The sequence below is a fragment of the Myxococcales bacterium genome, assembly GCA_016703425.1.
GTDB lineage: Bacteria > Myxococcota_A > Polyangia > Polyangiales > Polyangiaceae > JADJCA01.
Genome location: JADJCA010000030.1, coordinates 227043 through 282056 on the forward strand (window position 1 = coordinate 227043; position 55014 = coordinate 282056).

General features: G+C 69.0%; 60 protein-coding genes (2 of these 60 running past the window's edge). 25 read left to right on the plus strand and 35 right to left on the minus strand.

From position 1 onward, the window contains the following. Together IPG50_37580 and IPG50_37585 are read left to right on the plus strand one after the other, a co-directional pair. Position 1, plus strand: a 1-nt sliver of a protein-coding gene (locus IPG50_37580) for a response regulator (protein ID MBK6697859.1). Its footprint begins 386 nt before the window's first position; only 1 of the gene's 387 nt is visible here; its start codon lies beyond the left edge, outside the window; the stop codon is cut by the window's left edge — 1 of its three bases falls inside, at position 1. Between the two features lie 1057 nt (positions 2-1058). Next, entirely contained in the window at positions 1059-2078 is a 1020-nt protein-coding gene (locus tag IPG50_37585; protein MBK6697860.1) for a trypsin-like serine protease, read from the plus strand. Here IPG50_37585 and IPG50_37590 read toward each other — a convergent pair. The 10 genes from IPG50_37590 to flhA all read right to left on the minus strand — a co-directional run bounded on the left by IPG50_37590 (position 2014) and on the right by flhA (position 12204). Beyond that, positions 2014-2439, minus strand: coding sequence for a response regulator (locus tag IPG50_37590; GenBank protein MBK6697861.1), 426 nt, complete (start codon positions 2437-2439; stop codon positions 2014-2016). The genes IPG50_37585 and IPG50_37590 overlap by 65 nt on opposite strands. Positions 2440-2488: 49 nt before the next feature. Then, positions 2489-2869: a flagellar export chaperone FliS gene (fliS, locus tag IPG50_37595; protein MBK6697862.1), complete on the minus strand. Its 381-nt coding sequence runs from the start codon at positions 2867-2869 to the stop codon at positions 2489-2491. Positions 2870-2877: 8 nt separating this feature from the next. Then, the gene (fliD, locus tag IPG50_37600) at positions 2878-4230 is read right to left on the minus strand and encodes a flagellar filament capping protein FliD (protein MBK6697863.1); all 1353 of its coding nucleotides are present in this window, start codon (positions 4228-4230) and stop codon (positions 2878-2880) included. Between the two features lie 233 nt (positions 4231-4463). Beyond that, positions 4464-5291, minus strand: a complete 828-nt coding sequence (locus tag IPG50_37605; GenBank protein MBK6697864.1) for a flagellin FliC — start codon at positions 5289-5291, stop codon at positions 4464-4466. Between the two features lie 350 nt (positions 5292-5641). Continuing rightward, positions 5642-6469 (minus strand): flagellin FliC, encoded by an 828-nt coding sequence (locus IPG50_37610; GenBank protein ID MBK6697865.1) that lies wholly within the window; start codon positions 6467-6469, stop codon positions 5642-5644. Between the two features lie 198 nt (positions 6470-6667). Then, positions 6668-7405 carry a glucosaminidase domain-containing protein gene (locus tag IPG50_37615; GenBank protein ID MBK6697866.1) on the minus strand — a complete coding sequence of 246 codons (738 nt, stop codon included), beginning with the start codon at positions 7403-7405 and terminating at the stop codon, positions 6668-6670. 2 nt (positions 7406-7407) lie between these two features. Next, positions 7408-8142, minus strand: coding sequence for a flagellar hook-basal body protein (locus IPG50_37620; protein MBK6697867.1), 735 nt, complete (start codon positions 8140-8142; stop codon positions 7408-7410). A 1-nt stretch (position 8143) separates the two neighbouring features. Beyond that, positions 8144-8869 (minus strand): RNA polymerase sigma factor FliA, encoded by a 726-nt coding sequence (gene fliA / locus IPG50_37625; GenBank protein ID MBK6697868.1) that lies wholly within the window; start codon positions 8867-8869, stop codon positions 8144-8146. Beyond that, complete coding sequence (locus IPG50_37630; GenBank protein MBK6697869.1) at positions 8866-10119, minus strand: hypothetical protein; 1254 nt, start codon at positions 10117-10119, stop codon at positions 8866-8868. The genes fliA and IPG50_37630 overlap by 4 nt, the downstream gene beginning before the upstream one ends. A 12-nt stretch (positions 10120-10131) precedes the next feature. After that, positions 10132-12204 carry a flagellar biosynthesis protein FlhA gene (gene flhA / locus IPG50_37635; GenBank protein MBK6697870.1) on the minus strand — a complete coding sequence of 691 codons (2073 nt, stop codon included), beginning with the start codon at positions 12202-12204 and terminating at the stop codon, positions 10132-10134. A gap of 223 nt (positions 12205-12427) precedes the next feature. Here flhA and IPG50_37640 point away from each other — a divergent pair, with 223 nt between their 5' ends. Further along, positions 12428-12691, plus strand: coding sequence for a hypothetical protein (locus tag IPG50_37640; GenBank protein MBK6697871.1), 264 nt, complete (start codon positions 12428-12430; stop codon positions 12689-12691). A 660-nt stretch (positions 12692-13351) separates the two neighbouring features. Here IPG50_37640 and IPG50_37645 read toward each other — a convergent pair. From IPG50_37645 to fliN, 5 genes are read right to left on the minus strand one after another with little or no spacing between them, the layout of a single operon-like run. Beyond that, positions 13352-14131: a flagellar biosynthetic protein FliR gene (locus IPG50_37645; GenBank protein ID MBK6697872.1), complete on the minus strand. Its 780-nt coding sequence runs from the start codon at positions 14129-14131 to the stop codon at positions 13352-13354. After that, complete coding sequence (locus IPG50_37650) at positions 14128-14397, minus strand: flagellar biosynthetic protein FliQ (GenBank protein ID MBK6697873.1); 270 nt, start codon at positions 14395-14397, stop codon at positions 14128-14130. Before IPG50_37650 ends, IPG50_37645 begins: the two co-directional genes overlap by 4 nt. Continuing rightward, positions 14394-15146, minus strand: a complete 753-nt coding sequence (gene fliP / locus IPG50_37655) for a flagellar type III secretion system pore protein FliP (GenBank protein ID MBK6697874.1) — start codon at positions 15144-15146, stop codon at positions 14394-14396. The genes IPG50_37650 and fliP overlap by 4 nt, the downstream gene beginning before the upstream one ends. Further along, entirely contained in the window at positions 15143-15997 is an 855-nt protein-coding gene (locus IPG50_37660) for a flagellar biosynthetic protein FliO (protein ID MBK6697875.1), read from the minus strand. Before IPG50_37660 ends, fliP begins: the two co-directional genes overlap by 4 nt. Then, positions 15994-16272, minus strand: coding sequence for a flagellar motor switch protein FliN (gene fliN / locus IPG50_37665; protein ID MBK6697876.1), 279 nt, complete (start codon positions 16270-16272; stop codon positions 15994-15996). The genes IPG50_37660 and fliN overlap by 4 nt, the downstream gene beginning before the upstream one ends. On the opposite strand from fliN, the gene IPG50_37670 reads away from it, so the two are divergent. Next, the gene (locus tag IPG50_37670) at positions 16271-17635 is read left to right on the plus strand and encodes a serine/threonine protein kinase (protein MBK6697877.1); all 1365 of its coding nucleotides are present in this window, start codon (positions 16271-16273) and stop codon (positions 17633-17635) included. The two genes, fliN and IPG50_37670, sit on opposite strands and share 2 nt — an antisense overlap. Positions 17636-17659: 24 nt before the next feature. On the opposite strand, the gene IPG50_37675 is transcribed toward IPG50_37670, so the two are convergent. After that, entirely contained in the window at positions 17660-18208 is a 549-nt protein-coding gene (locus tag IPG50_37675) for a hypothetical protein (protein MBK6697878.1), read from the minus strand. 149 nt (positions 18209-18357) lie between these two features. On the opposite strand from IPG50_37675, the gene IPG50_37680 reads away from it, so the two are divergent. Next, a complete protein-coding gene (locus IPG50_37680) occupies positions 18358-19644 on the plus strand; it encodes a protein kinase (GenBank protein MBK6697879.1) in 1287 nt (428 codons plus the stop codon). Position 19645: 1 nt separating this feature from the next. On the opposite strand, the gene IPG50_37685 is transcribed toward IPG50_37680, so the two are convergent. From IPG50_37685 to flgB, 13 genes are all read right to left on the minus strand, one after another. Further along, the gene (locus IPG50_37685; GenBank protein MBK6697880.1) at positions 19646-20620 is read right to left on the minus strand and encodes a FliM/FliN family flagellar motor switch protein; all 975 of its coding nucleotides are present in this window, start codon (positions 20618-20620) and stop codon (positions 19646-19648) included. After that, positions 20617-21120: a flagellar basal body-associated FliL family protein gene (locus IPG50_37690; protein MBK6697881.1), complete on the minus strand. Its 504-nt coding sequence runs from the start codon at positions 21118-21120 to the stop codon at positions 20617-20619. Before IPG50_37690 ends, IPG50_37685 begins: the two co-directional genes overlap by 4 nt. Positions 21121-21193: 73 nt before the next feature. Beyond that, a complete protein-coding gene (locus IPG50_37695; GenBank protein MBK6697882.1) occupies positions 21194-22477 on the minus strand; it encodes a flagellar hook protein FlgE in 1284 nt (427 codons plus the stop codon). Next, positions 22474-23181 (minus strand): flagellar hook assembly protein FlgD, encoded by a 708-nt coding sequence (locus IPG50_37700; protein ID MBK6697883.1) that lies wholly within the window; start codon positions 23179-23181, stop codon positions 22474-22476. The genes IPG50_37695 and IPG50_37700 overlap by 4 nt, the downstream gene beginning before the upstream one ends. A 7-nt stretch (positions 23182-23188) precedes the next feature. Next, positions 23189-24439, minus strand: coding sequence for a hypothetical protein (locus IPG50_37705; protein ID MBK6697884.1), 1251 nt, complete (start codon positions 24437-24439; stop codon positions 23189-23191). After that, on the minus strand, positions 24436-24867 hold the full coding sequence (locus IPG50_37710; GenBank protein MBK6697885.1) for a hypothetical protein: 432 nt from the start codon (positions 24865-24867) through the stop codon (positions 24436-24438). Before IPG50_37710 ends, IPG50_37705 begins: the two co-directional genes overlap by 4 nt. After that, the gene (locus IPG50_37715) at positions 24864-26186 is read right to left on the minus strand and encodes a FliI/YscN family ATPase (GenBank protein ID MBK6697886.1); all 1323 of its coding nucleotides are present in this window, start codon (positions 26184-26186) and stop codon (positions 24864-24866) included. The genes IPG50_37710 and IPG50_37715 overlap by 4 nt, the downstream gene beginning before the upstream one ends. Further along, positions 26183-26869, minus strand: a complete 687-nt coding sequence (locus tag IPG50_37720) for a hypothetical protein (protein ID MBK6697887.1) — start codon at positions 26867-26869, stop codon at positions 26183-26185. The genes IPG50_37715 and IPG50_37720 overlap by 4 nt, the downstream gene beginning before the upstream one ends. Next, entirely contained in the window at positions 26866-27834 is a 969-nt protein-coding gene (locus IPG50_37725) for a hypothetical protein (protein MBK6697888.1), read from the minus strand. Before IPG50_37725 ends, IPG50_37720 begins: the two co-directional genes overlap by 4 nt. A gap of 249 nt (positions 27835-28083) precedes the next feature. Beyond that, positions 28084-29856 (minus strand): flagellar M-ring protein FliF, encoded by a 1773-nt coding sequence (fliF, locus tag IPG50_37730; protein MBK6697889.1) that lies wholly within the window; start codon positions 29854-29856, stop codon positions 28084-28086. Next, the gene (locus tag IPG50_37735) at positions 29849-30199 is read right to left on the minus strand and encodes a flagellar hook-basal body complex protein FliE (GenBank protein MBK6697890.1); all 351 of its coding nucleotides are present in this window, start codon (positions 30197-30199) and stop codon (positions 29849-29851) included. The genes fliF and IPG50_37735 overlap by 8 nt, the downstream gene beginning before the upstream one ends. 2 nt (positions 30200-30201) lie before the next feature. Then, positions 30202-30648, minus strand: a complete 447-nt coding sequence (gene flgC, locus IPG50_37740; protein ID MBK6697891.1) for a flagellar basal body rod protein FlgC — start codon at positions 30646-30648, stop codon at positions 30202-30204. Further along, positions 30645-31064, minus strand: coding sequence for a flagellar basal body rod protein FlgB (flgB, locus tag IPG50_37745; protein ID MBK6697892.1), 420 nt, complete (start codon positions 31062-31064; stop codon positions 30645-30647). The genes flgC and flgB overlap by 4 nt, the downstream gene beginning before the upstream one ends. A 95-nt stretch (positions 31065-31159) precedes the next feature. Here flgB and IPG50_37750 point away from each other — a divergent pair, with 95 nt between their 5' ends. The 16 genes from IPG50_37750 to IPG50_37825 all read left to right on the plus strand — a co-directional run bounded on the left by IPG50_37750 (position 31160) and on the right by IPG50_37825 (position 44305). Next, positions 31160-31480, plus strand: a complete 321-nt coding sequence (locus tag IPG50_37750; GenBank protein ID MBK6697893.1) for a flagellar FlbD family protein — start codon at positions 31160-31162, stop codon at positions 31478-31480. Position 31481: 1 nt separating this feature from the next. Beyond that, the gene (locus tag IPG50_37755; protein ID MBK6697894.1) at positions 31482-32261 is read left to right on the plus strand and encodes a flagellar motor protein; all 780 of its coding nucleotides are present in this window, start codon (positions 31482-31484) and stop codon (positions 32259-32261) included. Positions 32262-32290: 29 nt separating this feature from the next. Further along, positions 32291-33070 carry an OmpA family protein gene (locus tag IPG50_37760; GenBank protein ID MBK6697895.1) on the plus strand — a complete coding sequence of 260 codons (780 nt, stop codon included), beginning with the start codon at positions 32291-32293 and terminating at the stop codon, positions 33068-33070. Next, positions 33067-33576 (plus strand): hypothetical protein, encoded by a 510-nt coding sequence (locus IPG50_37765; GenBank protein ID MBK6697896.1) that lies wholly within the window; start codon positions 33067-33069, stop codon positions 33574-33576. The genes IPG50_37760 and IPG50_37765 overlap by 4 nt, the downstream gene beginning before the upstream one ends. Positions 33577-33622: 46 nt before the next feature. Next, complete coding sequence (locus IPG50_37770) at positions 33623-33925, plus strand: hypothetical protein (protein MBK6697897.1); 303 nt, start codon at positions 33623-33625, stop codon at positions 33923-33925. A gap of 156 nt (positions 33926-34081) precedes the next feature. Then, positions 34082-34864, plus strand: coding sequence for a flagellar basal-body rod protein FlgG (gene flgG / locus IPG50_37775; GenBank protein ID MBK6697898.1), 783 nt, complete (start codon positions 34082-34084; stop codon positions 34862-34864). 2 nt (positions 34865-34866) lie between these two features. Next, a complete protein-coding gene (locus IPG50_37780; protein MBK6697899.1) occupies positions 34867-35673 on the plus strand; it encodes a flagella basal body P-ring formation protein FlgA in 807 nt (268 codons plus the stop codon). Beyond that, positions 35670-36371: a flagellar basal body L-ring protein FlgH gene (locus IPG50_37785; GenBank protein MBK6697900.1), complete on the plus strand. Its 702-nt coding sequence runs from the start codon at positions 35670-35672 to the stop codon at positions 36369-36371. The genes IPG50_37780 and IPG50_37785 overlap by 4 nt, the downstream gene beginning before the upstream one ends. Positions 36372-36411: 40 nt before the next feature. Next, positions 36412-37533: a flagellar basal body P-ring protein FlgI gene (locus IPG50_37790; protein ID MBK6697901.1), complete on the plus strand. Its 1122-nt coding sequence runs from the start codon at positions 36412-36414 to the stop codon at positions 37531-37533. Between the two features lie 89 nt (positions 37534-37622). Beyond that, positions 37623-37916 (plus strand): hypothetical protein, encoded by a 294-nt coding sequence (locus IPG50_37795; protein ID MBK6697902.1) that lies wholly within the window; start codon positions 37623-37625, stop codon positions 37914-37916. A gap of 2 nt (positions 37917-37918) precedes the next feature. Continuing rightward, a complete protein-coding gene (gene flgM / locus IPG50_37800) occupies positions 37919-38200 on the plus strand; it encodes a flagellar biosynthesis anti-sigma factor FlgM (protein ID MBK6697903.1) in 282 nt (93 codons plus the stop codon). Beyond that, a complete protein-coding gene (locus tag IPG50_37805) occupies positions 38197-38571 on the plus strand; it encodes a hypothetical protein (GenBank protein ID MBK6697904.1) in 375 nt (124 codons plus the stop codon). Before flgM ends, IPG50_37805 begins: the two co-directional genes overlap by 4 nt. A 39-nt stretch (positions 38572-38610) precedes the next feature. Beyond that, positions 38611-39984 (plus strand): flagellar hook-associated protein FlgK, encoded by a 1374-nt coding sequence (gene flgK, locus IPG50_37810; protein MBK6697905.1) that lies wholly within the window; start codon positions 38611-38613, stop codon positions 39982-39984. After that, positions 39984-40865, plus strand: coding sequence for a hypothetical protein (locus tag IPG50_37815; protein ID MBK6697906.1), 882 nt, complete (start codon positions 39984-39986; stop codon positions 40863-40865). Before flgK ends, IPG50_37815 begins: the two co-directional genes overlap by 1 nt. Positions 40866-40950: 85 nt before the next feature. After that, positions 40951-42864, plus strand: a complete 1914-nt coding sequence (locus tag IPG50_37820; protein ID MBK6697907.1) for an HDOD domain-containing protein — start codon at positions 40951-40953, stop codon at positions 42862-42864. A gap of 385 nt (positions 42865-43249) precedes the next feature. Next, a complete protein-coding gene (locus IPG50_37825) occupies positions 43250-44305 on the plus strand; it encodes a sigma-54-dependent Fis family transcriptional regulator (GenBank protein MBK6697908.1) in 1056 nt (351 codons plus the stop codon). A 17-nt stretch (positions 44306-44322) separates the two neighbouring features. On the opposite strand, the gene IPG50_37830 is transcribed toward IPG50_37825, so the two are convergent. Together IPG50_37830 and IPG50_37835 are read right to left on the minus strand one after the other, a co-directional pair. Next, positions 44323-46062 carry a diguanylate cyclase gene (locus IPG50_37830; GenBank protein MBK6697909.1) on the minus strand — a complete coding sequence of 580 codons (1740 nt, stop codon included), beginning with the start codon at positions 46060-46062 and terminating at the stop codon, positions 44323-44325. 2 nt (positions 46063-46064) lie between these two features. Continuing rightward, the gene (locus IPG50_37835; GenBank protein MBK6697910.1) at positions 46065-47822 is read right to left on the minus strand and encodes a bifunctional diguanylate cyclase/phosphodiesterase; all 1758 of its coding nucleotides are present in this window, start codon (positions 47820-47822) and stop codon (positions 46065-46067) included. A 273-nt stretch (positions 47823-48095) separates the two neighbouring features. Here IPG50_37835 and IPG50_37840 point away from each other — a divergent pair, with 273 nt between their 5' ends. Together IPG50_37840 and IPG50_37845 are read left to right on the plus strand one after the other, a co-directional pair. Next, a complete protein-coding gene (locus tag IPG50_37840; protein ID MBK6697911.1) occupies positions 48096-49394 on the plus strand; it encodes a hypothetical protein in 1299 nt (432 codons plus the stop codon). Beyond that, on the plus strand, positions 49387-50151 hold the full coding sequence (locus IPG50_37845; protein MBK6697912.1) for an HDOD domain-containing protein: 765 nt from the start codon (positions 49387-49389) through the stop codon (positions 50149-50151). The genes IPG50_37840 and IPG50_37845 overlap by 8 nt, the downstream gene beginning before the upstream one ends. A gap of 247 nt (positions 50152-50398) precedes the next feature. On the opposite strand, the gene IPG50_37850 is transcribed toward IPG50_37845, so the two are convergent. From IPG50_37850 to IPG50_37865, 4 genes are all read right to left on the minus strand, one after another. Further along, positions 50399-51076 (minus strand): dienelactone hydrolase family protein, encoded by a 678-nt coding sequence (locus IPG50_37850; protein MBK6697913.1) that lies wholly within the window; start codon positions 51074-51076, stop codon positions 50399-50401. A gap of 102 nt (positions 51077-51178) precedes the next feature. Next, on the minus strand, positions 51179-51352 hold the full coding sequence (locus tag IPG50_37855; protein ID MBK6697914.1) for an entericidin EcnAB: 174 nt from the start codon (positions 51350-51352) through the stop codon (positions 51179-51181). Positions 51353-51476: 124 nt separating this feature from the next. Beyond that, positions 51477-51953, minus strand: a complete 477-nt coding sequence (locus IPG50_37860; GenBank protein MBK6697915.1) for a hypothetical protein — start codon at positions 51951-51953, stop codon at positions 51477-51479. Between the two features lie 172 nt (positions 51954-52125). Continuing rightward, on the minus strand, positions 52126-53343 hold the full coding sequence (locus IPG50_37865) for a chloride channel protein (GenBank protein MBK6697916.1): 1218 nt from the start codon (positions 53341-53343) through the stop codon (positions 52126-52128). Between the two features lie 69 nt (positions 53344-53412). Between IPG50_37865 and IPG50_37870 the strand changes: the two genes are divergently transcribed. Both IPG50_37870 and IPG50_37875 read left to right on the plus strand, forming a co-directional pair. Then, positions 53413-54993, plus strand: coding sequence for a protein kinase (locus IPG50_37870; protein ID MBK6697917.1), 1581 nt, complete (start codon positions 53413-53415; stop codon positions 54991-54993). Positions 54994-55000: 7 nt separating this feature from the next. Continuing rightward, positions 55001-55014: the start of a hypothetical protein gene (locus IPG50_37875; protein MBK6697918.1), read on the plus strand. The gene runs 823 nt beyond the window's last position; 14 of the gene's 837 nt are visible here — the first part of the coding sequence; its start codon is at positions 55001-55003; its stop codon lies off the right edge, out of view.

The window sequence follows — 55014 nt, forward strand, 5'->3', positions numbered from 1 at the left end:
AGGCATGGCCGCAAGCTTCCGAGCGACGTGACACGCGACTGGCTGGCGTCCGCTCACGCCAGGGTGATCTCGACCTGCGATCGCGCCCCGGGAAGGCGGCCGTCGTCCAATCGCGAGAGCTGCGAGAAAAACGTCGGGAACGGAACCTGCGTTGCCTCGCGCTTATGGCTTCGTGCGGCTGCTACAGCGACCCAGGCCGGGTCGTCGACGCCAACACGAACACCACCTGCGTCACCGCCGCTGCTCCTTTCCGTTGCAGCGTCCAGCGTGGGCCCATTGGCTCGGCGTGCGCGTGCGAGGGGCAAGCCGGAGTTATCAAGTAGCAAGCGGGGGGGGGGGCTGGGTGGAGCGCAGCACGTCGCAACGCTTGTCCCCGAGGTCGTCGCCCTCACCGAGGCTCGCTGACGCGTCCACGGGGGGCGAGCCGTGCCTTCGAATCGACGCCCGCTTTGCGCTGTCGTCGGGGGACCCAGTCTTCGAAGTCGCGACGTTGCGCCGTCCGGAGTTCGTGCTTCGGTACACCCGCGGCCATGGCATCTCGGTTGACGAGCGGCTGATCACCGCGTCCTTTCCTACGGTCGGCGATTCGCGCCGACGCGTCGCGCGGGTGCTGGTCAACGGGGCGCTCGCGGTCGACGAAGCCTTCCTCGCCCCAGGTGCGGCGATCCTTCTCGATGCCCCCGGCCTTCGACCTGCAGTTCGAGAACCTCGCGATCGACGTACCAACCGCCCCGTCCATGGGTGACCGCGTTGGGCTTTCGGGTCGGCAGGTTCAGCGCATTTTCGACGACTTCGGACGTCGCTATCCACTCAACGCCCAGAGTTGGCGCGACGCGAGAAATCGTTGGCGTGTCGAAAACGCGACGCTGCTCTTGAGCCGGCCAGAGCTTACCGTTCTGCAAGTAGCCCGCGAGGTCGGCTATGCGTCGCCCAACGCGCTCGCGCGAGCTCTGGGGCAGGCCGGATTCCCGCCGCCAGCGCTCCTTCGGAAGCGGCTCCGAGAAATGTCCGAAACGGATCCCGTCCGCTGAGCCGATTCGCTGCCAGCGTGGCGGGCGATGGCGATGCGCACTCTTCTGGGACTCGGAACCGTACTTCTTCTTTCGCTGACGAGCTGCGGGGCGCCGTCGTCCGTCGATTCCGTCGGCCAGGCGACGCAGCCGATCACAGGCGGCACAGCGGATGACGTGGACGTCTCCTCCGTTCTCGTCATCGCCAAAGGCGACGGCATCGACGGTCGCTGCTCGGGCGTCATTGTATCCCCGCACGTGGTGCTCACGGCGGCGCACTGCGTACAGGTGGATGCGAAGTGCACGGTGTTTGTTGGCGCGGACTACAACGATCGCGCCGCCCGAATGCGGCCCGAAAACCTCGTCGACGTCGTCGAGCGTCACTCGCATCCGCGCTACAAAGCCTCGACGAACACGCATGATCTCGGCGTTCTCATCACGGCGATGGCGCTCGCTCCTCCTCCCGCGCGGATGAACGGCACGCCTCTCGTGCCTGCGGACCGCGGGACACCCATTCGGATCGTCGGTTACGGGCAAACGAGCGGCAGCTCGAAGGCGATGGGGCGACGAAGGCAGGGAGAGTCGACGCTCGCGGGGGTCGACGCATCAAGCCTCGTCGTCGACGGCGTCCCGAACATCTGCCTCTTCGACTCGGGTGGCCCGACCTTCATGCGGCGAGAGGACGGTCAAGAGGCCGTCGTGGGCATTCACTTCATCATCGACTCCGCGACGTGCGATGGTCAGGGCGTCGACGTTCGTGTCGACGCGAACGTTGCGTTCATCGATGGTCACGTGGCGGCGGCTGAGGTCTCTGCTGCTGCGGGCCCATCGTCAAACCAAACGGCCGGCGATGCGAGCACGGCGGCGGACAGCGCGGCCACGGGCGATAGCAAGGCGGGATGCTCAATGTCCGAGAGACGTCCGACTTCGGCGGCGGCTCTTCTCGCCTCACTCGCCGCAGCCTCCCTCAGCGTGTTGTGGCAGCGTCGCCGCGCGCGGCAGCTCAGCGCCCCTTCGCCGCCGCCGCGACGAGACGATCGGCCAGGGCGACGAGGCCGGCGGCAGTGAACGGCTTTACGACCCAGCCGCTCGCGCCAAGGGTCCGTCCGCGCGCGATGATCTCAGGGCTGGCCTCCGTCGTGACCATCACGCACTTGACGTGCGTCGAGCGGGGGGCCATTCGCTCCAGCACAGCCATCCCGTCGAGGTTTGGCATGTGAACGTCACAGAACATGCAGACAATGTTTGGGTGGGCCGCGAATTGCGCGAGGGCCTCGTCACCGTCGCCCGCGAGGATCACCTCGTAGCCCGCGCCGGTGAGGGCCCGCTCCGCCAGCGACCTCACGACCACCGAGTCGTCCACCACGAGCACCTTGGGTCGCGGGGGGGCCGATGAAGCGGCGACGTCGCTGCAGAGGGGCGTGGGCATGTCGTGGTGAACGGAACCGGATGGAAACGCTTAAGCCAGGACCGGCGATTCACCGGGCCTGCGGGACGGCCGTTCGCCAGGCCTCGTAGAGCGGCAAGAGCGGCTTGGTCGCCTCGTCGACGAGCGCCGGATCTTGCTTCACGTTGGCGTCAATGAGGCGCGTCATGGCGAAGCCGTAGACGGCCTCGAGGTTCGCGCAGAGCTCGGGCGCCACGTCATAGTTCAGGCCGGCGCAAAGCTCCTCGAGGATCGCGTGGGCGCGGCTGAGCTTCTCCCCGAAGAGCGCGCGATCGCCGACGGCGAGGGCTGCCTTGGCCTCCGCGGCGAAGCGAAAGAGCCCCTGATAGAGGAGCAGGAGCACGTCCCCCGGGCCCGAGGTCCGAACCTGGACTTGCTGGTACTTGGCCGCCGCTGCATTGTGTCTCGACATCTTCTACCTCACCCGCCCTGCGAACCGCTGCCGCTCGAGCCTGCGCCGGCGGCGCTACCAGCCGACTGAAACCGCGAGACCGTGGCCTCGAGTGTGCTGAACTGCTTGCGCAGCATCGCCTCGTAGCTGTCGATGCGGCGCTGCATGGCGTCGACGCTGTCGTTCATGCGAGAGGCTTGCCGCTGGAGCGAGTCGATGCGCGCGCGCACCGGCGAGGTGGCGGTGCCGTTGAGCGCGTCGACGGCGACGCGGAGGGTCTCGAAGGCGCCCGTGCTGCCGAGCGTCGCGTCCTTCGTGAAGAGCTTCGCGACGGCCGTCGAGTCTTTGGAGAGGGCCGTAGCGAGCTTGGCCTCGTCGAAGCGCAACTGGCCGTCCTTCGTACTCGAGATGCCCACGCTCATGAGCGTGTCGTAGGCGCCCGTCGTGCCCGTGACCTTGCTCCCGACGGTCCTCGCGATGCGCTCGACGACGCCGCGAAGCGTGGAGTCACCGCTGAGTACGGCGTTGGACGCCTTCTGACCTCCGTAGCCGGCAGCCGATTGGCTCGCTTTCACGACGTCGTTGTAGGCGTTGATGAAGGTGGTGATCTTGTCTTTGAGCTTCGCCGCGTCGCTCGCGACCTCGATGGTGGCGGGCGTCGTCGTGGGCTTCGTGAGCGCCAGCGTGACGCCTTGAATCACGCCGGTCACCTGGTTGGTGGGCCGCGTGATGGTGATGCCGTCGACCAGAAGCGACGCGTCTTGCGCCGCCTGCACGGTGTTGGCAGGCGTGGCCATGCCGAGCGCCGTGCCCGTCTCGGTGAAGGAGACGGCGTTGGCCGCGCCGGTGTCGAGGCCGCGGACGCCAAGGCGATAGTTGGTGCCGTCGTAGATAACGTTGGCCGCGACGCGAGCGCCGCTGGAGTTGATCTTGGCGGCGATGGCCGAGAGGGAATCGCCTGGGTCGATGGCGACGTCGACGGCGGCGCCGGCGCCCACCTGAATGGAGAGATTCCCGGTCATCGACAGCGCGTCGGTGCCCGAGGCCTGAACGTCGCCGTAGGTCCGCTGCTCCTTTGCGACTTGCGTCACCGTGACCTCGTAGCGGCCCGGGGAGGCGCCGATGGTCGTGCTGGCGACGAGCGCTGTGTCGCTCGAGGTCACCGCCATGGCGGCGAAGCGCGTGGGGTCGGCGAGAGCGCCGGCCGCGTCCCTGAGGGCGGAGAGCTTGGTCGAGACCGCGGAGATGGTCTGCGACGCGGCCTGAACGTCGGACTGCTCTTTGAGCATCCGGTCGACGGGAATTCTCTCTGCCTTGACGAACGCCGAAATGATCGCGTTCGTGTCGAGGCCAGTTGCGAATCCGCCGAACGTGATGGGCATGAGCGGTACTCCGAGGGAAGCACGCCCCGTGCCGCCGCCATGGGATGGGCCCGCGGGGGCGGGGAGGTGCGTCCGGCGAGGGCAGGTTTGGCAGGGCAGGTTTGGCAGGGCAGGTTTGGCAGGGCAGGTTGGCAACCCGGGATCCCGCCGCGCCGCTTCGGGCGGGCGATGGCCCCAGGCCCGAAACCGGACGAAACGTGGCGACGCGGGAGACGTCCCGCGTCGCCTACCTATCAGCCCTTGAGGAGGCTAAGCGCGAGCTGAGGAGACTGGTTCGCTTGCGTGAGGACGGAGATCCCGGCCTGGCTGAGCACTTGGTACTTGGCCATGTTGGCGGTCTCCGTGGCGACGTCGACGTCGCGGATGCGGCCGAGCGAGGCGGACATGTTGGAGCGTTGCGACTGGAGGTTCGAGACAGCGCCCTGCAGCTGGTTGATGGCGCTACCGAAGCCGGTGCGGACGGTGCTGAGGGCCTGAAGGCCGGCGTCGAGCGCGGTCAGCGCCGCTTGGGCGTTGGCGAAGTTCGTGACGTCGATGCCGGTTACGCCGAGCTCCGTCGCGTCAACGCCGCCGATGGCGATGGTGATGCGGTCGTCGGAGGTCGTGTTGATTCCGACCTGGAAATCGACCGTTCCGGCGGCCCCCGCGAGGAGGTTCGTGCCGTTGAAGGTGGTGACGTTCGCGATGCGGTCGATCTCGCCGAGCGACGCCTGGAATTCCGTGTCGAGGTTGACGCGGTCGGCCGCCGTGAGGTCGCCGTTGGAAGACTGCACCGCGAGCTCACGCATGCGGACGAGGAGTGAGGCGACCTGCGACGCGGCGCCATCGGCCACTTGCGCCATGCTGATGCCGTCGTTCGAGTTGCGCTCGGCGACCGCGAAGGAGCGAATCTGCGCGTTCATGCTCTCGGCGATGCCGAGGCCGGCCGCGTCGTCGGCCGCGCTGTTGATGCGGTAGCCGCTCGACAGACGCGCGAAGGTCGTCTGCATCATGTTCTGCGTCGAGGCGAGGTTGTTCTGCGCGATCATCGACGCGTAGTTGGTTTGGACGTAAAGGGCCATGGTGAATCTCCTGTCTCCTGGCGGTGGGCTTCACCGCTCACAAGGGCGGAACGGAGGCCGGAGAGATTCCTTTAGGCTGCTTCACGCGATGGCACGCGAACGTTGTCGGAGCGCCGAAGACCTGACGCTTTCGTCGGTCGCATGACGCTCGCGTCGAAAGCCCGACGGTCGCTTCGCGATGCCCGTCTCTTGCGCTGCTCGCTAGCACCTTGCCTAGCGCCTCTCCGGCTCCGCCCTTCGTCGCGTCTCGCATCGCGTCTCGCGGTGCGTTCTCGCGCGCCCCGCCGCGAGGCGGCGGGGCATTCGATGACGAGGCTTAGGAGAGACCAGAGAGGGAGCCCGAGGAGGGCTCAGCCGCGGAGGAGGCTCAGGGCGAGCTGCGGCGACTGGTTCGCTTGCGAGAGGACCGAGATGCCCGCCTGGCTCAACACTTGCTGCTTTGCGAGGTTGGCGGTCTCCGACGCGACGTCCACGTCGCGGATGCGACCGAGTGACGCAGACATGTTGGCTTTCGTCGATTGGAGGTTCGAGACGGCTCCTTGGAGCTGGTTGATCGCGGCACCGAAGCCGGCGCGAACGGTGCTGAGGTTCTGGATGCCCGTGTCGAGCGCCGTGATGGCGGCCTGCGAGTTGGCGAAGTTCGTCACGTCGAGGCCGTTGACGCCGAGCTCGGTCGTGTCCGCGCCGTTGAAGCTCACGGTGATGCGGTCGTCGCTGCTCGTCCCGATGCCGACCTGGAAGTCGACGGTGGCGGCGGCGCCGGCCAGGAGGTTGGTGCCGTTGAACGACGTGACGTTGCCGATGCGGTCGATTTCACCCGACAGCGCCTGGAACTCCGTGTCGAGGTTCGAGCGGTCGTTGGTGCTCAAGTCACCGTTCGACGACTGGACCGCGAGCTCGCGCATACGGCCCAAGATGTTGGAGATTTGCCCCGCGGCACCGTCTGCCACCTGCGCCATGCTGACGCCGTCGTTGGCGTTGCGCTCGGCCACGGCGTAGGAGCGAACCTGCGCGTTGAAGCTCTCGGCGATGCCGAGGCCGGCCGCGTCGTCGGCGGCGCCGTTGATACGGAAGCCGCTCGCGAGGCGCGCGAACGTGGTCTGCATTTGGGTCTGCGTGCTCGACAGGTTCGTCTGAGCCACCATCGAGGAGTAGTTGGTCTGAATATAAAGGGCCACGGTTTGTCTCCTTGGCAGAGTGACGCTCGCTTGATGCGAGCGGGGACGGGGGTCTCGATCCCGGCCTCACTGCCTCGTCACTGGTATCGAACGGCGACGAACGGCCGGCCTTGAGGGCGCGGCGCGAACGTTGTCGCGATTTCAATGAAGTAGGAGATGTGGTGTGGCGTGGCTTGTCGCGCTACGTAGCGCGGTCGCTCATGTCGATTCGTCATCCTCCAGTGGACTTGCCACTCGTGCGAGGGGGGCGGCGGTGATCGCGTCGATGAAGCGGTCGAGCGACGCCGTCGTTGGCAAGGAAGACATCGAGGTCGATAGGTCGAACATCGTCGAACTCGAGAGGTCGTGCCCGCCGTGGCTGGGAGCAGAACCGCTCGCGTTCGCGATGGCCGAAGCTCCACCCAGCTCGCCTACGATACGCGAGAGACCTGTCGCGTATTCGGAGACGGGCGCCGTGTAGTAGCCCTTGTTGTGAAGCTCTCTTGCGTAACCGTGCACATCGCCGACGGCGGCGCGCTCGAGCGCGCTGCCGTAGCGACCTTGGAGGAGCGAGACGAAGTCCCGTGCTCCATCGTCGAGACTCCGATAGGAGCGGAAGCCGTCTTTGAGGTGGACCGACTCGCCGTTGATGACCTCGCGTGTCATGGAACGGAACGTCTCGCCGCTGGCCGACGTCCCCTTGATGCCTCCGAAGTTGAAGTTGAACATCTGCTCGCCGCGGCCCGTTTCGAGGCCGGCTTGCGCAGTCATGGTGTCGAGCAACGGCGGCGAGGCGTCGCGGCCCGTGAGCGAACGGTAGGCGCGGCCGATGGCGGCCTTCATCTCCGGCATCGTGGCGCGCGTGCGCGTCGTCTCCACCTCGCGCGAGACAGCGCGGCGACCTTCCGGCTTTTCTGCCGGCGCCACGCTGGTCGTGCTGAGCGGGGAGATGCGCATGATCAGGCTCCAGGAACGGTGGAAACGAGGCGCTTGTCGGCGTCGCGGAAGGTGTCGATGGCCCGCTGGAAGGCTTCGAAGACTCGGTTCGCGCTGACGAGGTCGGTCATGGCCGAGACGGTCTCGGTGTTCGACTGCTCAACGGCGCCCACCTGGAGCGAGCTCGGCTGCGTGATGGGGGCGCCCGAGGCGGCGGTTGCGGCGAGGACGGTCCCGCCCTCTCGGGAGAGGCTCCGAGCGTCCTGGAAGGACACAACCTTGAGGCGACCGACGCTCGCGCCGTCCTGCATGCCGTCGCCGTCTGCCGAGAGCGTCACGGCGCCGCCTTCCGGCGCCGCGTTGATGGGGCGGCCGTTCTCACCGAGCACCGGCAAGGCACCGGAGCGCAGTGAGCCGCCGGGGCCGATGTCGAGGTGCACGGCGCGTGTGTAGCGCTCTCCTTGAGGCGTGTTCACGGCGAGGTAGTTTCCTGCCGGCAAGACGCCGTCGAGGGAGCGGTTGGTGACGGCGATGGCGCCCGGCGACATGTCGAGTGAGGTCTGCGACATCTGCGCGTAGCGGGCCGGCGTGGCGACGCCCGCGCTGGCCGTGGCTTGCCCGCGGAGCACCTCGGCGAAGACGGCGCGCGTGCGCTGGTAGCCAGGCAAGGACGCGTTGGCGAGGTTTTGCGCCGTCGTGTCGAGCGACTGCTCTTGCGCGACGGCGCCGCTCAGGGCGACGTAAATCCCGTTCGACATGTCACTCTCCTCCCACCGAGGCGCGAAGCCTGTGGATGGCCTCCGCGTGCAGTTGGCAGACGCGCGCTTCGCTGACGCCGAGGACGGCGCCGATCTCGCGCATGGTGCACTCCTCTTGGTAGTAGAGGGCGAGGATCTGCTGGAGTCGCGGCGGCAGGGTCTCGATGGCGCCGGTGACGGCGTCGAGGAGGTTCTTGCGAACCACGAGGTCGTCGGCGCCCTCCTGCGCGTCGGCGACCTCCATTTGGTCGACGTCGAGGACCTCGAGGCGCGCCATGCCGTGTTCGCCAACGCGCGAGAGGAGCTGCCGGTAGGCGTCGACGGTCACGCCCATGGCCTCGGCGATTTCATGCTCCTCGGGAGCGCGGCCGAGCTTCTGGCTCAAGGTGGCGATGGACTTGGTGACGTTGCGCGAGATGGCGCGCACGCTGCGCGTCGTCGGGTCGAGGCTGCGGAGGAAGTCGAGCATCGCGCCGCGCACGCGGTAGGAGGCGTAGGCCTCGAACTCCTCCTCGCTCATGTTGCCGTCGGCGCGCTGAAACGCCTCGACCAGGCCGAGCCAGCCGTAGCTCACGAGGTCCGCGACGGTGATGTGCGCCGGAACCTTGCGCGCCAAGCGCATGGCCGTTCGCCGAACGAGCGGGAGAAACTTCTCGTATTCGGCGACCGACAGCGTGCGCTTCGCGCGCGCCTCGGCCCGGTTCATGTCCAAGCTGGAATGGCTCATCGACCGGACTCCTTGCGCGACGAGAGAGGGATCAAGTGATCGAGGATGGCGCCGTGCGTCGCGGGGGCGATGGCGTCGGGAACTTGGGGGCCGAAGCAGAGCGCGGCCGTCGGGAGGCGCGTGGCGTAGGCCGCGTGCAAGAGGCCCGCGGGTGCGTCGGTTTCGTCGAGCTTCGTCACGATGACTCCCGTCGGTGCCAGGGCGCCGTAGCGAGCCGCGACGCGGCGCGCGTCGTTGGCGCGAAGGGTCGCCGGCACGCAGAGGAGCACGTAGCGTGCCCGCCCCTCGAGGCCGTCGCCGTCGGCGGTGCGCTGGAGGAAAGCCTCCGGCGCGTGAGGCTCGGGCACCGATTGTCCAGAGGTGTCGACGATGATGAGATCCGACGAATCGCGAGCCAAAACCCGGGCGAGCTCGCGCGCCGAGGCGGCGAGCACGAAACGGGCGCCGAGCAGTTCGGCGTAGCGCTCGAGCTGCTGCGCGGCACCAACGCGGAAGACGTCGGCGCCGACGAGCGTCACGGTTTTGCCTTCGCGGATGGCGTGCGCCGCAAGTTTGGCGGCCGTCGTCGTCTTTCCGACGCCCGCCGGGCCCACGAGGGCCACCATCGCGCGCCCCTCATGAGTCACGGGCCAGGGCATGACGCGGACCGCCAACGAGACGGCGTCGCGAAGGCGCTCCTTGAGGTCGTCGCCGTCGTCGCCACCGGTCTCGTCGACGCGACGCGCGAGCAGCGCCGCCACGGGGCCCTCGATGCCGCGCGACTCCAAGAGGTGCGAGAGGCGGCCGCCCTTGCGAGCGGGGACGAGCATCTCATCCATCATCGAGCGCATCGTGGCCAACTCGCCGAGCAGCTCGGGCGGAACGGGCGGCGCCGGCGGCGTGCGCGGCGTCGCGGCGAGTCGGGCGGCGCGGAGTTCACTGCGAAGCTCGCTGCGGAGTTCGCGGCTCAGATCTTTTAGGTCGTCGAAGCTCGGCGCGTGGGGCTCCGCCGCCGCGTGGTACACGCCCTCTGAGAAGGGCCGATGCGCTTCGCGCGCCGGCTCCGGCTCCGCGACGGTGGCGGCCTTCCGGCGGGGCCGCGGCTCCGGCGGCGTCGCGGCGACCTCGATCTCGTCGTCGGCGAAGAGACCCAGGACGCCGCCCTTGGAGATCTTGCGCGTCGCTACGATGACCGCGTCTTGGCCGAGCGCCGAGACCATGAGGCGCCTGGCTTCGTCGAGCGTCCGACCACGAAAGGTTTGATGCATCATGAACGTGACTCCTTAGGAGAGCTCTTGCGCTTTGAGCGTCTCGGCGACGCGGAGAGGAACGAGGGGGTCGATCTCGCGGAACGAGACGACGGAGAACTGAGGGAGCTTTCGCTCGAAGATGGCGCGCACGTAGCGGCGCAGGTCGGGCGTGGTGATGACAACCGGCGAAGCGCCGAGAGCGTTCAGGCGACCGAGAGCCTTCTCGGCGGCGTTGGCGATGCCGTGGAGGAGCTCCGGCGACAGCGGCGCGCCGACACCCTGCGCGATGTCGCGCAGCGAGCGACGGAGCACGTCCTCCACGCGCGGGTCGAGGGTCAAGGCGGTGACGGCACCGTCAGAGCCACGGAAGGCCGACGTCAATTGTGGCGCGAGCCGTTCGCGGACCAGCTCGGTGAGCTGCTCGGGGTCCTTGGTCTGCGTGGAGAGCTCGGAGAGGGCCTCGAGGATGCTGCGGAGGTCGCGGATGGAGACGCTCTCCTTCAGCAGGTTCTTGAGGACGCGGACCACATCGCCAAGGGGGAGCAAGTTGGGGACCAAGTCGTCGACGAGCTTGGGCGCCGTGCGCGCGAGGATGTCGAAGAGGTGTTGCGTCTCCTGGCGGCCCAGGAGTCGGTGCGCGTTGATGCGGAGCAGCTCCGAGAGGTGCGTCGCGATGACCGTCGAGTGGTCGAGGACCGTGTAGCCGAGGGCCTCGGCGAGCTCGCGGTCGCGCGTGTGGATCCAGCGCGCGGGAGTGCCGAAGGCCGGGTCCTTGGTGACTTCGCCGTCAATGGCGGGGGCAGAGCCGGTGGCGTCCATCGCGAGCAAGTAGCCTGCACGGCATGTGCCGCGGCCGATCTCGCTTCCGAGGATGAGGACGCGGTACATGCCGGGCGACAGCTCGAGGTTGTCGGCCACGTGGACCGGCGGAACGACGACGCCGAGGTCCTTGGCGAATTGCGAGCGCAGCGACGCGACGCGGTCGAGCAGCGTGCCGCCGCGCGTCACCTCGACGGTGGGTACGAGCTCGTAGCCAAGCTCGAGCGTTAGCGTGTCGAGCGTCAAGGCGGCGTCGATTTCCTCTTGAGGACTGCGTTGGGTTTCCGACGCCGTCTGTTCCGTGACGGCCCCGCCGGTCTCGTTGATGCGGCGCGCCGCCACGAAGAGCACGAGGGCCAGGGTGAGGCACGGCAGGGCCGGCATGCCCGGCATCAGGCCCAGCGCCGCGAGGATCCCGGCGGTCATGATGACGGGGCGTCGCCGACCGAAGATTTGCGCGGTGAGGGCGCGTCCGAGCTGCTCGCCCGTCGCGCTCCGCGTGACGACGACACCGGAGGCGGCCGACACCAAGAGGGCAGGGATCTGGCTGACCAGCGCGTCACCGACGGTCAAGACGCTGAAGGTCTCGGCGGCCTTGCCCACATCGAGACCGGCGGCGACGCCGAGGATGAGGCCGCCGATGAGGTTGATCGCCGTGATGAGCAGGCCCGCGATGGCGTCGCCGTGGACGAACTTGCTGGCGCCGTCCATGGCGCCGTAGAAGTCGGCCTCGCGTTCGAGATCCCGTCGCCGCTTCTTCGCCTGCTCCGCCGTCACGCTGCCGGACGCGAGATCGGCGTCGATGGCCATCTGCTTTCCGGGCATCGCGTCGAGGGTGAAGCGAGCGGCGACCTCGGCGACACGGCCCGCACCTTTGGTGACGACGACGAAGTTGATGACCACGAGGATGAGGAACACGACGAGGCCGACGAGCACGTTGCCCTCGACGACGAAGCGCCCGAAAGCCTCGACCACGGAGCCCGCGGCGCCTTCGCCCTCGGCGCCGTGCAGCAAGATGAGCCGGGTGGTGGCGACGTTGAGGCTCAGGCGAAGCAATGTCGCCACGAGCACCAAGGCGGGAAACGCGCTGAACTCGAGGGCTTCTTCCACGAAGAGCGCCGTGAGGAAGATGCCGATCCCGAGCGCGATCGAGAACGACAACATCGCGTCCAGCAGCATCGCCGGCAGCGGCAACACCATCATCAGCACGATGACGATGATGCCGAGCGGAACGAGCGCCTCGGTGAGCTTCTCTTTGGGCGCGGAGGGGGTGGGAGCCGATGCCACGCTCCGTTGCAAGCACCGAGCGGGCCAGCTCAGGGAGCCAACGCCTACGGGTCAGAACGGCGCGCGGCGCGCGGTCTTCAGCGGGAGCGTCACTTTTGAGGCGGTAGACGAGCGCCAAGATTTTGGCGACCGCCAAGAAGTGGTTCGACGGAATCGCTTTCCCGACGGGCACCGACGCGTTGAGCGCGCGTGCCAAGGGCCGGTTCTCGACGATGGGAATGCCGTGTTTGCGCGCCTCGCGCCGGATCGCGAGCGCCAGGTCGTCCTCGCCCTTCGCCACGACGATGGGCGCGAGATCCTTGTCGCCGTAGCGGAGCGCGACGGCGACGTGGGTCGGGTTGGTGACGATAACGTCGGCGCCCTTGACGTTGGAGAGGGCGCGCTTCTTCGTGAGCGCGCGCGCACGGGCCCGCATGCGTGCCTTGGCCTTCGGATCGCCGTCTTCCGCGCGGGCGTCGTCCATGACCTCTTGGCGGGTCATTTTTAGGTCCTTTTCGTGGCGCAAGTAGCTCGCGAGGTAGTCGGCGGAGGCCACGGCGCCGAGCGCCACGGTGGCCGTGAGGACGACGCGGACCGTCGCCGTGAGGAATGTCTCGATGCCGGCCCGCAGCGGCAGCTCGGCGAGGCCAAGGAGCGTGGGGAGTTCGAGGCGTATGGCGCGGTAGGTCACGTAGCCGACGAGGCCTACGCGCAAGAGGCTGAGGGCGGTCTCGATCATGCCGCGCTTCGGCGCGAACACGTCGAGGAGCCGCGTCAGCGGGTTTAGGCGATCGAGCTTCAGCTCAAGGGCGCTCGTCTCGAGCCTCAGGCCGGCTTGGGCGATGCCCGCAAGCGCACCGGCCGCCGCCGCGGCCAGGAGCGGCGGTACCGTGAGGATGACCAACGCCCCCAGCGTCAACTGCGTGACACCGGCCGCCGCCATCTCTCTCTCGTGAAGGCCTCCCCAGGTGTGGGCGAACAGCTCCGTCGCGGCGCGCTCGATGGGCCCGCGGCTGACGACGAGGGCCCCCACGACGGCGAGCGCCGAAGCGATGCCGCTCGCGTCACGGCTGCGCGGAAAGCGCCCTTGTTTGCGAAAGTCCTCGCGCCGCTTCGGCGTCGGGTCAAATGTCCGATCGGACGCGTCGCTCATGCGAGCTCCCTTCGCTCACCGGAGAAGGAGCAGGAGGCGCCCCAGCTCAGTCGGCAACGTCGACAAGGTCCGTGCGAATCCCGCGCCAAGGCCGCCGGCGGCCGCCATCAGCGTCACAAGGCCCGCTCCCAGCGTCACCGCCAGACCGACGCTGAAGATCTGCATCGAGGGCGCGGATCGGGCGATGAGCGCGAGGCCGAGCTGCGTGAGGAGGCACACGGCGACCACGGGCAGCGCGAGCCTGAGGGACGTCGCGAGCAGCTCGCCCACCAGCGCCGCGACCGTCGGTCCCGCGGCGCCGATGAAGAGCGGGGTGCCGACAGGTAGGACGCGAAAGCTCTCCAAGACGTGTGCGAGCGCGACCCGGTGCGCGCCGATGCCGACCGCGAGGAGCATCGCGGCGAGAGAGATGATTCGTGACAGCGTGGGGTCCGTCGAGCCCGTCGTCGGGCTAAAGATGGCGCCGGACTGCAGGCCGATGGCGTGGGCGATCATGTCGCCAGCGGTGTCCGACACGCCGAGCAGGAGGCGAAACACGAAGCCCATCGCGAGGCCGCAGCCGAGCTCTGCGGCCACGACCATGACCGTGGCGAGGTTGAGGTCGAGCACCGGCGCCGCTGGCGTCGCATAACCCGAGACGACCCACGCGAGCGCCAGCGCGAACGACACGCGCGCCGTCTGAGGCACTTCGTTGCCCGGGAGCGGCGCCGTCACCAAGAACCCCGCGATGCGGCCCAAGACCCAGGCGAAGACCACCGCCTGCTCGACGAGCAGCTTGGCCAAGGTCGCGGTCATCGCGTGACATCGCCGATCTGACTGTAGGTCGCCCTCGTGTAGTCGAGCACCTGGCGCGCGAGCATCGGCCCCACGAGCACCGCGGTGAGGGAGACCGCCAAGACCTTGACGAGGAAGCTGATGCTCGCCTCGTTGATCTGCGTAGCCGTTTGTAGGACGCCCACGACGACACCGGCCAACAGCGCCACGACGAGGAGCGGCCCGACCGCGAACATCGTGGTCTGCAAGAGCTTCATCAACAGATCCATGGCCTGGGCGGTGCTCATACGAAGCTCCGAACCAGCGAGCCGACGAGCAAGGACCAACCGTCCACGACGACGAACAAGATGAGCTTGAGCGGCAAGCTGATGGTCGCTGGAGGCACCATCATCATGCCCATGGCCATCAAGATCGTGGCGACCGCCAAGTCGATCACGAGGAACGGCAGGAGCACGAGGACGCCCATTTGGAAGGCCGTCGTCAGCTCGGAGAGCACGAAGGCGGGCACGGCCACGCGAAGCGCGACGTCCTCCTCGGTCTTCGGCAGCGGCTGCCGCGACGCGTCGTAGAAGAGCTGCAGGTCGGCTTCCCGCGTCTGGCGGAGCATGAAGGCCCTCATGGGCGCCGCCGCGCGCTCGAGGGCTTCGCCCTCCGAGATCGTGCCGGCCGTGTAGGGCTTGTACGCCTCATCAGCGATACGGTTCACCACCGGCCCCATGGTGAAGAGCGTGAGAAACAGGCTGAGTCCGACGATGACCTGCGTGGGCGGCGTGTTCTGCATGCCGATGCCGTGACGGACAAACGAGAGGACGACGACCATCCGGGTGAAGGACGTCATCGTCAACACGAGCGCCGGTAGCAGCGAGAGAAGCGTGAGGAGAGCGAGGATTTTCAGCTGCGGCGAGAGCCCCGCCGAGGATCCCACGAGCGTGTCCAGGGGAGCCGCGTGAGCGCTCGCGGCCGTCAGCGTGAGCGCCGACGCCGCGAGCAGCGAGAGCGCGCGACGCCCTTCCACACGCCGGGGACGCTCCTTCATTGGCCGCGACCCCAGTTCGCGAGCGAGCGCACCTGACCTTCGAGGGCGCGGTCGCCGTCGCGCGGCGCGTCGCGAAGCGCTTCACGAGTGGAGCGTGTGGCGGCGCGGGCGCTTGTTGTGGAGGGCGCGGCTGTGGGCGCGGCGGCGCGGCGCGGTGTCGCCGAGCGGCGGGGCGCGGACGGCGGCTCGTCTTCGTCGTGAATGCCCGTGGCCTGGATGAGCGCTTGCAAGCGGGCGCTCTTGTCCGACGTGTCCGTGCGCGGAGCGTCTTCTCCTTCGTCGTCGCTGCGTGAAGTGTCGAAGGTGGCGAGGAGCTGAATGTTCTGAGACGTGACGCCGAGGAGCATCTCGCGGCCATCGGCCTCCACGAGGAGCAGCTCGCTCTTTGAGCCCACGCCCTGCCGCTTGAGGATGCGCAAGCGGCTCTGAGCCTTCGCCGGCAAGACCTTCTTCTGACGCATGCGGAGGAAGATCGCTGCGGCTGCGATGACGAGCGCGCCGCCGAGGAGCTTGGCGGCTGTGTCGTTTCCGCCGGCTTTTGTCGTGTCGGCGAGCGCTAGCGGCGTCGAAGGGCGCGTCGGCAGGCCTGCCGGTGTGTTCGCGATGGGGGGCGACGGCGCGGCCGGCGGCGGCGCGACGGTCGCCGCCGCGGCGACGAGCGGTGCTGCTGCGGGCGCGGCGCGCGGGACCGCTGGTGTCGGCTCCGGCGCTTCCGGGACGGGCGCGGCGGCCGACGCGGCGGCGGCCGCGGCTACCGACTCCGCTTCGTTGCCGCGCGAGCGTCGCGCCGTGGCGGATGACGCCGTGATGACGCCTGTCAGCGTCAAATCGATGATGACTGCGCGTTTCATGACGAGCCTCCTTCGTCGGCGACGAGCTCGGTGATGCGGACGCCGTAGCAGTCACCCACGACCACGGCCTCACCGCGACCGAGCAGCTGACCGTTCACGTAAATCTCCAACGGCTCGCCGGCGGCCTTGGATAGCTCAAGAGTTTGGCCCTCTTGGATCTCGAGGACCTCGGCGATGCGCATCCTCCGCCGCCCGATCTCGAGACTTACGTCGACCTCCACGTCTTTCAGAAGATCGAGGTTCGAACGAGCAGCACCTTGGTTGACTTCCGGCATGAAGAGCACCTCTCGGCGCCCAGCATCCAAGTGCCGTGCCGACGCGGGCGGCGCGCTCCCCGCGCGCGTTTGTCGCGAGAACTCGGTGGGCCGTGCGATATTCGGGCACATGGGCTTCGTGCCCGAACCCGGCCTCGTCGTCAGCGGCAAGTACCGCTTGGAGCGCCCTCTCGGTAAGGGAGGCATGGCCGTGGTCTTCGCGGCCACGCACCTCGATCTCGGGCGCGCCGTCGCGCTCAAGTTCATCTTGGCGCCGCCAGGCGTTGACACCGGCGAGCTCCGCCAGCGCTTCATGCGCGAGGCGCAAGCCACCTTTGCGCTCCGGAGCGAGCACATCGTGCGCCTCTTGGACCTCGGTCAGATCGGCGACGATGGCTTGTTCATCGCCATGGAGCTCTTGGAGGGGAAAAACTTCCAGGAGCTCATCGCCGACCGTCGACGCTTCACGGAGGCGGAGGTCCTCTTGTTCGCCAAGCAGATCGGCGAGGGGCTCGAGGAAGCGCACGCGCGCGGGATCATCCACCGCGACCTCAAGCCCGCCAACCTGTACCTCACGGCGACGGCGACCGGGAAGGCGAGCGTCAAGATCCTCGACTTCGGCATCGCCAAGCGGCTCTTGGACGATCACGACGAGCCCATCACGCACATCGAAAATCCCCTTGGCACGCCGAAATACATGGCCCCAGAGCAGTGGCAGGAGGCAGGAGCCGTTGACGAGCGCGCAGACCTCTACGCCGTCGGCGTCATCCTCTTCGAGATCCTCACGGGGAAGGTTCCGCATCAGGATCTGCCCGTCGCGGAGCGCCTGCGTCGCATCATGGGGAGCGCCGTGCCCAGCGTGAAGACGTCGCGGCCTGACGTCTCTGACGCCTTCGCGCGCATCATCGCGCGCTGTCTTCGCCCTCATCCGGAGGAGCGCTTCCGATCGGCGCACGAGCTCTCAGCGGCGCTGGCCGTCGCGACGGCGTCGCCCGCTGGGCGCGGCGCGAAGCCGCCGGGCCCGCTCGCCATGCGCGCCACCGAGGACAACGAAGCGACGGCCCTCGTCGACCTCGACAGCATCGCGCCGCCGACGTCGAGGGATCCGATCCTCCTGCTCTCCGCTGGCGGCGCGACGCGTGAAGAGCCCGAGTCGGTGCCGCTGCCGCTCCTCAAGCCGATTCGGTCATCGCGGCACGACCTCGATGGAACCGATGTCGAGTTCGACGAGTCGCTCGGTCCCGTCGTGCCCGCCGCGTCGACGGCGGCGAAGCCAGCCCCGCCCGACGAAGCGGGCGGCTCGTCGGAGCGCACGGCGGTGCTGTTCCTGATCTTCGCCCTGTTGCTCCTCGGCGGCGTGGTCGCGCTGGCGTTTCGCCGTTAGAGCGCGGTTCACGCCTCGCGGCGGCTACGCTTCGGGCACCACCAGCTCGCCTTTCTGAACGAGCCCGGTCCACACGAAGAAGCCGTCTCCCTCGAAGGCGCGCTTGACGGCGTCGAGCGACGCGTCGCCGTGGAAGCCGTAGACAATGCCCTCGGCGATGCCCAAGACGCCCTGCAACATGTCGCTGCTCTCTTCGGCGAAGTTGCGAAGCGAGCGGAGCAGCTCGACGGCGCGCCCCTTCGGCATGGGGTCTTCGGGGAGGCGCTCGAAGAGCGTCGCGAGCTCTTGATCCTCTTCCCTCATGAACCAAACGGGGCGCGACGCGAAGGCCCGCAGGCCGTCGGGAAGCAGCGAACCGAGATCGCCAAAGGTCGCTAGCAAGACCTGCGGCGTCTCGTCCTCGTCGTCCTCCTCCTCGTCCTGGTCATCGTCCGACGCGTCCTCGGAGTCCACCTCGTCGTCCATCTCGGAGTCGGCCGCCGACTCGTCGCCCGACGGGTCGACGCCCGACGCGCGGCGATCGTCGTCCTCGGGCGGAGGGTTGGGCGGACGGTCGGGGCTTGGGGGCAGCATGGTACGCCCGACTATAACGGTGCTGGATCAGCGGCGCCCTCTTCTCGACTCGAGGCAGCTTCTTGGGCAACGGTTTGCCGAGCCCCGCAGCGCAACCCTCCTTATTTCGCCTATTTGCGCGTGGCGTGGGAGTTGCTTGGATCGCACCGGTGAACGCGGTCCAGCCCATCTCCGATGTTCCGGTAGCGGCCGGGACCCTCATCGGGGGGCGTTACGTCGTGGGCGAAGTGCTCGGTCGCGGCGGCGGCGGGGTCGTCTGCGCCGGGCACCACGTGGCGCTCGACGGGCCCGTGGCGATCAAGTTTCTGGGGCCCAGTGAGATGGAGCATGACGCCCGTCGCCGCTTCCTAAGAGAGGCGAGGCTCGCGCACCGGCTCAAGAGCGAGCACACGGTCCGCATCTTCGACGTCGGCGAGCTTCCCGACGGAACGCTCTACCTCGTGATGGAGCGACTCGCCGGCTGGACCCTCGACGTCGAGCTCGAGAGGCGCTTCGTGCTCCCCGAGCGCGAAGCCGTCGAGCTCGCCGCGCAGGTTGCCGAGGCACTGGCCGAGGCTCACGGACTCGGCATCGTGCACCGTGACATCAAGCCTCAAAATTTGTTTCTCCACGCGTCCAAGGATGGCTCGCGCACGCTCAAGATCGTGGACTTTGGGGTGTCGCGGCAGGTCGAGGGGCTGGCCGGCACGCCGAATCAGACGCGCACCTTCATGTTTCTAGGGACGCCGCGGTACATGGCGCCGGAGCAGTGGGAGCTTGGCGCCGTGGCCGACCCGCGCATGGACATCTACAGCTTAGGCGTCGTCCTCTTCGAGATGCTGACGGCGTCGGTGCCCTTCGAGGAGCTCGCCCCGCAGGCGCGCGCCATCGCTATCGTCGGCGGGCGCATGGCCGACGCGAGGCACATGCGCCCGGAGCTCTCGCCGCGCGTGGTCGAGGTGATTCAGCGCTGCCTGAGCCCCCGCGCTGAAGCGCGGCCCTCAGCGCGCCACCTCGAGCGCTTGCTGCGCGCGCTAGGCTCGTCGTCGGCCGTCAGCGGCGGCGCGACGCTGCTCGTCTCCAACGGCCAAACGCAGATGCTCCCGCGCGAGGCGCCGGCGCGCCCCTCTCCGCTGCCCCGGGAGGCGCCCGCGCTCGCGTCGCCCGCGCGGAGTCCCCGCGTGTCATCGCAGCCGCCAATCACCGATGCGCCGATGCTCGGGCCCTTCGCTTCCATGGCACCGGAGCCCGCGTCGGGCGTCGCTCGCCGCGGCTCTGAACTGCCTCCACTGGATGCCCAAGCGGATGCGCCCGCGGACGAGGCGTCGCGAGAGGTTGCGCCATCGCGCCGCCGCATCGACGCGGTTGTGGGCGGCTTCCTCGTCGCCGTGCTCCTCGCGCTCGTGCTATCGGGCGTCGTCGCGCTGCTCCACACGGGCGGGGCGCTCCGCTTCTGACTCAACCCGACTTGCCGGTGCCCGTCCCGGCGACGACCGTTGGCGGCGTGCCCGGTGTCGCCGGCGCCGCGGATTTCACGGTGCCCGATGGAGGAGGCATCGGCTCTGGCTCGGCGGCGACCCCGAAGGTGCGCGTCGCCACGCGAAGCGCGATTTGGCCGTTCTGCGCCGTCGGTCGGGCCGTGAAGAGCGCGCGGTCGCCGATGCGCACCGACGCTGTTCCGTCGACGCGGGTCGAGAAGCGGAGCGTGTCGCCGACCTTGAGTCGCCCCAAATCCGAGATGCGCATGCGTCGATGACCGAGCTCGGCCACGAGCTCGACCTCGACCTTGCTGACGGCAGCCACGACGCGGGCGTCGCGCGGCGTCGTCGCCGGGGCGAAGACCAGCGTGCGCGTAGCGAGGGCGTCTTTGGGCAACACGAGGAGAATGTGGCCCACGGACGCGTCGGCTCCGAACTGAAGGTGCACCACGATGGGGATCGCCTCGGAGGACGGATCGGCGTCGTGTTTGCGCGGCGCCGCTGCCGGAACCGCTCCGAGCGAGACGCCCAGCGGCGCCAAGACCTCACCGAAGGCGGAGACGATACCCGCCGCTACGCGCGAGACGAGCGCGACCTGCGCGCCCGAGAGGCCGTCCGGCGAGAGCATCGGAGGCGCTTGACCGTTGCCGCCCAGAAGGCCGTCCAAGAGCAAAGAGACGGCATCGCCATCGAAGGCGAGCGCACCGGGCGACGCGCTCGGTGCGCACGCGAGCGGGACCACAAAGTGTGGACGCGGCAAGGAGGACAACGTGTCGCCGAGCTTCTCGGCGTTGGCGCCGGTCACCTGAATCGGCGTGGCGCGCCGGCCAAGGAACGGCACGGCGCGCCGGAGCGCGGCGGCGAGGCCGTCGTGGAGGTCGTCGATGCGGCCCGCGGCGCGCCGCACGCGGCCGCCTTCCGCCACCACGCGTAGGAGATGCGCGGCGCCGCTCATTGAAGGACGAAGTCCGTGATGAGCACCTGCTCCGCCGTGGCGGCGCCGGACTTCTTGATGTGCTCGAGCAACTCTTTGCGAATGACCTCGCCCTTCGTGCGGTCCGACGCGAGATCGAAGCTCACGGTCCGCAGGTACCCGAGCGCCGCGTCGCGCACGCGCGGAACGAGCGGCTTTAGGACCTCTTCCTTCGTCGTGTTCGAGAATTCGATCGCCAAGACGACCTTCATCGCGTGCGGCTTGCCGCTGGTGTCGCTCAAGGTCACGAGGAACGCCTCGAGCGGCAACGTCGGGCCGGGCGGCTTCGGCGCCGCGGGCACCTCGACGACGACGGTCTTTTGATGGCCAGCGCCCGCGACCTTCGCGCCACCAAACGCTGCGCCACCGGCAAACACCGCCGGCAGCACGACGCCCAGGATGGCGCCGACCTTGGAGGGCTTGGCGGCCACCGGAGCTTCCTTCTTCTCGTCTTTCTTGTCGTCCTTCTTGCTGTCGCTCATGGCGAATCCTCAGGGGCCGGCGTCGGGAGCCGGACGGGCCGTCGTGGAGGTTGGCTGCTCTGTCGCGGACCGCTTATTGGTTGATGTTGATGAGCTGCTGGAGCATTTCCTGTGCCGCGGAGATCGTCTTGCTGTTGGCTTGGAACGCGCGCTGATGCGCGATGAGATCCACGAACTGGGTGGCGATGTCGACGTTGGACTGCTCGAGGGCGCCCGCCGTGATGGCGCCGCGACCGCCAGCACCTGCGCTCCCGATGGCGGGGTCGCCGGAGTCGCGCGTCTGCGCCCAGAGGTTGTGACCGGCGCGCGAGAGGCCGTCGTTGGCGCGGAACTTCGCGACGCCAATCTGAGCGACCCCGACCTTCTGCCCGTTGCTGTAGACGCCGTTGACGGTGCCGTCGGCGTCGATCTTCACGCCCGAGAGTTCGCCGGCGCCGTAGCCGTCCTGGCTCTGCGCCGACACGCTGCTCGCCGAGCCGTATTGCGTGATGCCGTCGGCGCCGGTGCCACCGCTCGCGATGGTCGTGCCGAAGGAGAAGGCGATGGGCTGCGCCGTGTTTGCGCCGTTGAAGGTCACCGTGCCACCGGCCGTCGTGGTGACGTCTTGGAGCGCGCCCGTTGTCGTAAAAGACAGGGTGCCCGCGGCGATTTCGCTGTTCTGACCCGCGGTGCCGCCTTGAATGTCGGCGCCCGCGCCGAGCGCGTGGTACTCCCATGCGCCGGCGCTTCCCTTGCGAAAGTAGACGTCGACGGCGTGCGCGTTACCCAGCGAATCGTAGACCTTCATGCTCGTCGAGAAGTTCGACGTCGCTGAGGGGTTCTGCGGATCCCACGCGGCGGCCATGGGGACCGTGCTGGCGTCGAGGTTCGCCGTGACCGTCAGCGTCGTCGTGGCCTTCGGGGCGAGCGATGCGGTGGGGAGCTGCACGTCGCTGAGGGACGCGCCGAAGGTGCCGCCAGGGCCGGCGGGGTAGCCCTGCAAGACGAGCCCCTGCGGGTTCACGACCTTGCCGTCCTTCTGAAGCGTGAACTGTCCGGCTCGCGTGAAGTAGTTGCCCTCGCCGCCATCGACGGCGCCGCGGACGACGAAGAAGCCATCGCCGGAGAGCGCGAGGTCGGTCGGTTGGCCCGTGTTCTGGAGGCTTCCTTGGGCGAAAATTTGCTGCGTTCGCGCCATTCGTACGCCGCCGCCGGGACCCTGCGTCGCGGCGTTGCCGAGGACCTCTTCGAAGAGCGCTCGCGACTGCTTGAAGCCGACGGTGCTGCTGTTCGAGATGTTGTCGCCGGTGACGCCGAGCGCTTCTCCCTCCGCGTTGAGACCCGACACGCCAGCGTACATTGCGTTGATGATGCTCATTTCGCCTCCTCAGGCTTCGTCGCTCGGCCGACGCTCACGAGATCCGAGATGGGCGCGGTGCTGCCCGTGTCGAGAACCAATTCCGGGTACCCCTTGTCGAAGGTGACCTTGGTCACCGTGGCGGTGACCTCGTGGGTCACCGAAACGGCGCCAGCGTCGTTTTCGGCTTTGACGTCGAGCGAATACTTGCCGGCCGCGACCGGCTGACCGCTGTCGTCTTTTCCGTCCCACGTGATGGGCATCGCTCCGGCGGCCTTGGCGCCGAGCTCGAGCGTTCGAACCACGCGTCCGCTCTCGTCCTTGATGGCGACGGTCACCTTCTTCGCCGCGTCGCCGAGCGTGACCGAGGCGCCCGTCGCGAGGAGGCCGTCGTAGGCGACCGTCGACCCGCGCATGGTCACCGACTTGCCAACGAGGCTTGTGGCTTCGTTGTTCGAGATGCCGCGCATCTGCGCGCTCATGAGGTCGAGCTTCTGCGTCTGCGCAAGCGATTGCTCCACCATCGCGAACTGCGAGAGCTGCGCGACGTACTCGGTCCCCTCCATCGGCTTCATCGGATCTTGGTGTTTGAGCTGAGCGACGAGCAGCTTGAGGAACGCTTCCTTGTCGAGGGCCGGCTTCTCCGGCGCCTTCGCGGAGCCGTCGGCGAGCGTTCCGCCAAGGGGGTTGGTCGCGCCGGCGCCGTTGACGCTTTCGATGCCCATGGTTGCCTCAAAGCACGATCCGGACCCGACTCCTGGCCGACGGGCCGCGCGAGGCGCCGGCCGACGCGGCGGCGGTGCCATGGCGCGAGCTCTCGTCGCTGGCGCTGTCCTGCGCGTCGGGGCGGTGATCGCCGCGGGCGTCGACATTCACGCCGAAAGCGCCGAGGGGGAGCGCGCTTTGATCAAGCTCGGCCCGCAACGTGGGCTCAATGGCCTTCAGCGCGACGGCCGTCTGCGGCTCCGCGACGCGGATCGACACGTCGACCCCGCGTGTCGTCTCCTCAGCGTCGATGTGGACGCGGCCGAGCGTTGGATGGTCGACCTCGGCGTAGGTCGCGTGACGCAGCGTCAAGAGGCTGACGGGCGGGACGTCGGTCTCGTGGCGGACCGAGGGCTCACGACTGGCCGCGGGCGCGTCGGGTCGCGCGTCGTCGTCACGGCGGGGCGCGCCCATGAAGGCCGGCGCGAGGTTTCCCGCGCCGCCCTCTTCCCGCGCCGTGCCGGGCGAGGGAAAGGTTCCTTCGCCGCTCGCGCCGTCCGATCCACGCACGTTGGGGACCAAGGCGTCCGCATGTGTGCGCGAGGTGCTCTCCGCGGTCGCGGCCACGCGCTCGGTGTCGCGAGCTGCCCTAGGCTCTGTGTCGGGGAGCCGGTTGCTGTCGACCGCCGCGCGCCCTCGCGCCGCGGCGCCCTCGGGTGCGACGCCGAGACTGCTCGCGCGTGGCCCGGGGGCGGTGGCTCCCGTCGCCTCGCTTTCGTTGTCGGCGCTCTCTTCCGCGGTCAAGGCGCGCGCGGCGTCCGAGCCTCCGAGAGCCGCTCGCTCGGCCCCGACGCCGTCGGCGAGCGTGGTTCGCGGAGACTTCGCCGCGGCAGCGGAGCCCGGCGCCTGTCCCGGCGACGACGTCAGCGACGTCGCTAGAGAGAGAGACAGCGCCTCGAGCGGCAATGCGGGCGTCGCCTCGTGCGGGCCCGCGGCCGGCGTTGCAGGCGCGTCGTTCACCGTCGCGGCGTCGTCACGCTCGCGCTCCTCGCGAGGCTCGTCGTCGCGCGTCGCTTTCGTCTCTGCCTTCGGCCGCTCCGCGCGGGCGTCGGCGAGGCGGGCCGCGAAGGCCTCTTCTTGTGCTGGCTCGCCGGCGCGCTTGGACTCGTGCCGCGATCGGGAAGGCGCTCGGGAGCCAGCGCCCGCTCTTTCGTTCGCATCGGTGCCAGCTTGCGCTCGGGCCTGAGTCGCTGCGCTTTCAACCCGTAGGGCGCTCATCGACGCATCCCTTGGAGCGCGTGCTCGTCGGCCTGACGTCGCTCGGTCTTCGCCGCCTCGGCGTCGACCTCCGCGCTCTTGCGATCGCACCACAACTCGAGCTTCTTTCGCTCACGCTTCGCTTCCATGAGCGCGTTCTGCGCTCGCAGTTGCGCGCTCGCCGCCTCGTGGGCCTCGGTCGCTCGCTTGGCGACGGCGATACGTAGCGCGTCAAGGCGCGCGCGCCGGTAGCCGGCGTCCCAAGCCGACTCTTCTACGGTGCTCTCGGCCTCCGTGATGGCGCTCTCGTAGCGTGCCTCGGCCTCGCGAAGGTCAGCGGCGGTCGAGAGGGCGACGCGGATGGCTTGCGTCGCGCGGAGCTCGGCGCCGTCGACGGCTCGCGCGCGAAGGTCCAAGAGGGCGTCCAGGCGTTTCGGGGATTGGCTCACGCGGTGACTCCTGCGATGGCGAGGGCTCGTTCAATGGCGAGGGAGCGATCGGTTCTCTCCGTGAGTTTCTGTCGGACCAACCCCTCGACCCTCGGCATCGCGTCGCGCGCCGTGTCGACGCGCGGGTCCGAGCCGGGGATGTAGGCGCCGATCTGGATCAAGTCCGACGCGTCGGCGTAGGCCGCGGCGCGGTCACGAATCGTCGCGATGGCGCGCTGGTGGGGCTCCGTCGTGATGTCGTGCACCACGCGCGAGACGCTCTTCAACAGATCGATGGCCGGGAAGACGCCTCGGTCGGCGAGGTGGCGCGAGAGGACGATATGACCGTCGAGAATTCCGCGTACCGCGTCGGCGACCGGATCTTGCAGGTCGTCGCCCTCGACGAGGACCGTGTAGATCGCAGTGATCGAGCCGGGCCCGCTGTCGTTTCCGGCGCGCTCGAGGAGCGCGGGAAGCGCCGCGAAGACCGACGGCGTGTAGCCCTTCGTGAGCGGCGGCTCGCCGGCCGCGAGCGTCGCTTCGCGGAGCGCCATCGCGAAGCGCGTGACCGAGTCCATGAGCAGGAGCACGTGCTTGCCCTGCGCCCGGAAGTGCTCGGCGATCGCCGTGGCGCGGAAGGCGCCGCGGACGCGCACGAGGGGCGGCGCGTCGCCCGTCGCGGCGACGACGACGGAGCGCGCGAGCCCTTCGGCGCCGAGGGCGCCGCGGACGAAGTCGCCGACCTCGCGGCCGCGCTCGCCCACAAGGCCGACGACGATGACGTCGGCGCTCGTGTGCCTGCACAACATGCCGAGGAGCGTGCTCTTGCCCACGCCGGTCCCCGCGAAGAGGCCGATGCGCTGGCCCCGGCCGAGCGGCAAGAGCGCGTCGATGGCCGCGACTCCGGTCTCCAGCGGGGTCGCGACGGGGCGGCGTGAGAACGGCTCGGGGGCTTCGTTCTTGAGCGGCGCTCGACTGCCGCAGGGAGGGGGCGGGAGGCCGTCGAGCGGCTCACCGAAGGCGTCGATGACACGGCCGAGGAGCGCCGGGCCTACGGCGGCGACGGCGGCGCTCGGCCGCGCCCGCACGAGCGCTCCGGGCTTGAGGCCCGCGGTCGAGCCGAGCGGAGCCGTGAGCACATGGCCACGCCGGAAGCCCACGACCTCAAGGCCGAGCGGCCGACCGTCGATGCGCGTCTCGAGCTGGCTCCCAATAGCAGCGGCGATGCCGCCGACCTCCACCAGCATGCCGACCAAGTGTTCGACACGGCCCTCCGGCAGCGTCGTGCGCGCCGCTTTGGCGGTGCGGATGTATTCGTTGAGGTCGATGGGAGGGGTCATTCGTCGTTTGCTCCTAAGGCTTCGGCCACGGCGCGAATCCGCGCCTCCGCCGAGACTGTCGCGTGACCGGGTTCTGCGTGGACCGCGCAGGTGCCGTCCTTGAGCGACGTGTCTACGACGACCGTCGCGCCGAAGTCGGCGCCCCGCGTCACCTGCTCGACGTCCGCCGCAACGGCGACCGTGATCTCCTTGCTGCCGGCGAGCGCGTCGATGGCTTCGCGCGCCCAGGTCGCGAACAGCGTGGGATCGCTCTTGAGCTCCCGTCCAACGACGCGCTCGGCGACGGCGAGCGCCAAACGCACGAGGTCGTGCTCGCACTCGAGGAGGGTCGTTCGACGCACGTCGCGCAGCTCGGCGGCAAGGGCCTCGCGCTCCGCGGCGAGCCTCTCCGCCTCGGCGCGCAGCGCCGCGCAGTCGCCGCACTCGATGTGGACCGGCGGCGGAATCGATGGTGTCCGCGGCGCGCGCAGCGCCATGCCCTCCGGCGCCTCGAGCGAAAGAATGGCCGGAGCTGACGTCGACGGCGTCGGTGCTCGCTCGGAGAGGAGCCGCGCTCGCGGTGGTTCGCTGGCGCCGCGGAGCGGGGAGCGCGAGCCGACGCGGTCGTTCCTCGGGGCCATCCAAGAGGGAACGGGGCCGCTCTTTGGCGGCGCCTGACCAAAAATGGGGGCGCGAGAGCTCATTCCGACTCCAATCCGAGATCGATTTTGCCTTCCGACTCGAGCCGCAGCGCCGCCTGCACCACCTCGAGGCGTGCCGCCTCGACGTCGGCCTTGCGAACCTTGCCGAGGAGCTGGAGGTCGTCGTTGATGAGCTCGGCGGCACGCTTCGAGAGGCCGGCGAAGACCGCGTCGCGAACGGCGTCGGGCGCGTCCTTGAGCGACAGCGTAAGGCGCTCGGTGGGGACCTCGCGGAGCAGCTCGCGCATCGCGCGCGGGTCGAGGCGAACGAGGTCCTCGAAGGTGAACATCGCCTCGCGGACCTCCTTGGCGGCGTCCGCGTCTTTCGCCTCGAGCTCTGCGAGGACAGCCTTGGAGGCCTCCTTCGGACTCGCGTTGAGGATCGCTGCGGCCTTGGCGACGCCATCGACGGTCACGAGTGTGGCGGCGTCGGAGGAGGGGAGCTCGTCGGCGATGGCGGCGGCCATGTCTTCGAGGACCGTGGCGGGGACCTCCGTCATGCGGCTGACGTGTGCGAGGACCATGGCTTGACGCTCGGGCGTCATGGTTCCGAGGATCGCTGCCGATGCGGCGTCGTCGAGCTGAGCCAGAATGGCTCCCGCGATCTGCGGCGGTTCGTTGCTGAGGAGCGCGCCGACGGCTTCCGGAGGCGCAATCTCAAGTCGCGCGAGCGGGCTTGTCTCTCGGTTATCGAAGACCTCGCGGGCCCGCGCTTCGCCGAGCGCTTCGGCCGAGAGCCGGCGAAGGTAGGGCAATCCCCCGCGCGGAACCGCCACCGAGGAGGTGGAACGATCGAGAAACTCGCGGAACGTCGCGTCGATGGCGCCGCGTTGCACCTCGCGCATCGTGGCAGCGACGGCGCGAAGCTTCTTCAGCTCTGCGTCGCTCATCTCTCGAACAATGGGCGTGGCCACTTCTTCGTCGAGGGAGAGGAGAAACAAAACGGCCTTTTCGGGTCCTGTGAGCACGGCAGAGGACGTTGCAACCTCAGTGCCGCCGCTCCTCCCGTGAACGTGCCCGTGTCCGTGAACGAGCACGACCTCATGCGGCACGCCGCCCGTCGCCGGTCGACGCGCCGTCCCCCTCGAGAAGCGCGTGCACGTTTACGGGCACGTTCACGTTCACGGGGAGCTAGAGGGGAGGTTGCGGCACTCGCGGCCCGAAGCCGGGCAGGGGCACGGGCACGGGCACGTTCACGGGAGCTGACCTTCGTTGACTCAGCTCGCGATGCGCTCTTCCACTTCGCTCGTCCCCAGCCAGGCGCGGACCACGAGGGCCGCGGTGGCGGGGTCGCGAAGGGCGCGCTCCTGGGCGAGCACACGCGGGTCCACGTTTCCTTCAAGGAGCAACGCGCTCGCACCTGCGCGACCTTGGGTGCCACCGTCCGCACCGGCTCCCGCGTCGTCCGCGTCGCTCGAGGCGGCCGCGAGGGCTCGCGCCTTGGCGAGGTCCGCCGCCGCCAACTCAGCCCGTTCGGCGCGCTCCTTGGCCTTCCGCTTGGAGCGGCGACGCAGGGCCACGAGGAAGTACAGCAGCACGAGGCCCCCGAAGGCGCCGGCGCCGATCATCCCTGCCTTCGTCTTCAAGAACGCCGGCACCTTGGGCAGCGCGAGCTTTTCGGCCGTGGGCTCGGCGGGGGCGAGCGTGTCGCCCTTTGCGAAGGCCATCGACTCGACGGTGAGCGTGTCGCCGCGGCTCGCGCTGACGCCAACGGCGCCGCGTACGAGGCCCGCGATTTTCTCGAGCTCTTCCTTCGAGCGCGGCACGGAGACGCCGCCCTCGACTTTGTCTCCAATGGCGACGGCCACCGTCAGGCGCTTGATGGTGCCGCCGCCGAATACGCGCTTCTCGACGACCCGATCGACCTCGAAGTTTCGTGTGTGTGATTCGCGCACGGTGCCTGCGCCAGCGCCGCTTGTGGCAGCCGCCAAAGCGGCCGCACCGGGCGACGGCGCCGCTGAGCCGGAGGCGGCGGGCGCGCCGGCGGCGGGCGCAGCTGGCGCGGCGCCTGTCGGCAGGTTCGCCTCGGCGCCCGGTACGCCGGCGACGGAGTCGCTCGGGGTGGCTCGTTCTGTGGAGCGCTCCTCGCTGCGGAGGACCGAATGGGCCGGGTCGAACCGATCTTCTGTGCGCTCCACCCGGGGGAGATCGAGCTCGGCGCTCACGCGGACATCGACCTGCTCGGCGCCTACGATACGGGCAAGCATCGCGCGGGCGCGATCCTCCAGCGCCGCCTCGAGGGCGCGGCCTTGTCCTAGCGCTTCCGCGTCGAAGTCTTGGCCCACGCCGCCTTCGCGCCTCGGGCGATGAAGCACGGCTCCGTCGGTCGACAGGAGCGTCACGCGGTCCGGGCTAAGACCGGGCGTTGACGACGCGGTGAGGTGCACAATGCCCGCAATTTCCGAAGCGCCGAGCGTCCGCCCCGAGCGGAGCTTCACGACGATGGACGCCGAGGCTGGCTCCGTCTTGGTGACGAAGACCGACTTTTCCGGCATGACGAGGTGCACGCGCGCCGATTGCACGGCGCCGAGGTTTCCGATGGTACGCCCTAGCTCACCTTCCAGCGCTCGCCGGTACATGATGCGCTGCTCGAAGTCGGTGGCACCGAGCCGCATCTTGTCGAACGACTCGAAGCCGACGCCGCCGCCGCGTGGTAGGCCCGAGCCGGCGAGCTCCATGCGGACCTCGTGGACGCGCTTGTCGGGCACCTCGATGCTCCCGCCACCCTCCGAGATTCGGTAGGGGACCTTCATCTCCTTGAGCTTCAGCACAACGGCGCCGCTGTCAGAGGCGTCGAGCTGCGCGAAGAGTGGCGCGTAGGCCTCGGCGAAGAACCGCGGCGCGAGGACCACGGAGCCAACGATGAGCAGTCCGAGCCCCGAGAAGAGGAGCACGCGGGTGCCAAGGGAGAGCTTGCCGAGCGCCGCTCGGGCCTTGGAGAGGAGCGCGAGGGACCGCGCGCGGAGGGATTCTTTGGAGGGTTCAGACATTGGTTCGCCAGAGTTCGTGGAAGGCGTCGAGTAGCTTGGTGCGGACCGAGTTCACGAGGCGGAGCGAGATGTCCGCTTCCTTGGTCGAGATGAGCGTGCCGTGGAGGTCGTCGCCGGTGCCCGCCGCGAGCGCTTCGACCTTGGCCGTTGCGAGGCGATTGCGCGCCGACGCGTCTTCGAGGGCGTGGGTGAACGCCGCCTCGAACGCCGAGCCCGCTCCCGCCGCGCCGTCGGCGGGTGTGGCGCCAGACTCGGCAGCGCCGCCGATGCCGCCGTCGGCCGTGGGGCCACGAACGCCGGCGCCAGGCGCGCCCGTCAGGAGACTGCTGGGCTCGATCCGCAAAGTCAGTCTCCGATCTTGAGCGCCGAGCGCGCCATGGCCTTGATGGACTCGATGGAGGTGACGCCGGCCTCGTAGGCGCGCGACGCTGTCATGAGGTTGACCATCTCCGTCACGACGTTCACGTTCGGGTATTCGACGTAACCCTGCGGGTTGGCGTCGGGGTGGCCCGGGTCGTGGACGAGCTGGCCGGGGTTCGGGTCCACACGGGTCCCGGTCATGCGCACCTCGGTCAGCTTGCTGAGCACGGGGTCGAAGGCGCGGCCGGCGACGGGTTGCGCCTGAAAGACTGGATCTTGCCGGCGGAAGGGCTGGCCATCGGCGCCGCGCGTCGTTCTGGCGTTGGCCAGGTTCGACGCGATGACGTTCATGCGTCCGCGCTCGGCCGTCAGGCCTGACGCGGCGATCTCCATGGCGCTGAAGACGCCCGCGACCTTGAATGAACCGCTCATCCGTTCCTCCCGTCGTTGGCAGCCCACGCGAGACCCGAGAGGCTCTGCGCTACGAGGCGCGTGAGCACGTCGTAGCGGACCTGGTTGGCGGCGATCTTCGACGCCTCGCGGTCTACGTTGACGCCGTTGCCATCGGCGCCCGGTTGGGCCGTCGGATCTTTGACGATATGGCCCGCGTTGACGCTGCCGTCTTGACGGGGACCAATGTGGGCGGCGTCGGTGACCTTCAAGCCACCGGCCGCCGCCTGAACCTCTTGGGCGAGGGCTCCGTGAAACCCGTCGCGCGTCCGCTCGAGCTCGAGCGGCCGGTATCCCGGCGTATCGAGGTGCGAGAGGTTGGACACGAGGACGTTCTGCCTCGCCAAGTGGTAGTCGAGCCCTTGGCGAATTCCGCCGATGCCATCGAAGAGCGACATGGTGCCTCCGAAGGGGAGACATCCAAGCGGCGTGCCACAGGACGGGCCGTGCGACCGTGCCCATGGCGCGCCCGTTGCTTCGTTCCCCGCGAACGATGATCAAGCTCACGCGCCTCAACCACCACACCGTCGCCATCAACCCGGATCACATTCGCTGGGCCGAGGCATCGCCCGACACCACGCTCTTCCTCTTGGGCGGCGAGAAGATCCTCGTGCTCGAGACGCTTGACGAGCTCCTCGGCCGCGTCATCGAGTTCCGACGACGCATCCGCACGCCGGGTGCGCCAGGCGAGGAGATGGACACCATCACGGGAGATCCGCCCCGGATGCCGTCGAAGGCGCCGCCCCCGCTCGGGGCACGCTCTTCGCATTTCCCGAGACCCAGCGGTACGCCGCGCTTCGGAGGAGGGACCTGACATGGAGCCGCTCATCGGCATCTTCGTCGCGCTCGCGGCGATTCTTCTTGGGAACATGCTCGAAGGTGGGCACGCGTCGTCGATCGTCGGCGGGCCCGCCATGCTCATCGTGCTCGGCGGCACCATCGGGGCGACCATGGTGCAGTTCCCGCTCGCGACCATCTCCGAGTCCATCAAGATCGTCAGCGGCACCTTCAAGAAGTGCCACTACGATCTCCCGAAGATGATCGAAGAGATCGTCGACTACGCGAATCGCGCGAGGCGCGACGGCATCCTGGCGCTCGAGAAGGTCGCCTCCACGGTCTCCGATCCGTTCCTCGCCAAGGCGCTCACCATGGCCGTCGACGGCGTGGATTCGGCCACGTTGCGCGACACCATGGAGGTCACCATCAGTCAGCACGAGGAGCACGGAGAAGACGCGGCCAAGGTCTTCGAAGCGCTCGGCGGCTATTGCCCCACCATCGGCATCATCGGCGCCGTCTTGGGCCTCATCCACGTCATGAGCAACCTGAGCGACATCGCCGCCGTCGGCGCCGGTATCGCGGCGGCCTTCGTCGCCACCATCTACGGCGTCGCCTTCGCCAACGTGGTCTTTCTGCCGATGGCCGGTCGCATCAAGCTTCGGGTGCGCGAGGAAGCCACGGCCCGCGTGCTGATGCTCACCGGCGTGCTCGCGATTCAAGAGGGAATGAACCCGAAGCTCGTCCGCGATCGCTTGGCTGAGTTCGTGCACGACCACGGTCACGGCAAGGCAGGCGCTGCGGCGCCGGCGACGGCCTGAGGGCCCAGACGTGACGAGGAGGAGCGTCGATGCGTAAGAAAAAGCATCCCGAGCACGTGAACCACGAAAGGTGGCTGATCAGCTACGCCGACTTCATCACGCTCCTGTTCGCCTTCTTCGTCGTTATGTTCGCTGCGTCGCAGGTTGACTCGAAGAAGGTCGGTCGCTTCAGCGAGTCGTTCTCGAAGGCCGTCGGCATCGAGGTGTTCCCCTTCTCCGGCACGAGCGTGATGCCCGGCGCCCCGAACTTCGTGTCGTCGGAGATCGTAGGACCCAACGCCACGACGCTGCCGACCGAGCTCGAGAGCCTAAAGTCGGAGCTGCAGAAGCGGCAGAAGAACAAAGACGCGGAGCTCGGGACCCTTCGCTTGGTCGCCCGCCGCAACGAGCTCGTGTTGCGCCTCAGCGACGCGATGTTGTTCGACAGCGGCGACGATCGCGTGAAGCCCAAGGCTCGCGAGGTGTTGGTGGCGCTGGCTTCCGAGTTCAAGCGCCGCAAGCTCTCCGTTCGCGTCGAGGGCCACACCGACGACAAGCCGATTCGAACGGCGCGATTTCGCTCCAATTGGGAGCTGTCGACGGCGCGCGCGACGGCCGTCGTGGCGGAGCTGGCGGCGCAGGACATCGGACCGGATCGGCTCTCGGCCGCCGGCTACGCTGAGTTTCACCCCATTGCGCCCAACGCGACGCCCGAGTCGCGCGCCACGAACCGGCGCGTCGACCTCGTAGTGACGGTGAACACCGGCGTGGACACGGCCGACGGCACCGCCGTTGACGCGCGTCCCGATGAGAAAGGCAAAGCACCGTGAAAAAGGTCTCCCTGTTGGTGACGCTCTTGAGCTCGCTCGCGGCGATGGTCGCCGCGCCGGAGTCGGCGCATGCGCAGGAGTGGCTCGTGGCCGCCCGCGCGAGCGTCGCGGGAGGTATCGACGTCGGCGGCGCCGAGGTGGCGATGCGCCGCGCCCGCAGCGTGGTGTCGTTGGGCGCGGACCTCGCCGTCGACGAGCGACCCAAGGACATCTTCGGCGCCGCGGTCATCGTCGAGGTAGAGCCGAAGGCGAGCTTCGGCGGCGCGGCGCGCTACGGGCGCCTGTTAGGCCCCAGCAGCCTCATTTTTCTCTCGGGCGAAGGGCTCGTGGCGCCCCATACGCTCTTTGGGGCCGGCGGGGGCTTCGAGCAGCGCTTCGCCTTCTCCAAGACGACGCAGTTGACCCTCGGCCCGTCGTTCAACGTCTTCTTCATCGGTCAAGACATCCCCGACGACTCGGTTTTCTGGCGCGCCCTTCTGGCCGTGGGGTTCCGTGCAGACCTCTGAGCTTCGTTGGCTGGGTAGGTCGGTCGGCGCCCGCGCCCGCACGACCGTGGTCGCGCTCGTCATCGCGCTCGCGGCGTGCGCCGTCGCGTGTCAGCCCGAGGGCTCGTGCATCCGCTACAGCGACTGCGCGAACGGCGAGACCTGCGCGAGCGGCTCTTGCGTTCGCCTCGCCGAGGCGCCGGCCGCCGTGGAAGGGCCTGGCGACGCGGCGGGCCCGTCTTCGTCGACGGCGAAGAGCCCCAGCGAGGCCGGTGCGTCGAGCTCGCCCGTTAGCGACGCGGGCGCCAAGTCCGACGCGAGCGTCGAGGTCGACGCCGCCACCTCTGTCGACGCGGCCAGCGACGCGTAGCGCCGGTGCGCCGACACCTCCCGCCGGTTCGGTGACGGAGAGGCCAGGCAACGTGACGGTCCGCTGACGGAAGCGGGCTTCGGGGCGCAGCCATCGCCGATTGTGGCGCCCCTCTCCGGGCTGAGTCTTGGCACTGCGCTCGCATCTCGACGAGACATGTTCCGCTCACTCCAAGTAGCTGCGACCGGCATGGTGGCGCAGGAAACCAAGCTCGACACCATCGCCAACAACCTCGCCAACGCCAACACGGCGGGCTACAAGCGCCAGGACGCGGAGTTCGAGGATCTCCTCTACCAGAACCTCCGCGGTGCAGCGCCCACGGCCAGCGGCGGCGTCGCTCCCACGGGAACGCAGGTCGGCTCCGGTGCGCGCATCGCCGCGACGTCGCGGTCGTTTGCGCAGGGTTCGCTGCAGCAGACCGGCAACCCCTTCGACTTGGCCATCGAAGGTCCGGGCTTCATCCCCGTCATGCGCGCCAGCGGGCAGGTGGCCTACACGCGCGCGGGACAGATGAAGCTCGATGCCGGCGGCAAGCTCGTCACGAGCGAAGGTATCCCCGTCGAGCCGCCCATCACCATCCCCACCGACTCGACGAAGGTGACGATTGGGTCCGATGGCACGGTGAGCGCCACGCAGCCGGGCCAGGCGACGCCGACGAACCTCGGGCAAATCCAGATCGCGACGTTCCCCAACCCCGGCGGCCTGACGGCCGTGGGGCACAACCTCTTCGAGGCCTCCGCGTCGAGCGGCGACGCGCAAACGGGCGCCGCCGGCGGCGACGGCCGAGGCACCGTGATGCAAGGCGCCGTTGAAGGTTCGAACGTCGAGGTCGTGAGCGAGATGATCGGCCTCATCCGCGCCCAGCGCGCCTACGAGATCAACTCGAAGGTCATCGCCGCCGCCGACGAGATGCTCCGCAACGCCACGCAAATGAGGTGATCATGACGCCGTCGCGATGGATGCTCCGGAGTGTGTTGCCCGCGTCGATCTTGCTCGCCGCGCCCCTGTCGTCGGCCATTGTCTACGCATCGCCCGCGAAGCTCGCGGCCAAGGTCGTGACCAAGAGCCCCGCGGCGCCCGGCGTACGCACCGTGTTCGTGGCCACGCCGCGACTCAGGCTCGGCGAACTGGTGTCCTTCGCCGAGGGGGCCGTCGCGGATTTCGACGTCGGTCCTTCCCCGGTCCCGTCGGGGTCGCGGGTCTTTGGCAAGGCCGAGCTCGCGTCGCTGCTTCGCGATGCCGGCTTCGAAGGGAAGGCGGAGAGCCTCGCCGCCGTTCGCGTCGTCCGCAAGACGCGCGCGGTGGACGCGGCGCTCATCGAGGGCGAGATCCAAAAGGCGTCGCTCCCGCGGGGCGTCACGCTCGCGGCCGTGCGCGCGCCCGCCACAGCGACGGTGCCTGACGGCTTCGATCGCTCCACGGTCGAATTCGGTAAGGTGCCCCGTCGCGCCGGCGCCCACCGGCTGACGGCCATCGTCACCTTCGCGCGAGGCACGGAGCGGCTCGCCTCGCTGCTCGTTCCCGTCGAGCTCAACGTCTCCGACGAGGGCGCGAAGCCCGACGCTGGTCGCGGTCAGCCGGTGCAAATCGTCCTGCGCCGCGGCCTCATCGAGGTCGCGGCCGCCGCCGTCTTGGGCGCCGACGCGAACGTCGGCGAGACGGTGCCCGTCACGATTCGCAACACGGGCCGCGTGGTGCGCGCCAAGCTCACCGAGCCGGGCAAGGCCCTCTTCGTGGAGGGGCCGTGAAGCTCGCGCGGCTCGCCCTCGCCGTTTGCCTCGCGCTACCCATGGTCGCGTGTGGCCCCGCCCACGTCGCACCCTTTACGCCACGCGAGCGCGTGTACAAGGCCGGCGGCTACGCGCAGAAGGCGCCGAGCGCGCGCCCGTCCAACGGCTCGCTCTTCAGCGATGCCGTCGGCGGGTACCTCGAGGACACGCGCGCCGTTCGCGTCGGCGACTTCGTCGTCGTCCGCATTGACGAAAACGCCGACGCGCAGGGCAACGCGACGACGAAGCTCTCCAAGGAGGGCAGCGGCTCAGGTGGTGTGGGCTCGCTCCTCGGGATCATGCCGGCGCTGAAGAAGGCCTACCCGACGATGGACCCGGAGAAGCTCTTCGAATACGCCACCAAGAGCGGCTTTTCCGGCGAGGGAAACACGAGCCGCAAGGGCCAGCTCACGGGCAGCATCGCGGTCCGCGTCGTGCGCGAAATGCCGAACGGCGACCTCTACCTCGAGGGCACCAAGGTCGTGATGATCAACCACGAGGAGTACCACATGTACCTCTCGGGCTTGGTTCGCCCCGCTGACATCGGCCAAGACAACACCATCGGCTCGTCGCGCATCGCCGACGCGCAGATCGAGTTCACCGGTCGCGGCGACGTTGACGATCAAACCCGCAAGGGCTTCTTCGGACGACTCGTCGACACCCTCAACCCATTCTGAGACTCGTTCGAGCGACCTTCTGAGCGCATCGGAGCCCACCTTGAAACGACGCAATCACCTCTTGTTCGTCCTCGCGCTCGCGGTCGTGCTCTTTTGGCCCGGCTCGGCCCGCGCCGACAAGATTCGCGATCTCTGCGAGGTCAACGGCGCGCGCGACAACCAGCTCGTGGGCTTCGGCATCGTGACGGGTCTCGCCGGGACCGGCGACGATCTCTCCGTACCCTTCGCGGCGCAGTCCGTCCTCTCGATGTTGCGGCGCTTGGGCATCCAAGTCGATCCGAAGCAACTCCGCCTCCGCAACGTGGCTGCCGTCATGGTCACCGCGACGTTGCCGCCCTTCGCGAAGGCCGGGACACACCTCGACGTGGCCGTGAGCTCCGTCGGCAACGCACGCTCGCTCTCGTCCGGTGTGCTCGTGCAAGCCGTGCTCAAAGGGCCCGATCAAAAGACCTACGCGGTGGCCCAAGGCCCGGTCCTTCTGGGCGGCTTTGACGCCAAGGGTGCCAGCGGGTCCTCGATCAAGTCCGGCAGCACGACCTCCGGTCGCGTCCCCGAGGGCGCCATCATTGAGCGCGAGGTGGTGGGGCAGATCGTCGACAAGGGGCAGCTCCGCTTCGACCTTCGCACGCCGGGTTTTGCCGTGGCGGCGCGCATCGCGGAGGCCATCGACAAGAAGCTCGGGAAGGGGACAGCCCAGGCGTCTGATGGCGGCGCTGTCGTCGTGCGCGTGCCCGACACCAAGAAGACCCGCATCGTGGAGCTCATCGCCGAGATCGAGGAGCTTGAGGTGGTGCCGGTTCGCAAAGCGCGCGTCGTCATCAACGAACGCACCGGGACCATCGTTGCTGGTGGTGACGTGCGGCTCGCGCCGGCAGCCGTGGTGCATGGGTCCTTGACGGTGATCGTTCGAGAGACACCCGAGGTCTCGCAGCCGACGGCGCCGTTCGGGAAGGGCAGCACCGCCGTCGTGCCGCGCACGGAGATCGAAACCAAGGAAGGCGGACCGTCGGGGCCGTCGGTCACGTACATGGGCGGCTCGCCGACGCTCGCCGAGGTTGCGTCGGCGTTGGGGCTCCTAGGCCTCTCTCCGCGGGAGCTGGCCGGTGTGCTCCAGGCCTTGCGAGGCGCCGGTGCCCTCGAGGCGGAGGTGGTGGTCCAATGAGCGTCAAACTGGGTGTCGGATCGGTGACGGGCCCCGTCGAAGTTACGACGGACCGTCGCGTTAGCGCCGGGCCTACCGACGCCGACCGTGTGCGGCAAGCGGCGACCCAGTTCGAGGGCATCTTCGTGCGCCAGCTCCTCGACGCCGCAAATCTCATGGGCAAGCGCGGCCAGGACAAGGGGGCGGGTCAATACGGCTCCTTCGCCGTCGAGGCCCTCGCCGATGGTGTGGTTCGTGCAGGTGGTCTTGGACTGGTGAAGCAGATCGAAGGCTCGATTTCGCAAACGCTCGCAAGAGCGCAGGAAAGCGCCCCGGCGCAAGAAATCGAACCAAAAACCTCAAGGACCGGCGAGAGCCGCCGTTCCGAGAAGCAGGAAGGCTGAAGATGCGAATCAACGACACCCGAGGGCCGCAAGGCGACGCAAGTGTGGGCGGAGCAAGTCAGCCGAAGAAGGCTGGCCACGCCCACGGCGCATCGGAAGGTGCCACGGAGGTTGGCGCGCGAGACAGCGTCAAGGTGAAGCTCTCGGCTCGCGCCCGAGAGCTCTCGGACCAATCGAGCGTCGACACCGCGAAGGTCGACCGGTTGAAGGCGCAGATCGCGAGCGGCGACTTCAAGGTCAACGCTCGCGCCATCGCGCAGAAGCTCGTCGGAGAAGACGAGTGACCGCGAGCGCGCCAAACGCGCCGTCCGATGCCACGAACGCGGCGCTCGACGGCCTCGCGGCGCTCCTCGCGGACGAGCGGTTGGCGCTCCGCCGGAGAGACGTGGCGGCGATCGCGCGCCTCGCCGCAGAGAAGGAAGCGCTCTTCCAGTCACTGACGGAACTCCTCGCCGAGGATCGCTCGGAGCGATGGCCCAACGCCGACACCGGCGAGCCCCGCTTCGCGCCGATTGCGGAGCGCCTGCGTTGGCTTTCCGGCGAGCTCCGGCGAAATGGCATTTTGCTCTCTTACGCGCGCGACTCCGTGCAGGGGGCGCTCGACATCATGGACAAGGCTGGCCTCCGCAAAGGCCGGTTGCGCATCGTCGGGTAGCGCAGCGCTTCAGTGGAACCGACGCACAGGGAGGTCATCGTGTCGCTCTTCGGCGTATTGAACATCGCGCGTGACGCGCTCTTGGCGCAGCAAGCCGCCATCGACACGACGGGGCAGAACGTGGCCAACGCGACGACGCCCGGCTACGTGCGGCGCGACGCGCAGCTCTCGACGCGTCCCGTCGTAGGCGCTGGCGAAGGCGGCGTCGAAATGACCGGCTACGCGCGCAGCGCCGACGGGTTCGCGTATTCGCGCTTGGTGGAAGAAGAGGGGCGTCAAGGTGAAGCCAGCGTCCGCGCCGATGCGCTCGCCACGATCGAGGGCCTCCTCGGCCCTGCCGAGCGCGGGATCTCCAGCGCCGTGACCGACCTCTTCAGTTCCTTCACGCGCCTCTCGGCGTCGCCCGCGGACCCCAACCTTCGAGGCGAGGTGCTCACCAAGAGCGAGGCGCTCGTTCGAGCCTTTGGCAATCTCGCCGGCGGGTTGGTCGCCTCGCGCGGCGAGCTCGCGGCGAAGGCTGAAGCGGAGGCCAAGGAGGCCAACCTCAAGCTCGCCGAGGTGGCGACGCTCAACGGCCGCATCGCGGAGGCCACGGCGACGGGCAACGAAGCAGGCGATCTGCGCGATCGGCGCGACGTCCTCATCCGCGACCTCGCCGCGAGCCTGGGCGCTCGCTCCATTGAGGCGGCAAGCGGAGAGGTCACCTTGTTCGCGGCGGGCACTGCCTTGGTGATCGGCTCGTCGGCGTCGACCTTAAGCGTGAACGTCCAATCGAACGGTGACCTCTCCGTCCGCGCGGTACGGCCTGGCGGCAGCGCCCTCGACGTCACGAGCAAGGTCGACGGTGGCCGTCTCGGCGGATACCTCCGCGTACGCGACACTGACGTGCCCCAGCTCATGAGCTCGCTCGACAGCTTCGCCTTCGACCTCGCGACGGCCGTCAACGCGGTCCACCAGACGGGCGTCGGCCTCGACGGCGTGAGCGGCCGAAACCTCTTCAGCGTTGGCGGACCCGCCGGCGCTGCCGCGAGCCTTGCGGTGGATGCTGCGCTCGCCTCGAGTCCCGGTGCCTTGGCCGCCGCGGCGACGGCCGGGAGTCTCCCCGGCGGGAGTGACATTGCCGTGGCCATCGCGCAACTGCTCGACAAGCCACTCGCCGGCGGTGCCACGCCCGGCATGACCTTGGCGCGGCTCGTCTCGGATCTCGGCGCGCGTCGCATGGCCGCCGAGGGCGACGTCGCCTTGCGCGCCGACACCGTCGCGCAGGCGGAGGCGACGTATTCGTCGTCGAGCGGCGTGTCCATCGATGAAGAGATGGTGAAGCTCACGCAGCTTCAGCGAGCCTTCGAGGCGTCCACGCGGGTTCTTCGAGCGGCAGACCAATTGCTTGAGGGGCTGTTGAGGGACTTGTGATGCGCATCACCGACGGGATCCGATACCTCCGATCGATCAAGACTGTTGCGGAGGCGGCCCTTCGGTTCGATCGCGCCGCCCGCGTCGCAGCCACGGGCAAGCGTGTGGAGCTCCCCTCGGACGGGCCGGCGGCGTACGCGTCCATGCTCGCGCACAGCGAGCGCCTGAAGCGACTCGACGTCCGCGCCGAGGTTCTGGGGCGCACCACGTCGGACTTGGAAATCGCCGAGGGCTCACTGGCGAGCGCCACCGACGTCGTCGCCCACGTTCGCGAGATCGCGGTGCAGATGGCCAACGGCACGCTGAACGCTGCTGACCGCACGGGCGCCGCCGCCGAGGTGCGTTCGCTCCGCGCGACGCTCTCGGGCCTCGCCAATTCCAAGGGACAAAATGGCTACCTCTTCGGGGGCACCCGCGTCGATACGGCACCCTTCGACACGAACGCGGCGTACCAAGGCAACCTCGATGCGCTTCGCGTTGAAGTCGCCGACGGCGTGACGGAGAGCGTCAGCCTGAGTGGAGCCGACGCGTTCACCGCCTCGGGCGTCAACGGGCGTGACGCTTTTGTTGTCCTCGACGCGCTAACTTTGGCGCTCGGCGCCAACGACTTGACGGGCATTCGCGATTCACTCGACGCCATCGACGGCGTCTTGGGGCAACTGTCGAACGTGCGCGCCGACGCGGGCGCGAAGATCGATCGCCTTCGAGCGGCGCAAGCCTTCGCCACCGACACGACGGTCCTCGTGGCCAAGGGCCGGGCCGCGGCGGTCGAAGCCGATCCGATCCAGGCTTTCTCTGAGCTTACGCGGGCCAAGACGGCCTACGAGCAGAGCCTTGAGGTCACCAAGAAGCTCCTCGCGCTCTCCAGCCTCGGCCAATAGCGCCAGCCTGACGAGGCGACGCGACGCCGCGAGCACGCGACCGAGTCCTGGCAAGCGCTTTGCACTTCAAGTCAACGACATGACGATGCACGACGAAGCCTGGCGGAGCGCGGTCGATGGTGGAGGCCCGCGGGCCGAGTTAAGCGCCGACGAAGAGGCGTGGCTCGGCTTCGGTTCAGACTACGAGGCCGAGCAACTTGCTGCGCGGAGCGCGGCGGCGCTCGTCGCCAAGACGTGCGCCGTGAAGCCCTTCCCGCGGACCGCTCAGCGGGTCATCGAGCTGACGAGCGGCACCGAGAAGCACGTTCGCGAGGTCGTGCGCGTCATCGAGACGGACCCGACGCTCGCGACGCGTCTCTTGCGCTACGTCAACTCGGCGGCTTGTGGCCTCAAGGCGCGGTGCAAGTCGCTCCACCACGCCGTGACGTTGCTCGGGCCGCGACGCATCCGCGAGCTGGTGACGAGCACGGCGGTGCTGTCGATGTTCGAGCGTGGTGACGCCCTCTCGACGGAGGTCCTCGAACACGCAGCGGTGACGGGCGCCATCGCCCGAATCGTTGGCGAGCGCTTTGGCGTGCCGTCGGAGGAGATGCTCGCTTGCGGCCTCTTGCACGATCTCGGCAAGCTGATGATGCTCGACTCCGGTGACGAGACCTACGCCGGGCTCTTGGGCGTGGCCGGCGACGACGAGACGCTGTGCCGCCTCGAGCGGGAGCAATACGGCTTCGACCACGCTGTGCTCGCGGCGCAGATGCTCATCAAGTGGCGGATCCCCGCGCCCATTCCGCGCGTCGTCGGATGGCATCACCAGCCGGGGCGCGCCCACCACGCCGGCGGCCGCGTGGCGCTCATGGTGGAGGCGTTGCGCCTCGCGGATCAGGTCGCCGAGACCCTGAGCGCTGGCGCCGACAGCAAGGAAGAGATGATCGAGAAGGCCGCAAGCGGGACAGCGGCCAGCTACCTGGGGCTCTCGGAGGAGGACCTCGCGCGACTCTGGCCGCAGCTCGCGCGAGCGCATCGCGAGAGTCGAGCGCTCTTCCACGGCGACGACATCGCCCTCTCCGAGGGCCTGTCCGAGAGCACGCAGCACGAGACGCTGGGGCGTCGCCGCGATGTGGCGGCGGGCGCGCCCGTGGCGGATCTCGCGTGCGGCATCTGCAACGAGCCGTCGTACGGGCGCGGCTGCGGCGCCTGCGGTCGCCCGATGTGCGAGGGGCACGACCCAGGCCTCGGCTATTGCGTCGAGTGCGAGGCCGAGTTCTCCGACACCGCCGACGCGCCGACGGCAGCCCTCGTGGGGACGATGCTCATCGGGGCCGCGTCCGCGGGCATGATGATCGTGTTCAGCGGATTCTTCGAAGTGGACTTGTCGCTCGGCGTTGGCGGTGCGTTTGCGTTGGCGCTCGGCGCCGGCGCCGGCGCCGCCGCCCGTCGCTGGTCTAGGCGCCGGTCGTTCCGCTCCGCGAATCGCGAAGCGCCGGTACCGACGCAGGGCGCGCTTGTCGGATCGGCGCTTGCGGCGGTCTTCGGGGAAGGGGAGCCGGCTTCGGTGCCCGAGCCCGTCGAGGTGGACGACACGCGCATCTTCGCGCCGGCCGATCTGTCGACGCTCATCCGGTTGCGCCCCGCGGCCGAGGTAGCGGAGGACGTCCCTCCGACGGATCGCTCACCAACGACCACGCTGACGGGGGACGAGCTCGAAGCCGTCGACGTTGACGCGCTGGAGCTCGCCGCCGAGGCGCCGTCGCTGGAGGTCGCGCTCGACCTTCCAAACTTAGCCGGCTTCGTCGAGGGGATCGGTCGCCCATCGGGGTCGGTACCCTACGGTGAGTCGACGCGCGAAGGGCTCCCGGCCTTGCCAGTCCTCCGCCAACCGCGCGCGTCGCCGGGGGCGTCGGTGGCCAGGGTCGCCACGCTCGCGCCGCCCAACGAAGAGCAGGACCCACAGTCGTTGCCGGTGGACCGGCCGCGAGCCCAGCCGCTGGCCCGGGTCGGATGACTGGGTCGGAGCCTTGCCAGGGGTCTTCGAAACCCCGCCCCGGGTCGGGGGTGACCCCCGGCCAAGAGACGGGAAAACCAGCAGGAACTCACGAATCGAGCGACGCGCCGCTCGAAGGGCGCCAGCGCGCCGCGGGCGCGGGGTCAGTCGTGACCCGGACGGCGGCCTCTGATCCATGAAGATTCGCGCGCTTCCGAGGATGGCACGCGCGCTGCATTGACTCCAACCGTGGTCACAACGACCGCGCCGACACTGACCACCCCGACGCTGCACCCACCCGACGCTGCACCCAGAGGACAGGCGAACCATGAGCATCACCGCACATCAGCTTGACCAGTTCTCCGTACAAGACCCCGGCTCGACCGCCTCGGCGCCGGTCGAGAGCATGACCGTGAAGGCCGCCCCACGCTTTACGCTTCGGCCCACGAGCATCGGGAAGATCGTGGGGCACGCGCAGACGCTCCGCGACGTCCTGTCGACCATCGACCGCGTGGCGAACTCCACGTGCACAGTCCTCGTCACGGGCGAGAGCGGTACGGGCAAGGAGCTCATCGTCGCGGCGCTTCACGACGCGAGTCCGCGCAAGGACGGACCGCTCGTCACGGTCAACTGCGGCGCGATTCCGGAGAACCTCCTTGAGAGCGAGCTCTTCGGTCACGCGCGCGGTGCCTTCACGGGGGCCGACCGCGCCCGCGCCGGACGCTTCGCCGTCGCGGAAGGCGGCACGCTCTTCCTAGACGAGGTCGGCGAGCTTCCCTTGTCGCTTCAGGTGAAGCTCCTTCGCGTCCTCCAACAGCGCGAGTACACGCCCCTCGGCGAAGAACGTCCGAAGAAGTGCGACGTCCGCATCGTCGCTGCGACCAACCGCAACCTCGAGGCCGAGGTTCTCGCCGGCCGCTTCCGCGAGGACCTCTACTATCGCCTCAACGTGATCCACATCGAGTTGCCCCCGCTCCGCGAACGCCGCGACGACATCCCCGTGCTCGCGCAGCACTTCCTCCGTCAGAGCGCGCTCCGCTCGGGTCGCGTCGTCGAGGGCTTCACGGAAGAGGCAACCGAGTACCTCCAGAGCCACGAATGGAAGGGCAACATCCGCGCCCTCGAGAACGCCGTCGAGCGCGGCGTCCTCCTCGCAAAGGGACCGCTCGTGCAACTGGAAGACGTGGCCCCCTCGCGCGACTCGTCCTCGCAGATGCGCGCCTTCGCGATCCCGCCGCCGCCGCCGCCGAGCACCTCGTCGATGGCGCCGGCGCCCGAATCGGAGCGCCCGGCCGCGCTCCCCGACGGGGGCATTGACCTTCGCGCCGCCGTCGCGACCTACGAGAACGAGCTCATTCGGCGCGCCCTCGAGCGCACCGGGGGCAACCGCAACCAGGCGGCGCGGCTCTTGGGTCTCAAACGCACGACGCTCGTGGAGATTCTTCGCCGCCGCGCCATCTGAGTCACCGACCAAGGCGCCTAGGTTCGTAGAGCAGCCTTCGTCAGCTCGATGAGCCGCGTGCGCGCCGCGGGCATGACCTCGAGCTCGGCCCACGCGTCATCCCGATCGTGCCCGGTCCGGATCGCGTCGCAGACGGCGTCAGAGATGCGTGCGAGGCGGATGGCCTCGGTCTTGGGCGGGCCAGGCTCGTGGTGCCCAAGGGCGACGGCGACGACCTCGTCCGGCACGCGCCACAGACGGAGCACCTGGGCGCCGGCGCGAGCGTGATGGCGCTCGACCAGCAGCGTGAGCGCGTCCTCGGGGAGCGGTTCGCCAGCTTGTTCGCCCAAGAGGCGAACGACGAGCGCCTCACCGATGTCGTGCAGGAGCCCAATGAGGTAGTCGTAGGGCGAGCTGATCGATAGCTCCCGGCCCGCGATGCGCGCCGCGAGCGCGGCGACGACGCTGCGCTGAAACGCCCGCTCGATGATGGCCGTGAAGCGCTTCGTGCTCGACAGTGAGCTCTCGTAGGCGATCTGCAAGAGGAGATCGCGCGTCGCTGACAAGCCGAGCCGCGTCACCGCGTGGCGAGGGGAGCCGATGCGACTCGTGCCGGCGTAGAGCGCCGAGTTGGCGATGGCCAAGAGCCTCGCGGCGATGGGCGGCGCCCGCTCGACGACGCGGGCCACGCGATCGAGGCCTGCGTTGGGATCCTCCGCGAGCCGCAAGACCTCGGCGGCGACGTCCGGCAGGACGGGCAACTGAGCGCGGCCACCGTCGAGGTCTCTCAAGAGCTGGGCCTCGGCGCGCTCCAACACCGTCACTGGCGAGCGCGGCGGCAGCGCGACGGCGACCCGGTTGCGCCCCTGAGACTTCGCCTCGTAGAGCGCTCCGTCGGCGCGCGCAAGAAAGACGTGCGCGGTCTCCGGCGACGCCGGCTCGAAGGTCGCGGCGCCGATGCTCACGGTCACGCTCGGCGGCAGCGTCTTGTCGGTAAACCGAAGCGCCTCGATGGCCCGGCGGTGACGCTCCGCGACGGCACGGGCCACATCGCTGTCGGCGCCGTCCAAGAGCATCACGAACTCTTCCCCGCCGTAGCGAGCGCAGACGTCGTTCTGTCGGGCCTTGGCCCGCATGCACGCCGCCACCTGGCGCAAGATCTCGTCGCCGGCGGCGTGCCCAAAGGAGTCGTTGACCTTCTTGAAGTGGTCGATGTCGAGGAAGAGCGCCGAGAATCGCGCCGCCTTGTGGAGCTGCTTGGTGACCGCCGACTCGAGGCCCCGGCGATTGAGGAGGTTCGTCAACGGGTCGAAGAGCGCCTCGCGCCGCAGGTGATCCCGCTGCTCGCGTAGCGAGCCGAGCCGGTTCAGGAGCGACTTGTAGCGAAGGTGCACGCGCACGCGGGCCCGCAGCTCCAGCGAACGCTCCGGCGACGGCACGAAGTCGTCGGCGCCCGCCAAGAGCGCGCTGCCCACCGTCGCGTCGTCTTGCTCGCCGGCGCCCACGAGCAAGACCGGCGTGTGGTGGTCCGTCTCCCGAGCGCGGAGCTCGCCACAAACCTGCATGCCGGTGAACCGTCCGAGGTCCGTCGAGAGCACCACGACGTCGGGCCGGAGCGCGTCCACGTTCGCCAGCACGTCCTCGGGCGCCTCGAGCACCACCAGCTCGTAGCCATCGCGCTCAATGGCCGCCACGATACGTTGCCGGCGAAGCTCGTCGGGCTCCACCACGAGGAGGCGCGGCTCCGAGGCCTGCGGCAGCGTGCTGAGCGCTTGCATAGCTAGGAGACCTTGCGGGTTCCGTCGTTGGCCGGTGCGAGCGCGACGTCGGGGGCGAGGTACGTGCCCGAGGTGCCTCGGTTGGCTCGCGTACGCGCCAGTATCCACTCGAGGCACTTGTCAGCGGGAAGCGGCTTGGAGAAGTAGAAGCCCTGCACCGCGTCGCAATCGTGCTTCTCCAAGAAGTCGAGTTGCTCCGCCGTCTCGACGCCTTCTGCGACCACCCGGTGGCCCAGTTCGTGCGCGAGCGTGATGATGGCCGACGTGATCGCTGCGTCGGTCGCGACCTGCGGAATCTCGCGCAAGAACGAGCGGTCGATCTTGACGACGTCAATGGGGAGACGTTTGAGGTAGCTCAGCGAGGAGTACCCGGTGCCGAAGTCGTCGAGGGAGATGCTGGCGCCGAGCTCGCGCACCGCGTCGAGCGTCGAGCCGCTCGCCGCCGTGTTCTCGATGAGGAGGCCCTCGGTGAGCTCGAGCTCGAGGAGATTCGGTGCGAGCCCCGAGCTGTGCAGCGCTTGCTCGACGCCGGAGAGGAGCCTTCGCTGCCGGATTTGCGTCGCCGAAACGTTGACGGCGACGCGGAGCGGCGGCAGGCCGTCGCCCATCCAGTCGGCGATTTGCTGGCAGGCGGTCTGGAGGATCCAGTCGCTCGCGGGGACAATGAGGCCCGTCTCCTCGAGCAGCGGAACAAAGTCCGCCGGTGAGATCATGCCGACGCCGGGACGCATCCAGCGCACCAGCGCCTCGACGCCGAGCACAGCTCCCGTGCGAACGTCGAGCTGAGGTTGGTAGTGCAGCAAGAGCTCGCCGCGGTCGACGGCCAAGCGGAGATCGCGCTCCAGCGCGAAGCGCTCTCTCGGCTTCGCCGCGTGCGTCGATGCGCCGAGCGTCGCGGAGGCGAGCTGAACGTTGTTGCGGCCCACATGTTTCGCTCGCCGCATCGCCTTCGACGTCGCACGAATCAGGTTGTCGGCGTCGCCGGCGTCGCTCGGGTATTCGGCGATCCCCATGCTCGCGGTGAGGTGCACCTCTTGCCGCTCGAGCACGTAGGGCTTCTCGAGCACGGTGCGCACGCTCTGCACGAGCTCGCCTTGGTTTGCCGTCTCGTCAAACATGATCGCGAGCTTGTCGGCGTGAAAGCGCGCGAGGTGGCTTGAGCCCACGAGGCGCTGCAAGCGATGCACGGCCTCCCGCAAGACCGTGTCGCCGGCCTCGAAGCCAAAGGTTTCGTTGACGACGTCGAAGCGATCGAGGTCCACGAGCATGAGGCCTGCTCGGCCACCGGCGCGGAGGCTGGCCCGGTCGATGACGTCCATGAGTCGCGATCGGAACGCCGCCGCGTGGGGTGCGCCGGTGACCGGGTCGTGCGTCATGAGGTGCTGCACCGTCGCCTGCGCGCGTCGTCGCTCGATGGCGTGTCCGACGGCGCGCTCGAGCGACGTGACGGTGAGCTCCCTTGCGAAGAGGTAGTCGTCGGCGCCGGTCCATCGGGCCACGCGCGGCATGGAGGCGCCGTCGCCAATGAGGATGAGCGGGGCGCGCTTGCCGAGCGCGACGAGCTCGTCGCTCAGGCGCTCGCCGCGGCCGAGGTCGACCAGGACCAGGGGGCGCTTCGTCTCACCGAGACGGGCGACGGCGGTGGCCGCGTCAGCCACCACAAGCACGGTCGTGCCGTGCTCCTGCGCCAGCTCTTGGGCCGCCGCCAAGAGCGGTGTGCGCGGGGCTACTAGGAGGATGCAAGTCGTTCGAACGGTCATCGCGTCGCAGGTGGAGAACGGCGCGTCGCGCGGGAACTTGAGTGCGGGGCGGTGAGTCTTGCGTGATGCGTCCCTGTCGCACCGCGGCCTACCGAGCGGGCCAGCGCGTAGGCGTCGGAGGAGCTTTGTTCGGGAGCCTTAAGGTCCGGCTACCGGTGTCGTTCTCCGGGGGTGAGGTGATGCTTGAACCAACGTCCCGTGTTCGTTGTGGGTGCCGGGTCGAGGTCGTCGCGAGGCGGGGAGGGGGTCCCCGAATCCGGCCGCATTCAAGAGGTGACCGCCGCGATCGCTGAGCTGGGTCTCCATTGGGAGCGACTCCCGGACCTCGCGGCGCTGCGGGACGCGCTTGAGGGCGAGGAGAAGCCAGGTCGCGAGCCCCTGGCGGTCTTCGTGCCGGCGGGGGGAAAGCTCCTCTCCGACGCGTGCCTCGCGCTGCGAGCTCACGCGCGCTTTGCCCAGGTGCCCGCCTTCGGCATCGCCGCCAACCCCGACGACCTGACGTTCGTCGATCTCTTTCAGTCGGGCGGCGACGATCTGGTGCCGCCGCTGCGGTCGAGCGTGCTCCGGCGCCTTCGCCCGCTGCTCACACGGGCCGCCGGCGAGCCGCCGAGTCGACGTGCCGCGACGGTCATCATCGCCGGCTCGGACCGCATCTGGCGGTCGGTCCTCGGGCGCACGTTCTGGAACGGCGGCCTCTCGGTGCGGTTCGCCGACGACCCGGCACAGTGTGTGGCCGACGGCGGCGCCGAGGGGGTCCGCCTCGTCGTGGTCCTCGACGAGGAAGGCCGCTCGACCGTCGACTACGTGCGCAAGGCGCGCGCCGCGGGCCAAACGGCGCCCTGGATCGTGGTGGCGCCGCCGCGCCGCTTGCGCGAGGTTTCGGCGGAGCTGCGCGGCATCGAGAAGGCCGCCGTCACCGACGCCTTCGCGCCCCCGGAGAACGTGCTCTTCCTCGCGAATGAGCTGGGCCGTCCCCGCGGCGAAGACGCTCGCGCGAGTGCTCGCCTCTTGTTCGGCACGCGCGTCTCGTTTCGCGTCGCCGGCCGCGAGACCGATGAGGTCGGCTTCACGTACAACATGAGCGCTGGCGGCCTCTACGTTCGTACCGCCGCGCCGGTCGATCCGGGGACGACGTGTGGCTCGAGCTGTGGCCGCCACGCAGCGAGCGGCGCGTGCGGCTCGTCGGCCGAGTCGCGTGGCGCCGGCACCTCGGCCCCAACGACTTCGCGACCGTGCCCGCCGGCTTCGGTGTGCAGCTCACCGACGGCCTCGGCGGCGACCTCGACCGATGGAAGGCCGGGTATCGGGCCTACGCGGCCCAGATTCTGGGGCCCAACACGAGCGCCATTCCCCAGGAGGACGCATGCAAGCCGCAGCGATGATGCAGCCCACGGTACCGCCGGAGCAGCGCGCCCTCGCTGCCAGCGTCCGCGAGGAGCTGTGGTTCGGCGAGAACGATCCCGAGCGGACGCACCTCGAAGCGTCGCGCACGATGGCGGCCCACGCCGCCGTCGCCACGGGCCTGAAACCGTTCCCCGCGGTCGCGCAGAACGCCCTCGCCGTCTTGTCTGACCCGGACGCCCGAATGAAGGCCATCGTGGAAGCCATCGAACGCGACCCGGCGCTCGCGTCCCGTGTCCTTCGCGTGGCGAACTCGGCGCAATACAGGGGCGCGCGCAAGTGTTCGAGCATCAACGAGGCCGTGGTGCGCCTCGGCAGTCGCGAGGTGCACCAGGTCGTGGCGTCGGTGGCCACGATGGGCATGTTCCAGGATGGTTCGGGCCTAGGGAAACGTTGGCGTGAGCACCTCGTCGGCGTCGCCGCCGTGGCGCGCATCCTGGGCGAGGAGCACGGGACGCAGATCGCGGGGCAAGCCTTCCTCGCGGGCCTCGTCCACGACGTCGGAAAGCTCTTGTCGCTCCAGGTGAAGGAGATTCCCTACGAGACCTTGGCGCCGAAGCTCTTCGATCACGCAGACGAGCTTCACGTGGTCGAGCGAATCCTCGTGGGCTACGACCACGCCGTCCTCGGAGGGCACGTCCTCTCACAGTGGCGCTTCCCGGAGACCATTTCGCAGGTCGCCGCCTGGCACCATCAGCCGGGCCGCGCCTTCACGGAAGGTGGCGAGGTGGGACTCCTCGTCGCGCTGGTTCGCTTGGCCGACGCCGTCGAGTACCGCGTCGGAGCGCCCCTCGACGAGGCGTACTTGGACGAGGTCGCGCGCGGCAGCGCCGCGGCGTACCTGGAGATCGGAACGCGCACGCTCGTAGCAAAGTGGCCTCGCTTCGTGGAGGCCGTTTCAGACATCCACGCCGTCATGCTCGGCTGAAGCTCGCGTTGAAGTTTGAGGGGGAAAACACGTAAGGGTCGTGAGGTGGCTCCTCACGGCTCTCCTGTCGCCGCCGTCTTCGCCGACTCCCTGTCCCCGGCAAAGACGGCGGCGAATTCGCCTCGTCCTTAGCGCAACGTGAGGTCGTCCGTGGTCAGCCGTGGCCCAGCGCTATCGCACCAGCGGGTGCGCGCGCCACTGCCTCCCGCGCCGTGGCGTCGACGGGCCCGCGCGCTCGCGTGCACGCTCACTGGAGCTCTCTTCCTAGGAACTCGAGCGTGCGCGACCAAGCGAGCGTGGCCGACGCATCGTGAAACGCGGCCGGGTCGGCACGCCGCATGAACGCGTGCGGTCCCGGGTAGAAGTGAAGCTCAAAGCTCGCGCCGGCCGCTGCGGCCTTGTCGCGAAGCGCTCGCGTGCGCTCGGGGGTCACGTGGGCATCGCTCTCCGAGTAGTGCCCGAGGATGCGCGGCGACTCCGGACCGAAGGTCTGGAACGATGCAATCGGTAGCCCGTAGAACGGGACCGCGCAGCGGAGGCCTGGCACGCTCGACGCGGCCGCGAGCGCCTGGCCCCCGCCGAGGCAGAAACCCATGATGCCAACCTTGCCGTTCGACCGCGGCTGGCCTCGCAGGAACTCGAGCCCCGCGGCGACGATCTTCATCGCCTCGGCGGTCTTCATGTCGTTCGCGAGTTGCATGGCTTCGCTCGCGTCGGTGGTGAAGCGTCCGCCGTAGAGGTCGATGGCGAGCGCGACGTACCCCTCCTTCGCGAGGTCGTTGGCGATGCGCCGGATGTCATCGTTCAGGCCCCACCACTCGTGGACGACGATCATCGCTCCGCTCAGCGCGTCGCCCGCGGGAAGCGCGAGCTCCGCGTGGACGGAGCCTTGGGCGCTGGACGAGAGGGTGATGGCTTGGGTCATGAGGCCTCCTGGGGACGGCCACCTCTACCACATGGAGCGCGCGGCCTGCGGCGGGCCGGACCATGTGAACTGACGCAACGAGTCGTCAGAGGAGTCAGTGGCCTACTTCCCGACTTTCTCGATCTTCTCGCCCACCTTCTCGACGCCCTTGCCGGTCTTCTCGACGGCGCGTTTCGTGTCCGCCTTGATGCCGTCCGCCGTGTTCCGGCAGCCGCTCCCCAAGAGGACGACGAGCGACAAGCACCATGCGGCGACGAGGCGAGGGGCGATGAACATGAGCCGAGTATGCTCCAGCAACTTGTTTGGTGCTCGCATGGAAGGTTGATGCCTGCGGGCCGCGTCGCGCCGCCCCCCAACCTCGCGCTGCGCCGCCGCGCTGACGCCGGCAGCGAATCCGCGGCTAAGGCAACACGAAGGTGTAACCCGGCTTGGTGGCGCAGAGGGCCGTGACCGAGCTTTGCGTGCCCGTGAACTGCCACGTGGTCGTGACCGTCGTGATGCCATTCTTGACTTCGGTCATGGTGCAACCGCCCACGGCACCGGTCTTGTCGCACGCGGCGACGGTTGTTCCGAACACCGCGCACTGACTCTTGGCCGTCGCGAACAGGCCCGCGGGCATGTTCGTGTAGACGTAGTCGGTGCACGTGTGGCCGGCATCGAGCGCCAAGTCACACCCAAACGCCGTCGGTCCGGCATCCGCCACGCTCGTGTCGGCCAGAACGCTGCTGTCGGTGACCGCGCTGGCGTCGCTCGGCACGTTGCTGTCGCTGACGGCGCTCGCGTCGTTGCTTGCGCTGGCGTCGCTGCCGCCTGCGGCTGTGGTCGCGTCACTGCTGCAGGCTGCGTGAGCGAACGCGAGGAGAAGAACCGGAACCACCCACCCAATTGTCTTCATCCGTCCCTGTAGCAGGGCGCGCTATGGAAAGGGACCGCACGTACATGCGGTGCGCGCCATCGGTCAAGGCGTCGCCCCGACATGGGGCGAGTTCTGCGGGCATGCGCCGCTCGCGCGCACCCGCCACGGCCGCGATCCGCGTCACGCAGCGTTCCTATTCGCGTCCACCCTTGCTCCGCACAAGCCGCTGCGCCGGGTAGATGCTCCTGTGTCCCGTCATCAAATAGGCGAGCACGCAAACGATCCCCACGTGCGGTAGTGCGCCTCCGCCCACGAGCTCCACCGCCATGATCGAGAGCGCGAGCGGCGTGTTCGACGCCGCTGCGAAGACGCCCGCCATTCCCACCGCCGCCCCGAGCGGCAGCGGGATGCCCAACACGCCCGCCATCAGGTTGCCGAGCGCTGCGCCCACGAAGAAGAGAGGCGTCACTTCGCCACCCAAGAAGCCCGCAGCGAGCGTCACCGCCGTGAAGAGCAACTTCGCCGCGAACGTGAAGCCTGCGAGCGTGGGATCGTCGAATGCACGAACAATCGTAGGAATCCCCAGCCCCAAGAAGTCGCTCGTTCCCGAGCCTCGCCACATCACGACGAGGACGGCGCCGCCCAGCGCCATGCGCAGCGCCGCGTTCGGCACGAAGCGCTCCGCGAGTCGCTTCAAGCGACTCACGAGCTCGATGAACGCCGTCGTCGTGCCCGCGACCGCTGCCGCGAACACGAGCCACTTCGCGAGCAGCACCGCCGTCAGCGCGACGGTCGGCGCCGAGGGATACGCCGTGTGAACGATGCCCACGCCGCGCGTCGTCATGTCGCCCACGACCGCTGCAACGAGCGCTGGCACGAGCGCGCGGTACTCGATTTTGCCGAGCACGACGAACTCGAGGCCGAAGACTGCGCCCGCGATGGGAGTCCCGAAGACCGAGCCGAAACCCCCGGCGACACCTGCCGCGAGGAGGTCCCGCCGCAGCCGCGCGCTGAGTCTCAGTCGATGCGAAAAAAAGTCGGCGAGGCTCGCGCCCATTTGAACGGCCGTGCCTTCGCGGCCCGCGCTTCCGCCGAACAGATGTGTCAGCACCGTCCCCACGAGCACCATCGGCGCCATGCGAACGGGAATCTCCGGCCCTCCTTCATGAAGTCGATCAATAACGAGGCTCGCGCCTCCTTTGATCGAGGTGCCGAAGCGGCTGAAGGCCCATCCCATGACGAGCCCGGCGGCGGGTAGCGCGTAGACGAGCAGCTCGTGGCGCATGCGCAGCAACGTGGCTCGCTCGAGCAGCCAAAGGAAGAGCGCCGACGCGAGGCCGCAGAGGAGCCCTACCGCGGTGCCACCCGCGAGCCACTGGGCCAGGGAGATGAGGCGCTCTCGTGTGGTCACTTCGATGGGGGCGAGGAGCGGCGTGAATCGCCGCGGTTCGCGAGGGCAAGAGCGGGCGATGATAGCCTCTTGGCAGTGGCCGCGGCCTCGTCACGTGTAGTCGGTCGGTACGTTCTCCACGACCCCATCGCTTCGGGCGGCATGGCCGCCGTGCGGATCGCACGCTTCCATGGACCGGAGGGCGTGACGCGGGTCGTCGCCATCAAGCAGCTCCACGCTCAGTTCGCGCAGAACCCGGAATTTTCGACCATGTTTCTCGACGAGGCGCACGTTGCCTCGCGGATCCGTCACAAGAACGTTGTGCCCGTTCTGGACGTGGTGTCGGCCGACGGTCAACTGCTGCTCGTCATGGAGTACGTGCCGGGCGCGTCGCTCGCGCGGCTCATGCAACTCGCCGTCGCGCGGGGCGAGCTCGTGCCGCCGCCCATCGTCGCCGCGGTGCTCGTCAACGTCCTCGACGGACTGCATGCGGCGCACGAAGCCCGCGGCGACGCCGACGAGGAGCTTGGCGTGGTTCATCGCGATGTGTCGCCGCAGAACATCATGGTGGGCACCGACGGCGTCGCGCGGGTGCTCGACTTCGGCATCGCGAAGGCGGTGGGTCGCGCCCAAACCACCCGCGAGGGGCAGCTCAAGGGCAAGATGGCCTACATGGCGCCGGAGCAGCTGCGAGGGCAAGGTGTCGACCGACGCACCGACGTCTACGCGGCGGCCGCCGTCCTTTGGGAAGCGCTCGTCGGTCGACCCGTGTTCCTCGGCGACAACGACGTCGAAGTCTTCGGCAAGGTGCTCGCGGGGGCCACGTCAGCGCCTTCGCACTTTCTGCCGAGCGTATCGCCAGCGCTCGACTCCATCGCGATGCGAGGTCTCTCGCTCGAGCCGGGCCTCCGCTTCGCCACGGCCCACGAGATGGCGCAAGCGCTGAGGGCGAGCGCTGAGCGCGCCTCGCCGAGTGAGGTCTCCGCCTGGGTGAACACGGTGGCCAGCGATGACCTGGCGACCCGCGCCGCGCGCGTGGCCGCGGTGATGGCCCTCTCCGACGAACCCGACGACAGCTTCGGCGGCGGAATCTCTCCGTTGGACCTCGACGCCCCCATGTTCGCCGGCATCGACGGGGCACGCGTCGACTTGGCCGGCGTTGAGTTGGCCGGCGTTGAGTTGGCCGGCGTCGCGCCGGAGCAGGCGCCGACGCAGCTCATGGTCTCGCGCGTGGCCATCGCCGCCGCCGCGGCGCACGAGTCGCGCGCGCGCGCCAAGAAGAAGCGCCGCTGGGAGATCGCCCTCGCGGTGCTTATCGGAATTGGCGCCGTCTTCGCCATCGTCTTTCGACCCAAGCGCGCGACGCACGAGGCCGAGCACGTGCCCCCGGCGACGGCCGCCTCGGTTCCCTCGACCGTTGGACCAACGGCCGCCGTCAGCTTGGGCGTGGAGGGCGCCCCACCGGCGGGGCCCCCGCAAGTCGCGGCCGACGCGGCTCCGTCCTCCGCGGAGCCGGCGCGGCTTGTCGACGCGTCGGCGCCGCGAGCGCCCGGCCCACGCGGGATGCCCGCGGTGAAGCCAAAAGTGAAGCCCAAGGCGAAAGACGACTGCGATCCCCCGTTCTATTTCGATTCCGCCGGGACGAAGCGCTACAAGCGAGAGTGCAACTGAGCACCCGATGGTTCGCCGCTC

Excerpts from the sequence above, each read along its gene's own strand:
- IPG50_37585 (MBK6697860.1), top strand. The coding sequence starts at position 1,059 with ATGGCGATGCGCACTCTTCTGGGACTCGGAACCGTACTTCTTCTTTCG.
- IPG50_37590 (MBK6697861.1), bottom strand. The coding sequence starts at position 2,439 with ATGCCCACGCCCCTCTGCAGCGACGTCGCCGCTTCATCGGCCCCCCCG.
- fliS (MBK6697862.1), bottom strand. The coding sequence starts at position 2,869 with ATGTCGAGACACAATGCAGCGGCGGCCAAGTACCAGCAAGTCCAGGTT.
- fliD (MBK6697863.1), bottom strand. The coding sequence starts at position 4,230 with ATGCCCATCACGTTCGGCGGATTCGCAACTGGCCTCGACACGAACGCG.
- IPG50_37605 (MBK6697864.1), bottom strand. The coding sequence starts at position 5,291 with ATGGCCCTTTACGTCCAAACCAACTACGCGTCGATGATCGCGCAGAAC.
- IPG50_37615 (MBK6697866.1), bottom strand. The coding sequence starts at position 7,405 with ATGCGCATCTCCCCGCTCAGCACGACCAGCGTGGCGCCGGCAGAAAAG.
- IPG50_37620 (MBK6697867.1), bottom strand. The coding sequence starts at position 8,142 with ATGTCGAACGGGATTTACGTCGCCCTGAGCGGCGCCGTCGCGCAAGAG.
- fliA (MBK6697868.1), bottom strand. The coding sequence starts at position 8,869 with ATGAGCCATTCCAGCTTGGACATGAACCGGGCCGAGGCGCGCGCGAAG.
- IPG50_37630 (MBK6697869.1), bottom strand. The coding sequence starts at position 10,119 with ATGATGCATCAAACCTTTCGTGGTCGGACGCTCGACGAAGCCAGGCGC.
- IPG50_37645 (MBK6697872.1), bottom strand. The coding sequence starts at position 14,131 with ATGACCGCGACCTTGGCCAAGCTGCTCGTCGAGCAGGCGGTGGTCTTC.
- IPG50_37650 (MBK6697873.1), bottom strand. The coding sequence starts at position 14,397 with ATGAGCACCGCCCAGGCCATGGATCTGTTGATGAAGCTCTTGCAGACC.
- fliP (MBK6697874.1), bottom strand. The coding sequence starts at position 15,146 with ATGAAGGAGCGTCCCCGGCGTGTGGAAGGGCGTCGCGCGCTCTCGCTG.
- IPG50_37660 (MBK6697875.1), bottom strand. The coding sequence starts at position 15,997 with ATGAAACGCGCAGTCATCATCGATTTGACGCTGACAGGCGTCATCACG.
- IPG50_37670 (MBK6697877.1), top strand. The coding sequence starts at position 16,271 with ATGAAGAGCACCTCTCGGCGCCCAGCATCCAAGTGCCGTGCCGACGCG.
- fliN (MBK6697876.1), bottom strand. The coding sequence starts at position 16,272 with ATGCCGGAAGTCAACCAAGGTGCTGCTCGTTCGAACCTCGATCTTCTG.
- IPG50_37675 (MBK6697878.1), bottom strand. The coding sequence starts at position 18,208 with ATGCTGCCCCCAAGCCCCGACCGTCCGCCCAACCCTCCGCCCGAGGAC.
- IPG50_37685 (MBK6697880.1), bottom strand. The coding sequence starts at position 20,620 with ATGAGCGGCGCCGCGCATCTCCTACGCGTGGTGGCGGAAGGCGGCCGC.
- IPG50_37690 (MBK6697881.1), bottom strand. The coding sequence starts at position 21,120 with ATGAGCGACAGCAAGAAGGACGACAAGAAAGACGAGAAGAAGGAAGCT.
- IPG50_37695 (MBK6697882.1), bottom strand. The coding sequence starts at position 22,477 with ATGAGCATCATCAACGCAATGTACGCTGGCGTGTCGGGTCTCAACGCG.
- IPG50_37700 (MBK6697883.1), bottom strand. The coding sequence starts at position 23,181 with ATGGGCATCGAAAGCGTCAACGGCGCCGGCGCGACCAACCCCCTTGGC.
- IPG50_37705 (MBK6697884.1), bottom strand. The coding sequence starts at position 24,439 with ATGAGCGCCCTACGGGTTGAAAGCGCAGCGACTCAGGCCCGAGCGCAA.
- IPG50_37715 (MBK6697886.1), bottom strand. The coding sequence starts at position 26,186 with ATGACCCCTCCCATCGACCTCAACGAATACATCCGCACCGCCAAAGCG.
- IPG50_37720 (MBK6697887.1), bottom strand. The coding sequence starts at position 26,869 with ATGAGCTCTCGCGCCCCCATTTTTGGTCAGGCGCCGCCAAAGAGCGGC.
- fliF (MBK6697889.1), bottom strand. The coding sequence starts at position 29,856 with ATGTCTGAACCCTCCAAAGAATCCCTCCGCGCGCGGTCCCTCGCGCTC.
- flgC (MBK6697891.1), bottom strand. The coding sequence starts at position 30,648 with ATGAGCGGTTCATTCAAGGTCGCGGGCGTCTTCAGCGCCATGGAGATC.
- flgB (MBK6697892.1), bottom strand. The coding sequence starts at position 31,064 with ATGTCGCTCTTCGATGGCATCGGCGGAATTCGCCAAGGGCTCGACTAC.
- IPG50_37750 (MBK6697893.1), top strand. The coding sequence starts at position 31,160 with ATGATCAAGCTCACGCGCCTCAACCACCACACCGTCGCCATCAACCCG.
- IPG50_37755 (MBK6697894.1), top strand. The coding sequence starts at position 31,482 with ATGGAGCCGCTCATCGGCATCTTCGTCGCGCTCGCGGCGATTCTTCTT.
- IPG50_37760 (MBK6697895.1), top strand. The coding sequence starts at position 32,291 with ATGCGTAAGAAAAAGCATCCCGAGCACGTGAACCACGAAAGGTGGCTG.
- flgG (MBK6697898.1), top strand. The coding sequence starts at position 34,082 with ATGTTCCGCTCACTCCAAGTAGCTGCGACCGGCATGGTGGCGCAGGAA.
- IPG50_37780 (MBK6697899.1), top strand. The coding sequence starts at position 34,867 with ATGACGCCGTCGCGATGGATGCTCCGGAGTGTGTTGCCCGCGTCGATC.
- flgM (MBK6697903.1), top strand. The coding sequence starts at position 37,919 with ATGCGAATCAACGACACCCGAGGGCCGCAAGGCGACGCAAGTGTGGGC.
- IPG50_37815 (MBK6697906.1), top strand. The coding sequence starts at position 39,984 with ATGCGCATCACCGACGGGATCCGATACCTCCGATCGATCAAGACTGTT.
- IPG50_37820 (MBK6697907.1), top strand. The coding sequence starts at position 40,951 with ATGCACGACGAAGCCTGGCGGAGCGCGGTCGATGGTGGAGGCCCGCGG.
- IPG50_37825 (MBK6697908.1), top strand. The coding sequence starts at position 43,250 with ATGACCGTGAAGGCCGCCCCACGCTTTACGCTTCGGCCCACGAGCATC.
- IPG50_37830 (MBK6697909.1), bottom strand. The coding sequence starts at position 46,062 with ATGCAAGCGCTCAGCACGCTGCCGCAGGCCTCGGAGCCGCGCCTCCTC.
- IPG50_37835 (MBK6697910.1), bottom strand. The coding sequence starts at position 47,822 with ATGACCGTTCGAACGACTTGCATCCTCCTAGTAGCCCCGCGCACACCG.
- IPG50_37850 (MBK6697913.1), bottom strand. The coding sequence starts at position 51,076 with ATGACCCAAGCCATCACCCTCTCGTCCAGCGCCCAAGGCTCCGTCCAC.
- IPG50_37855 (MBK6697914.1), bottom strand. The coding sequence starts at position 51,352 with ATGTTCATCGCCCCTCGCCTCGTCGCCGCATGGTGCTTGTCGCTCGTC.